47 protein-coding genes and 1 pseudogene (1 of these 48 running past the window's edge) are annotated in these 51219 nt (G+C 38.6%); 10 read left to right on the top strand and 38 right to left on the bottom strand.

Translation table 11 applies throughout. The annotated features are described in order from the left end of the window. The coding region (locus K3T81_RS03995; protein WP_238018394.1) for an IS110 family RNA-guided transposase at positions 1–511 on the top strand (511 nt) is incomplete at its 5' end. Between the two features lie 297 nt (positions 512–808). Here K3T81_RS03995 and K3T81_RS03990 read toward each other — a convergent pair. From K3T81_RS03990 to K3T81_RS03975, 4 genes are all read right to left on the bottom strand, one after another. Beyond that, the gene (locus K3T81_RS03990) at positions 809–3886 is read right to left on the bottom strand and encodes a beta-galactosidase (protein WP_238018392.1); all 3078 of its coding nucleotides are present in this window, start codon (positions 3884–3886) and stop codon (positions 809–811) included. Positions 3887–3917: 31 nt separating this feature from the next. Continuing rightward, the gene (locus tag K3T81_RS03985; protein ID WP_238018390.1) at positions 3918–4862 is read right to left on the bottom strand and encodes an ROK family protein; all 945 of its coding nucleotides are present in this window, start codon (positions 4860–4862) and stop codon (positions 3918–3920) included. Between the two features lie 339 nt (positions 4863–5201). After that, entirely contained in the window at positions 5202–5708 is a 507-nt protein-coding gene (locus tag K3T81_RS03980; RefSeq protein WP_238018388.1) for a DUF1648 domain-containing protein, read from the bottom strand. A 360-nt stretch (positions 5709–6068) separates the two neighbouring features. Beyond that, entirely contained in the window at positions 6069–6527 is a 459-nt protein-coding gene (locus K3T81_RS03975; protein WP_238018386.1) for a nuclear transport factor 2-like protein, read from the bottom strand. A 403-nt stretch (positions 6528–6930) separates the two neighbouring features. On the opposite strand from K3T81_RS03975, the gene K3T81_RS03970 reads away from it, so the two are divergent. Beyond that, a complete protein-coding gene (locus K3T81_RS03970; protein ID WP_238018384.1) occupies positions 6931–8235 on the top strand; it encodes a S8 family peptidase in 1305 nt (434 codons plus the stop codon). Between the two features lie 447 nt (positions 8236–8682). Here K3T81_RS03970 and K3T81_RS03965 read toward each other — a convergent pair whose 3' ends face one another. From K3T81_RS03965 to K3T81_RS03935, 7 genes are all read right to left on the bottom strand, one after another. Further along, positions 8683–8832, bottom strand: coding sequence for a hypothetical protein (locus K3T81_RS03965; protein ID WP_106897670.1), 150 nt, complete (start codon positions 8830–8832; stop codon positions 8683–8685). Between the two features lie 854 nt (positions 8833–9686). Beyond that, positions 9687–10766, bottom strand: a complete 1080-nt coding sequence (locus tag K3T81_RS19570) for a DUF4179 domain-containing protein (protein WP_238018382.1) — start codon at positions 10764–10766, stop codon at positions 9687–9689. Continuing rightward, positions 10766–11338 (bottom strand): sigma-70 family RNA polymerase sigma factor, encoded by a 573-nt coding sequence (locus K3T81_RS03955; RefSeq protein WP_106897672.1) that lies wholly within the window; start codon positions 11336–11338, stop codon positions 10766–10768. Before K3T81_RS03955 ends, K3T81_RS19570 begins: the two co-directional genes overlap by 1 nt. A gap of 364 nt (positions 11339–11702) precedes the next feature. Then, positions 11703–12104 (bottom strand): hypothetical protein, encoded by a 402-nt coding sequence (locus tag K3T81_RS03950; RefSeq protein WP_238018380.1) that lies wholly within the window; start codon positions 12102–12104, stop codon positions 11703–11705. A gap of 201 nt (positions 12105–12305) precedes the next feature. Continuing rightward, positions 12306–12968 (bottom strand): N-acetylmannosamine-6-phosphate 2-epimerase, encoded by a 663-nt coding sequence (locus K3T81_RS03945; protein ID WP_238018378.1) that lies wholly within the window; start codon positions 12966–12968, stop codon positions 12306–12308. Positions 12969–13005: 37 nt separating this feature from the next. Continuing rightward, complete coding sequence (locus K3T81_RS03940; RefSeq protein ID WP_238018377.1) at positions 13006–13668, bottom strand: HAD family hydrolase; 663 nt, start codon at positions 13666–13668, stop codon at positions 13006–13008. A gap of 346 nt (positions 13669–14014) precedes the next feature. Further along, on the bottom strand, positions 14015–14740 hold the full coding sequence (locus tag K3T81_RS03935; protein ID WP_238018376.1) for a 3-ketoacyl-ACP reductase: 726 nt from the start codon (positions 14738–14740) through the stop codon (positions 14015–14017). Positions 14741–15317: 577 nt separating this feature from the next. On the opposite strand from K3T81_RS03935, the gene K3T81_RS03930 reads away from it, so the two are divergent. Then, positions 15318–16238, top strand: coding sequence for a DnaD domain-containing protein (locus K3T81_RS03930; RefSeq protein WP_238018375.1), 921 nt, complete (start codon positions 15318–15320; stop codon positions 16236–16238). Positions 16239–16312: 74 nt separating this feature from the next. On the opposite strand, the gene K3T81_RS03925 is transcribed toward K3T81_RS03930, so the two are convergent. Next, on the bottom strand, positions 16313–16972 hold the full coding sequence (locus K3T81_RS03925) for a hypothetical protein (protein WP_238018374.1): 660 nt from the start codon (positions 16970–16972) through the stop codon (positions 16313–16315). Positions 16973–17015: 43 nt separating this feature from the next. Then, complete coding sequence (locus K3T81_RS03920) at positions 17016–17759, bottom strand: alpha/beta hydrolase (protein ID WP_238018373.1); 744 nt, start codon at positions 17757–17759, stop codon at positions 17016–17018. A gap of 370 nt (positions 17760–18129) precedes the next feature. Here K3T81_RS03920 and K3T81_RS03915 point away from each other — a divergent pair, with 370 nt between their 5' ends. Then, positions 18130–18312 (top strand): hypothetical protein, encoded by a 183-nt coding sequence (locus K3T81_RS03915; protein ID WP_106897680.1) that lies wholly within the window; start codon positions 18130–18132, stop codon positions 18310–18312. A 413-nt stretch (positions 18313–18725) separates the two neighbouring features. Here K3T81_RS03915 and celB read toward each other — a convergent pair whose 3' ends face one another. Genes celB through K3T81_RS03875 form a run of 8 tightly spaced genes read right to left on the bottom strand, consistent with a single transcriptional unit; the run spans position 18726 to position 28941 of the window. After that, on the bottom strand, positions 18726–20039 hold the full coding sequence (celB, locus tag K3T81_RS03910) for a PTS cellobiose transporter subunit IIC (protein WP_238018372.1): 1314 nt from the start codon (positions 20037–20039) through the stop codon (positions 18726–18728). A 30-nt stretch (positions 20040–20069) separates the two neighbouring features. Further along, positions 20070–20990: an ROK family protein gene (locus K3T81_RS03905; RefSeq protein ID WP_238018371.1), complete on the bottom strand. Its 921-nt coding sequence runs from the start codon at positions 20988–20990 to the stop codon at positions 20070–20072. A 34-nt stretch (positions 20991–21024) separates the two neighbouring features. Next, positions 21025–22464 carry a glycoside hydrolase family 1 protein gene (locus K3T81_RS03900; protein WP_238018370.1) on the bottom strand — a complete coding sequence of 480 codons (1440 nt, stop codon included), beginning with the start codon at positions 22462–22464 and terminating at the stop codon, positions 21025–21027. Between the two features lie 31 nt (positions 22465–22495). Then, positions 22496–24058, bottom strand: a complete 1563-nt coding sequence (locus K3T81_RS03895; protein ID WP_238018369.1) for a response regulator transcription factor — start codon at positions 24056–24058, stop codon at positions 22496–22498. 3 nt (positions 24059–24061) lie between these two features. Then, positions 24062–25798, bottom strand: coding sequence for a sensor histidine kinase (locus K3T81_RS03890; RefSeq protein WP_238018367.1), 1737 nt, complete (start codon positions 25796–25798; stop codon positions 24062–24064). Between the two features lie 35 nt (positions 25799–25833). Continuing rightward, positions 25834–26712, bottom strand: a complete 879-nt coding sequence (locus tag K3T81_RS03885; RefSeq protein WP_238018365.1) for a carbohydrate ABC transporter permease — start codon at positions 26710–26712, stop codon at positions 25834–25836. Between the two features lie 12 nt (positions 26713–26724). After that, positions 26725–27600 carry a carbohydrate ABC transporter permease gene (locus K3T81_RS03880; protein WP_238018363.1) on the bottom strand — a complete coding sequence of 292 codons (876 nt, stop codon included), beginning with the start codon at positions 27598–27600 and terminating at the stop codon, positions 26725–26727. 60 nt (positions 27601–27660) lie between these two features. Beyond that, entirely contained in the window at positions 27661–28941 is a 1281-nt protein-coding gene (locus K3T81_RS03875; protein WP_238018361.1) for an extracellular solute-binding protein, read from the bottom strand. Between the two features lie 225 nt (positions 28942–29166). On the opposite strand from K3T81_RS03875, the gene K3T81_RS19465 reads away from it, so the two are divergent. Next, positions 29167–29295: a hypothetical protein gene (locus K3T81_RS19465; RefSeq protein WP_275949816.1), complete on the top strand. Its 129-nt coding sequence runs from the start codon at positions 29167–29169 to the stop codon at positions 29293–29295. Positions 29296–29365: 70 nt separating this feature from the next. Here the strand turns inward: K3T81_RS19465 and K3T81_RS03870 are convergent, their stop codons facing one another. The 3 genes from K3T81_RS03870 to K3T81_RS03860 all read right to left on the bottom strand — a co-directional run bounded on the left by K3T81_RS03870 (position 29366) and on the right by K3T81_RS03860 (position 33349). Next, complete coding sequence (locus K3T81_RS03870; RefSeq protein ID WP_238018360.1) at positions 29366–30733, bottom strand: OmpA family protein; 1368 nt, start codon at positions 30731–30733, stop codon at positions 29366–29368. Positions 30734–31574: 841 nt separating this feature from the next. Beyond that, positions 31575–31784 (bottom strand): hypothetical protein, encoded by a 210-nt coding sequence (locus K3T81_RS03865; RefSeq protein ID WP_238018358.1) that lies wholly within the window; start codon positions 31782–31784, stop codon positions 31575–31577. A gap of 548 nt (positions 31785–32332) precedes the next feature. Continuing rightward, on the bottom strand, positions 32333–33349 hold the full coding sequence (locus K3T81_RS03860; RefSeq protein ID WP_238018356.1) for an NADPH:quinone oxidoreductase family protein: 1017 nt from the start codon (positions 33347–33349) through the stop codon (positions 32333–32335). A 166-nt stretch (positions 33350–33515) separates the two neighbouring features. On the opposite strand from K3T81_RS03860, the gene K3T81_RS03855 reads away from it, so the two are divergent. Further along, positions 33516–34109: a TetR/AcrR family transcriptional regulator gene (locus tag K3T81_RS03855; protein WP_238018354.1), complete on the top strand. Its 594-nt coding sequence runs from the start codon at positions 33516–33518 to the stop codon at positions 34107–34109. Positions 34110–34333: 224 nt separating this feature from the next. Here the strand turns inward: K3T81_RS03855 and K3T81_RS03850 are convergent, their stop codons facing one another. From K3T81_RS03850 to K3T81_RS03815, 8 genes and pseudogenes are all read right to left on the bottom strand, one after another. Continuing rightward, positions 34334–34756, bottom strand: a complete 423-nt coding sequence (locus K3T81_RS03850; RefSeq protein ID WP_238018353.1) for a VOC family protein — start codon at positions 34754–34756, stop codon at positions 34334–34336. Positions 34757–34846: 90 nt separating this feature from the next. Then, positions 34847–34996: pseudogene (locus K3T81_RS03845) on the bottom strand (GNAT family N-acetyltransferase); the annotation flags it as partial. 352 nt (positions 34997–35348) lie between these two features. Continuing rightward, on the bottom strand, positions 35349–36125 hold the full coding sequence (locus K3T81_RS03840; RefSeq protein WP_238018352.1) for an ROK family protein: 777 nt from the start codon (positions 36123–36125) through the stop codon (positions 35349–35351). Positions 36126–36218: 93 nt separating this feature from the next. After that, positions 36219–36941 carry a GntR family transcriptional regulator gene (locus K3T81_RS03835; protein WP_238018351.1) on the bottom strand — a complete coding sequence of 241 codons (723 nt, stop codon included), beginning with the start codon at positions 36939–36941 and terminating at the stop codon, positions 36219–36221. 15 nt (positions 36942–36956) lie between these two features. Beyond that, positions 36957–37970, bottom strand: coding sequence for a sugar kinase (locus K3T81_RS03830; RefSeq protein WP_238018350.1), 1014 nt, complete (start codon positions 37968–37970; stop codon positions 36957–36959). After that, positions 37963–38718, bottom strand: coding sequence for a 2-dehydro-3-deoxy-phosphogluconate aldolase (gene dagF / locus K3T81_RS03825; protein ID WP_238018408.1), 756 nt, complete (start codon positions 38716–38718; stop codon positions 37963–37965). The genes K3T81_RS03830 and dagF overlap by 8 nt, the downstream gene beginning before the upstream one ends. Continuing rightward, positions 38715–39821: a DgaE family pyridoxal phosphate-dependent ammonia lyase gene (locus K3T81_RS03820; protein ID WP_238018349.1), complete on the bottom strand. Its 1107-nt coding sequence runs from the start codon at positions 39819–39821 to the stop codon at positions 38715–38717. Before K3T81_RS03820 ends, dagF begins: the two co-directional genes overlap by 4 nt. Next, positions 39799–40902: an amidohydrolase/deacetylase family metallohydrolase gene (locus tag K3T81_RS03815; RefSeq protein ID WP_238018348.1), complete on the bottom strand. Its 1104-nt coding sequence runs from the start codon at positions 40900–40902 to the stop codon at positions 39799–39801. Before K3T81_RS03815 ends, K3T81_RS03820 begins: the two co-directional genes overlap by 23 nt. A 676-nt stretch (positions 40903–41578) precedes the next feature. On the opposite strand from K3T81_RS03815, the gene K3T81_RS03810 reads away from it, so the two are divergent. Then, the gene (locus tag K3T81_RS03810; RefSeq protein WP_238018347.1) at positions 41579–42784 is read left to right on the top strand and encodes an MFS transporter; all 1206 of its coding nucleotides are present in this window, start codon (positions 41579–41581) and stop codon (positions 42782–42784) included. A gap of 230 nt (positions 42785–43014) precedes the next feature. Here K3T81_RS03810 and K3T81_RS03805 read toward each other — a convergent pair whose 3' ends face one another. Beyond that, on the bottom strand, positions 43015–43689 hold the full coding sequence (locus K3T81_RS03805; RefSeq protein WP_238018345.1) for a lysozyme inhibitor LprI family protein: 675 nt from the start codon (positions 43687–43689) through the stop codon (positions 43015–43017). A 254-nt stretch (positions 43690–43943) separates the two neighbouring features. Between K3T81_RS03805 and K3T81_RS03800 the strand changes: the two genes are divergently transcribed. The 3 genes from K3T81_RS03800 (at position 43944) to solA (ending at position 46772) form a co-directional block, all read left to right on the top strand. After that, positions 43944–44693, top strand: coding sequence for a sulfite exporter TauE/SafE family protein (locus K3T81_RS03800; protein ID WP_238018344.1), 750 nt, complete (start codon positions 43944–43946; stop codon positions 44691–44693). A 29-nt stretch (positions 44694–44722) separates the two neighbouring features. Then, positions 44723–45457 (top strand): class I SAM-dependent methyltransferase, encoded by a 735-nt coding sequence (locus K3T81_RS03795; protein WP_238018343.1) that lies wholly within the window; start codon positions 44723–44725, stop codon positions 45455–45457. Between the two features lie 160 nt (positions 45458–45617). Then, a complete protein-coding gene (gene solA, locus K3T81_RS03790; RefSeq protein ID WP_238018342.1) occupies positions 45618–46772 on the top strand; it encodes an N-methyl-L-tryptophan oxidase in 1155 nt (384 codons plus the stop codon). A 166-nt stretch (positions 46773–46938) separates the two neighbouring features. On the opposite strand, the gene K3T81_RS03785 is transcribed toward solA, so the two are convergent. The 5 genes in view from K3T81_RS03785 to K3T81_RS03765 are tightly spaced (at most 15 nt apart) and all read right to left on the bottom strand, a layout consistent with a single transcriptional unit that may run on beyond the window. Then, entirely contained in the window at positions 46939–47772 is an 834-nt protein-coding gene (locus tag K3T81_RS03785; RefSeq protein WP_238018341.1) for an SDR family oxidoreductase, read from the bottom strand. Continuing rightward, entirely contained in the window at positions 47747–48847 is a 1101-nt protein-coding gene (uxuA, locus tag K3T81_RS03780; protein ID WP_238018340.1) for a mannonate dehydratase, read from the bottom strand. The genes K3T81_RS03785 and uxuA overlap by 26 nt, the downstream gene beginning before the upstream one ends. After that, positions 48844–49473 carry a bifunctional 2-keto-4-hydroxyglutarate aldolase/2-keto-3-deoxy-6-phosphogluconate aldolase gene (locus K3T81_RS03775; RefSeq protein ID WP_238018339.1) on the bottom strand — a complete coding sequence of 210 codons (630 nt, stop codon included), beginning with the start codon at positions 49471–49473 and terminating at the stop codon, positions 48844–48846. The genes uxuA and K3T81_RS03775 overlap by 4 nt, the downstream gene beginning before the upstream one ends. Positions 49474–49488: 15 nt before the next feature. After that, positions 49489–50508, bottom strand: a complete 1020-nt coding sequence (locus K3T81_RS03770; protein ID WP_420830773.1) for a zinc-binding alcohol dehydrogenase family protein — start codon at positions 50506–50508, stop codon at positions 49489–49491. A 12-nt stretch (positions 50509–50520) separates the two neighbouring features. Beyond that, on the bottom strand, positions 50521–51219 hold the 3' portion of the coding sequence (locus K3T81_RS03765; RefSeq protein WP_106897729.1) for a TRAP transporter large permease. It continues 576 nt past the right edge of the window; only the last 699 of its 1275 coding nucleotides appear in the window; its start codon lies off the right edge, out of view — the gene reads right to left on this strand; it ends in the stop codon at positions 50521–50523.

Here is a 51219-nt window from a genome sequence, read left to right as displayed (position 1 = left end):
CTTCGGTATCAACATGGCAACAGATGCCTTTAGGATGCAAATCCATCTGCTTCTAGAACAGATATCTTTATTGGACAAACAAATAGATGAGCTTGATAAAAAGCTGATGAAACTTGTAGATAACCAAAATACACATTTAACAACTATAAACGGTATTGGCTATCCAACCGCAGCCGTAATCTTAGGAGAAATAGGGTCCATAAAACGTTTCGAACGCCCTGAACAGTTAGTAGCGTTTGTTGGGTTAGACCCGGCTGTGAAACAATCTGGTAATTTTGAGGCTTCCTACGTGAAAATTTCCAAAAGAGGCTCCCCTTATTTACGACGAGCTATTTGGTATGCCGCCTTCTCTGCGAGCCAATGTGACCCGGCATTATCTCAGCATTATAAAAGGTTAAAAAGTAGGGGGAAAAGCCACCAAGTCGCTGTAGGAGCTGTAGCACGAAAGTTAACACACATCATTTTTGCCATTTTACGAGATCAAAAGCCATATGAGCCTCATGTGCAATAAAATGTTCACGAACTTAGGTTCCCCATAACACCTTGAAAGAGAGGTGTATTTCGGCATGAGATTTTTTAAATAAGCATTACTATAAAAAAATGTCTTTCTCTCCTTGACAACTCATAGCTGGTCTTTCCATGGGCGGCTGATGAGCCTCCGGATGCTCCGCATTCCGGGGTCTCACCTAGGCCTTCCTCCCATAGGAGTCTCCGTATATTTCTTACGCTTATTCTAGCAATCATCCGTCTTTTAACTAAAACGTTTGTTATGTCCCGACCTCTTCCTTATTTAGCATTGTAGTGCTATCTACTCTGTAATCTCTACTTCTTCTGGTCGATATGTGGCAGTAATTTTTCCGTCCTTATCTGTTGTGAACATTACGGTTCTTTCTGCTTCGAGTGTGAAGGAGTAATCCTTATCTGTAACGGCATCTTTGACTGAAACCTGTGTATCCTCCGCACATTCTGATACAAAGATAAACAAGTTCCCATTTTTGAATTGTAGCTTCCTACCATAGTTACCTGGTAGATCTCCTTCAAGCCATTCTAGCTCTACCTTCACACCAGCTTTTTGCATCACGTACTCGTATAATGCTGTAATCGGTTCATTGCGTTCATTCAATTCGAGAGGTAATGGACACCAGATCAAATTCCCTTTCCCGTAAGAATATTCTTTCACCTCTGTAGGATGACTGTCGCCAACAACCTTTTCTTTCATTACCTCGGCAATGCGTTCTCCACCAAACGAGACGGGATACTGTTGTCCATTTAAACCTAGTAACTCCTCACGCGTAATATTTCCAACTTTGGTTTTGCCGATGATACTTTCTAGGCGTCCTGTATGCTGCCAATATTCATCAAGATTAACTGGCCCTGTAAAGAGCAGGCTGATACCTTGTTCTTTCACAGCCTCCAGTATGGTATCTAAAGCTTTGCCGCTGAAATTATGAGCACTTGGGATAACGACCAACTTTGGAGGAGCTGGTTCAAGTGCCTCAAGATGGTATTCACTAAGCGCACGGAATGGAATATTCATATCGTAAGCCAACGTCCGCGTTAGCTTCATTGTGGCACCTTGCGCTAGCTTGCGATTAGAGAAATCATTGGAATAAGGGAAGATGACCGCAATGTCTTCAAGCTCCCGCTCATCAAATAAATCTCGTGTTTGCTCAACAAATGCTCCAAAGTCATAGGACACATTTGTTTCCGGCTTCTCTGTTCCATCAGCCCGAATAGCACCAATATTCGATTCATTAACATTGTTCATATAGTAATTCGTGTTCCAGAGCCATTGAACAGCTCCTGCCCCACCTGTAGAAAAAGAATAGGCATACTTTCTTTCGAGAATATTGCGTAACTCTTCTTCACTTCTCTTTGCCTGGTTATTCGGATTCTCTACATACATCAAGCCAGTCTCTTGAACCAGGTTTGGTTTTGTAGGTGATTTCGTAAAGATACCATCCCAAACCAATTGGTCCAACAACCACCACGTATGATTCGTCGTATAATCGACCGCATCACTATAGAATAATGGAGAAGGACGCTGTGAGCCAAGTGCTTCGTCCTGACCAACCGTAACAAGCTGTTTTGGCGAAAGATCCTTAATCGTTTTAGTTAGCTCCTCAGCCCAGCGGTTATGCATTGCCATTGTATATAGCGTATAATCCAGCCACTTTAAGCCTTTCTTACCAAATAACATATCTTTTATCCCAAAATTAATTTCACTAGCTTCAGGGGCTTCAATTGCATCAAAAGATGGTAATTCCTGAGCGGTCATATTCCACTTTTCCTGTAAGTCAACAATCGAGTGATGTCGATTCTTTAACCACTCCCTGTATGCATGACGATCGTACTTATCATGAGCCGAGCGCGGTCCTGCAAATGTACGTTCCGGATCAAACATGGATGGCTCATTAATCAAATCCCAGTTAATATTGGTTGTCTCGGTATGCCTTGAGACAACTGCCGTAATAAACCGCTTCTGTGCTTCCACGCTTCTTGGATCAAGATATGGATTTTCTCCATCCCAGGTTTCTGGTGTGAAAGAAAAGAAGCAAAACGTCACTTCTAGATCATGTTTTTTTGCACATAAAATAAAGGCATCAATTGAGCGCAGTACATTTTCATCCATATGCCCATCAGCGAACATCATATTTCGCCAGGCAGTCCAAATCCCTGTCCGAATATAATTAATCCCTGCCCGTTTCATTTGCGCCATGTCTCGGTCCCACACATGAGGGTTAGGTAGGAAGAGAAAATAACGCGCGACATCTGACGTCATATAGGTCATGCCCACAATTGGCATGGGGCGACCATCTTTATAAAAATAGTCACGGTCACAGCTTAGCGGTTCTCCACTAGTTAAGAGCTTCCTATCCATCCCCCAGAAACCTTGATGCAGGGTACGAACTTCCCCGTTACTAGATTTGGCCTCACAGGTAATTTGATAGAATCCAGGCTCCAAATCGATCGGAATGTGAAAGGAATTCGTACTGAAGTGTCGGGATGTCTCTACTTTCTCTGTTTTCGCGTAAATCGATTCCCCGCTTTTTGTAACAGTATAGGTTAACGTCCATGGAATAATGCTATCGTTAAAGTTTTGGATTTGAAAGGTAACGCTCGGACGCTCCCCTTCTTCATAGGTAGCATAGTTTGTTTTCAAGGACATTTCGGTGACGCCATTTGCGGTATACTCGGCAAATTCCATGAGCGCTTTGCCACCGTCCTTGGTCCAGAATCGCTCCGTAACTTTCTGGTTAATAAACAACCAACGTCCACCAGTAAACTTTCCTTTCATATTCTCAAGCAATACTGCGGGCGCCGCTACTTCTCGACCGCTTTTGGAAATTCCCTTTAGCAATGGATAAATGCGCGCATCCATTGGGCCAACTGAGCCCATTTCTGCTTCAATGGAACTTGTTTTTGTAACATGTAAAACAAAATTAAGCGTATCTTCAATCGTAAACAAATCTTCTTTTCCACTGAATAACGGAATATCATCATTATGCTCTAAAGTCGTGATTGGCTTAGCTTGGACAGGTAATGTTTCGTGAATATTTAGTGCCTGATGATATGCAGTCTGCTCCCGCTCTGTTCTCCATTCCCCATCTACTAGATTACACGGAATGCGGAAAGGACTACCTCCAATGTGTACGAAGCCCTTCCCTCTCTCCATATGCTGATAGATTGCTTGCCATGCGCTCTTTGGGAAATAGGATCCATGAAGGTTTATAAAGCAATCAACCTCCTCATCCAGTAAAGTTCTTTCTAACGACGTTGTATCTACTATTGTAAGATTAGAACGGAGCGTTTCAAAAAAGTCGTCGCTTGGTCTGCTGCCATCTAGTGGAAAATTTGCATCATAGAATAGTACCGTTTTATTCATATTTGTTACCTCCAATATTAGTTGGTGAATTTTATTTTTCTACTAAACTACTCGTCGCATCATCATTTGTAATGAAACATAATGCCGCTGCACCAACAACACCAGCACTTTGTTCTAATTTGGCTGGTACAATTTCCGTTTGGCGCCCCGTTGGATTAAGTGCAAACTGCCCCACATATGCTTGGACAGATTGAAACAATGCATCCCCTACTTTGGAGACGCCGCCACCGATAATGATTTTCTCCGTATCGAAGGTGTTGATCATGCTAACACAGGCAACGCCTAAGACACGGAAAACACGCTCAATCAAACCGGTAATTTCTTGATGCCCTTTTTCATAGAGAGCAAATACTTCTTCTGTAGTCAGATCCTCTCCCATAATTGCTGACCCTCTTCTTGCGATCGCCGTGCCAGAAGCAATTGATTCAAGACAACCAGATTGTCCACAGGAACATGGCCCGAATGATGGGTCGACTACGGTATGCCCAATATCTCCCGCGTTGCCTTTTTGGCCATTAAGCAATCTACCATCTGCCACAATCCCGGCACCGATCCCTGTACTGACTGTTATGTAGATAAAATTCTCATTTTCCTGACCAGCCCCAATCCATTTTTCCGCAAGCGCCGCAGCATTTGCATCATTCTCCAACCGAACCGGATAAGGAAAAGCTTGCTGGATCCACTTTTGAACCGGAACATCCACCCACGTTTTTAAATTTGGGGGACAGGTAATCATGCCGTTTTGATTATCAAGTGGCCCTGGTGCACCTATGCCAATTCCGATTATTTCTTCCTCTGTGAGCGAGGATTTTTCAATCAATGCATGTGTTTCCTGAATAATTTCTGCAATCATTGCTTTTGGAGCTATGGTGAGATCAGTAGGAATAATAGTTTGCTCCCTCACATTCCCATTTTCATCCACAATAGCAAGCGCTACTTTCGTTCCTCCAATATCAATCCCGATCGAATAGTTCATCTTTCTGCTCCTCTTTCTAGTTGAGAATAAGTAAGTTTTTTGCAAACGCTATCATAATTTCCTTATTATTATCTATTAGATCTTTACAAACTGTAAATATGTCATTTTTTATTACTATGTAGACCTTACAAAAGGAGTATGTGAAGTAGCGTTAAACAGCGGTTTCATAGGGAGTTTTTTGTCCAAAGACTGGAAAGGTTAGCAAACGCAGAGAGTCATAAAGGATGGGAAAACAGTATTGCTGGGGAAAGACCTTTGCGGAATCAGAAACAGATTAAAGGAGGTTGAGGGGCCAATCAATTTCTTTATTTAGAAATATAATCATCACGTTGTACCCCTCTATTTAATTTTACGTTGCTTCAACAGACCTAACACAATAGGGATAAATGAGCTACTTATGATTACGGGTAAAACCCATGCTCCAAATCCGTTACTCCATCCGAGTGCTACTGTTATGGATTGGACTAAAATGACAGCAAAGATGATGAAGCAAATATTCTTTAATAAATTTACCATTTTTCGGCTATTTAAATAAAATTCGGCTGCATTTTCTTCATTTATTCGTTGCGGATAATTATGCGTTTCTGGGAATTTTTCAAACACCTGCATTAAAAATGCAGTAAACATCCCGACAATAGGTAGAATGAGTAATTCTAATTTGGAACCCCACCTATCAACCTCTCCAGAAGCATTATAATGTGCCGGGACTTCTTCTGGAAGCATTCCCCAACTAAAGATTAAAAAGACAACCGAGCCTAAAAAGGAGAGGTAGCCAATAATGTCTGAACCCCACTCCATTTTCGTTTTAGGTATGTTTATTTTTGGTCTATTCCAAGATCCTGACATCTCTCATCCTCCTTTTTGTCTAAAAGGTTGCTATATAGATGGACATCGCGAAAATAACAAACGTCCCCAATAAGTGAAGCTTTTCTCTCTTTTTATTTACATCAGGATAAACCATTATTTTTAAAAACCTATACATCATAACGATAGTTGAAATAACCATTATGGATAAACCAACCGGATCGAATTTGCTTTGTATGTCCCAGAATATCGTGAACAGCAATACTTGTTAAAGAAGCGCTAAAGTTAATTTAAGACTAGAGTATCTATCACTGAAAATAGCATATGCAACACCTTTGCCTGACACGCAAGCACCTCCACACAAGGTTTAAATATTCTAAGACAAATTTATGTATAAGCTTTCTACTTTATTATATCGGTATTCGTAATCTCTGACTCAGCTATTCGCCACTCGCTCTCTTCTCTCACAAAGGTTTGTTCAGACCTTGCTATATGGTCACGATAGGAAAGCCCTTCTGCGACATATGTAGCAGTTGCTCGTTGTTCAGCTTCTACGACAATACGCTCATCTTCCTCTTCCAAAATCTCAAAGCCTAACAATTCGTACTCAATATCATAGTCTTCAAAGAAACCTGCGATCTCATTCTTTGTGCTTTCCCTGCCACTTTCCACAAGTGTAGCTAAATAGGCATCCATGTCCTCTTCCTGCGTAGCTTGAAGATTTTTTTCTAACACTTGCTTTACTTCGCTGGCATTCTCACTTAAATCCTCTGCCGGTGTATCTTTAACGGTAGGTCCGCTATTGGAACATCCTATCAGCAATACAGGAAGCGCTATCATAATTAGTAAGACTTTTTTCATCGTATGCCTTCTTTCTATGTATAGTTTCATATTATTTTCTACATTAAAATCGTACTATACCCGTTGCAAAATGGGAAGTACATATTCGCAATACTATATTTCTATGTTGTGGTCTATGTTTGGACATTCATAGCAGTAAAGTGAATAAAAAGGTTATTACAAAGGGGGAGATTTATATGAAAAAGTCATGCTTCCAACTGATAGAATTATGGAGTGTAATAATGAATTGGAACTAATTAGTTCCCTGTACCCGCTATAATAGGTCATATAAATAGTCTATATTTTCTAAAAATAGATATGTTGGCGGATTGTCCTATTTCGAATAGATTGTTAAATTTATAGTAGTTGGATGTTTTTTACATTCATTTAGATTTAAAAAGAATAAATAAGAGGAGGAGAAACGATGAGTAACCGTAAAAGAGTATGGTTTGAAGAAGCTGGAAAAAGGCTGGATCCTGGGTTAGTGGAGCAACTGCAATTAAATCGAAAAGATGATCCATTAGAAACAGGTAATAGAGAAATCCCGGTAATTGTATACCTTAACTCCGATTGCGAACATGTTTCAAAAGATGACCTCCTTAAAACCTGCAACAAAGAATCCCATAATAAATTAGAAAAAGAATTAACAACTGTAAATGGAATCAGGGGATATTTAACACCTGGGAAGATTAAGCAAATTAAGGATCATAATGCTGTGGACCGTATCTTTCATGATCGAATTGTAACAGCTTATCTCGATATAGCAAGTAATCATATTCGTGCGACTAATGTGTGGAAGGAACACAGCGTAAAGGGTAAAAATGTTTCCATCGCTGTTATTGATACAGGTGTGCATCCACATGAAGACTTGAAGGATCGAATTGTAGCTTTTAAAGATCTTGTTAATGACCGAGAGGACACCTATGACGATAATGGTCATGGAACACATTGTGCTGGAGATGCTGCTGGTAATGGTCAACTCTCCAATGGACAATATTCAGGTCCAGCTCCAGAAGCTACCATTGTAAGTGTGAAGGTTTTGGATGAACAAGGGAGCGGAAGGTTGTCCACTATCATTGAAGGGATTGAATGGTGTATAGACAAAAAAGATGAACTTAATATTAAAGTCATCTCCTTATCTCTTGGAGCGACAGCATATGAATCGTTTAGGGACGACCCATTAACGATTGCTGCGCAGCAAGCATGGCATCATGGTATTGTTGTTTGTGCAGCTGCTGGTAACAGCGGACCAGCCCCAACAACGATTGGTACCCCTGCAATTGACCCGTTTATCATTACAGTCGGATCTGCCTATGACCAGGATACACTTGAACGATCCGATGATGTAATCGCAGATTACTCTAGCAGAGGACCGACCATTGATTCCTTCGTGAAACCTGATATTTATGCTCCAGGTACAGACATCATATCTCTTCTCTCTCCTGACTCTGCACTAGAGTACCAGCTTCCAGAACAGATTGTCGACGAAAACTACATTCAGTTATCCGGAACATCTATGGCAACACCAATTTGTGCAGGTGTTGTGGCATTAATGCTTGAAGCCAATCCGAATCTTAGTCCAAATGACGTGAAAAGCATTTTAAAAGCAACCTCTCATCCAATGTTCGATGACCTATGGGGCTATATCGACGCAATAGACGCAGTGGAAATGGCAAAAAACTACTACAATGCACAACAAACGGCGCAGGCAGCAAATACAAAAGGATAAGTATCACGAACCATAGGTAGAAATGAAAAGGTGTGTAACGGGGTCCATTATGAGGTCCGCTAAGCTAGATATCATAGTAAATCGCGAAGGAAATCACAACTAAGCGCAAAAAGGTCTCAATATAATTCAAAAGAAGGAGCTTGAATTAACAAGCTCCTTTGTTATTGGATAACGATTTTCTTCTTAAACTAAAGCAACCGTTACTTCAAGGTTGCTTCAACAACCTCCCTTATTGATGTAAAGCACTTATCCCCTGACTTTCTTTGAGTGTGGGTTGTTGAGAAAGTATCTTGCTGAAAAGGTCGAGACTTATCTTTTTATTCAGCTACCTAAGCCAAGTCACCGAATCTGAAATTTATGGAATAATAATCTCTATCATCAATTGAAAAAAGAACTTCGAATAAAAAAACATAGGGAGATTTTATTCTTCCTATGTTTTCATTCATATTATTTATCTGTTTGTTTTTGCTTCTTTTTCAAATACTCCGCACGTATTTTTTCAAGTTGCTTCTTTTTATCAAATTTGGCAGGCGTCTGTTTTTCATGAAACTTTGTCACAGCTGCCTGACCTTTGTAATCCAATTGATATTTCCCCACTTTGTTCACCTACTTTTCTTGTCTTTAAAGAGAATCTATTCAACAAATATAATATACCTTATTTTACTAAAGTAAACCTTATTACTTAATTAATGCACTGCTAACTTTGCATATTTCAGTAAAAACTTAGTATAATTATTCATCGCCAAATGGTATTCATTTCATTGCTATAATCAAAATAACATGCCTTGACACTCTGCAGAAGTTTCAATAATTCTACTTCTTGTTTGTTCAGCTCTTTTCTAAAGGTCCAATTGTTCGTAAATAAGGTTTAAATATTAAACAATCTAAGTCTACTCCACCTTTTAAATAGTTTTTAATGTTAATAACCATTACGTTATCGATGATTTCGAATTTAGGTTTCTCAGGGGAAATATTGTTTTTTTGCAAAGTCTTTTTTACTACTTGTTAAAAAAAATCTACATCCAAAATACTTTTCTCCAAAAAATGATCCCTTGTTATTAACTTTTCTACTTATATCTATCTTAATCCAAATATTACCTTCTTCAACTAACCTGCTTCGTTAATGTAAGTATATCTGTTCACATACTAATTCTAACATAAAATTCCAATGATTTTTCAAATACAAAAATAGGATCTCCATAAATGACGCTTCTTTGTTAAACTCTTGCACCCAACAGTGTAAGTATGATTATTTACAATGTTGGTTTTTTATAAGACGTTCAATACATAATTTTTCTGGTTAATCCAAGTAGTGTTTCCGATGACCTTACAAACTAATATTAGATACATTTGACTTACCAATTATAGTTTTGGGATGATGACACAATCCTTTCAACTACCAAAATAATAGATTGGCGATACTTCACAGGGGGGAAGTATCGCCTTGTTTTTTAATTAATATCTTTACTATCTTTATCTCGAACGACAACTTTATAAGGAGTGTCATCCACGATATCTTTTAAATCATCTGATTGTAGGAATTCGTGAATGGCTATTTCAATTTTTTTTGCTATTTCAGATGCTTCGTTGTCTGACTTATCTATAGTTGTTGTTATAAAAATGTTCATAGTGCCTTTCTTATAGGAGTACCCCACACCTTTTGTTTTGTACTCTTTTTTACTTAACATTCCCTCCCAAATGATTGGCAGTACATCACTGGTCCATTTATTCTCAATTTCCCTTTCTTGAACATTAAATGGATGAAATTGTATCGTAACTTCTTTTTCAATATTTTGCTTTTTAATACCTTCATGAATTGCTCCTTCAATTTCATCCGTACGTTTCTCTGTATCCTCGATGTCCAAATCCACCGTAATATCTTTAGCGTCTGGACCAGTATAACCAACACTGTAATTAGGCTCAATTTTATAGCCTTTTTGCTGTAATTTCGGCACAACCTCGTTTAATACATCAAACACAAGCTCGCTCTCTCGATATTTAGGATCATTTGCTGGATCACTATCAGACTCCATTATTTTCTCTTTATCCACTTCTACCGTAAAATCATTATATCCTCTTGAAGAAATGATATCTTTTGTAATTTCTTTAACTTCTTCCCTTACTTGGTTGTAATATTCCTCTGATCCCCTAACCTCCACAAAATATGTTTTATCACGGACACTGTAACCGCCTGCACCAATATCATAGCCTTTATCCCTAAGTTCCTCTAGGAGATTTTCGTAAATAGGCTCTTGTTCGAAAATCTTATTTAAAAATGGTATTTTGGAGGCTACTTCCGCCATTACTGGTGATATAAAGGCAGATCCGACGAAGAGGCCAAATAATACGATGCAGGCAGCAGTAACATATAATAGTTTCTTTGCTATATTGAGTCGCTGCTTTTTCCCAGGTTGAATCTTATCCGCATTTTTAATATTCTGCTGAACACCATCTTTGATCCGATCAGCTATTTCTTCACTGTAATAATTTTCACGGTAATGTTCATGTATCTTTTTAAGCTTATCTTTCACTAAAATACCTCTCCTTCCTTGGCTTCCATTTTCCGTCTCAGTATGTTTCTCCCTCTTGAAAGCCTTGTTTTTACAGTATTCGTATTTAAATTCAATACCGAAGAAAGCTCATTAATTTTTAAATCATAAAAGTAATGGAGTACAATTACTGCACGATATTTTATTGGCAATGTTAAAATTGTTTGTAATAGCTGTTCATTGCGGTCAGCTTTAAGAAAAGAGGTTTCAGTACTTTCGGTTCTATTGAAATTTTCAAAGAAGCTACTCTCTAATATCAGTTGCTTCAAGCTATTTTTCTTTAAAAAATCTTTGGAAGTATTAACAGTGATGCGATATATCCAGGATTTTAAAGCAGCCTCTCCTCTAAAACTATCAAGATACTTATAAGCCTTTAGGAAAACCTCTTGTGAAATGTCCTCAGCTACACCTCTGTCCTTTACAAAGGAAAAAGCTAGCAGGAAAACCTTTTCGGCGTAAAGTTCCATTAGCTGCTCGATTACTATTTCTTTATCTTGATAATCGATATTAATTTCTTCATTTACGTTAATTGCATGCGAATCTTTCTCTCCCACTGTGTACCTCCTTTCTTTCACTCTTTAGACATCGTCATTTAATAATTGGTTTCATTTTTTAATTTTGAAATTTCAGAAAAACGGGACCGCATTTTTTACTCGCAATTATTCTACTAGTATATAAACAACATAAGGGGAATTATTTTGATTAGTCAAATTGGTAATACAAAGCAAAAGAGGTTTATCGGGAGTATAGGTAAAATAGATTACATTTTTAAACAAAATCCAAACAAAAAAGCCGTTCTCCTCCATGTTAAGGAGCCGATTTTCCGCTAAATTAAGTGCTACTAAATTGCACCGTTAATGAAAAAAGGTGCAAATCCTTACTCAAGAGAAGCACCTGTTACTCCAACAAGGAAACTTCTTAATGCCTTTCAATACTTATAACATCATTGGATGGAGTAAGGTGTCCCTTTTGCCTTATTGAAAAGTCAGAGCCTCGGCGTTCTATTTCAACATATTGAACTACTTTATCTCCGTCTAGGAAAACCAATAGGTATATATCATCTCTCATACTGATATTGCTTGGGTCTTTGAAGTCAGTACCTAATTCTTCTTCTATGGCTTCTTGTGTACTATAAGGTGTAAAAAGGAATGCTTTATCCCAATCGAAAGTCGTCAATGATTTCATACTTATCTCACTTTTATTTTTATCATCTACAATAGAATAAATAGAATCCTCTAAGTCTTTATTATGCTGAACATTACTTTGACTACATCCTACTAACAAAAACAAAAGAAGGATAAAAACTGTTATTTTCTTCAAATTAACACTCCTTTCCCTGATAAAAATATAATAAATTATTGCACTAACTTGCTGCATTAGTTTAACAAGTCACGCTTCAATGCTAACATAATATTCCATAAACAGGCCGTAAAATTTTAGATTAGAAAAGGCGATCATTTAAGATCGCCTTTGTTTCATTAGATCACGCTTTAAAACCATTAGCCCTAATAAAGTTTTTTCCTATTCTTTCATCCCATCAACAAAGCTTTTGGTTATAAGCTGCGGTCGTGTTATTGCCCCACCAACCACTACAAAAGCCGCACCAATTTCCAAAGCTTTTTTCGCTTGTTCAGGGCTACCGAAATTCCCTTCCGCCACTACTGGTGTGGAAACCTCTTTAATTAACTCCTCTAAAAGAGAAAAATCTGGCTGTGCCCTGTCTTTGGTATAAGACGTATAACCCGATAAGGTTGTGCTAATATAGTCACATCCCAATTCGTGAGCATTTTTCCCTTCACTTAGCGTTGAGATATCTGCCATCACCTTTTTACCTAGCACATGCTGTATGTATTCAACCAATTCTTCTAGCTTTTGCGGTCTCGTCTGCTCGGTTGCATCAACTGCTATAATATCTGCTCCAGCTTCAGCAACACTCTTTGCATCCTCGGTCGTTGGGGTGATAAATGCATCAAAGCCTTCATAATCCTTTTTCCATATTCCGATGATTGGTAAATCTACCTTTTCTTTGATTTGCCTTATATCAGAAGGACCGTTTGCCCTAATGCCTACTGCACCACCTTGTTTAGCAGCTAAAGCCATTGCTGCCATGTGGCCATTCCCATGAAGGGGTTCATGTTCTAGGGCTTGGCATGAAACCACCAAGCCTCCCTTTAGTTCTTCCATCTAATTATCCCCTCTTCCTCTCTGTAAGCAGCTTTATTTATTCTGCCTTATCTACAGACTTGATAATCTCCGTTAAGCTCATTTCTTTCATCGAACTAATCTTTAAATGGTGATCCTCAAAAGGTAGACTTTCTGTAACTGGATTCGGCACAATAATTGTTTTAATGTTCGCTTTCCGTGCAGCAAGCAAGCCATTTAAGGAATCTTCAAATATAATCGCTTCCTCAGGTTTTACATTTAATACCTCAATAGCCTTTAGAAACAGGTCTGGCGCTGGCTTTATTTTTTCCACATCATCTGAGGTTACAAAGTGATCAAAGTAATCAATCAATCCAAGATTTGTAAGGTGTGTTGTAACCCACTTACGATCAGAGCTAGATGCAATTGATATTTGGTATCCTGCATCTGATGCTTCTTTTAAATAATCCTCTACACCTTCTCTGGCTTCTGCTTCTTTTAAGCGTTCAGCGTGCATCACACTCACTTTTTCTAGAAAAACGTCTGGTTGAAACGTTCCTTTTACTTCCTTGTCTATGTAATCAAGTAACGTATCATCTCCTCCACCTACCCCTTTTACAAACTCAGAAAGTGGAAGGTCAAAATCATGCGTCTCCTGTAAAATTTGTTTATATGTATCATACCAAGCCGTTTCTGTATCCAAAATAAGTCCATCAAAATCAAAGATAACTGCTTTTATCATTTTTATTCTTCCTCCTTATATTCAAACTATTCTTAGGATAACACGAGAAGGAGGATTATTAGGAATCAAAAGCTTAATATGTTAATCCCCATGTTATGTATCTATATAAATCACTCTTGTGCTTACGTTAACTATAATAAATGCGTACTACACCTTTGAAAGTTAAAAGCTACTTTCTTTTCGATTGTTATTTCTAAATCTTCTAGTGAAGGATGGCTTTCCACTAGTGCTTGGCGAATTAATTCACATCCTGCATGCAATTCTACTTTAATTCACAATGCACCCCTCCAGACAGTTTCTTCATCTGTCTAAGGGGTGCATTTCAGTTAGGAATTATACTTACTTTCTATGGATTTGTTGACCATAATCCAGCAGATTTAATAAAGACTCGTGGATGTAACTTCAATTGGGCAATGACAAATTCAGCCAAATCTTCAGGCTGCATGACCTTCTCTGGATTTCCGTCCGTTAAATTTTCGTTATACGCTAGTTCAGTCGCCACAGTACTTGGTGTCAACGCAGAAACACGAACATTATGTTTACGTACCTCTAACTCTAATGCAAGGGATTCTGTTAGTCCAAGCACCCCAAATTTGGAAGCACTGTATGCACTTGTAACTGGCGCACCTTTTTGCCCAGCAGTGGAAGAAATATTAATGATATCTCCTCCATTCTTCTCAACCATTTGAGGAAGTACAGCGTGTGTGACGTAATAAACACCCATCAAATTTATATCTATGGTTTTTTTCCATTGTTCTGGAGTAAGCTCTAAAAACTTCCCGAATTTCCCTATACCAGCATTATTGATTAAGATATCCGTTGTGCCTAAACTCTCCTGTAAAGTTTCAACTGCCTGATTCACTTCTTCCATAGAGGAAACATCCGCAGTAGCATAGGCAACCTGCACGTCTAAATCTTCTATTTCTTTCTTAACTGCTTTTAGATCTTCTTCAGTACGCGCAATTAGACCAACACGAACACCTTCATGAGCTAATGCTAATGCGGTAGCGCGACCAATCCCTTTTCCTGCTCCAGTAACAATTGCAACTTTCCCTTTTAATGATTCTGCCATTATGTAAAACTCCCTTCAGTATCAATTATACAGATTTATTATCTTACAAAATAGAGAAAAACATGTCAAAGAATAGTATTTAAACTAAAATTCTATTTACAGGTCCTCTTTTCTCTTTGGTTGACTTTATTTTAAATTTCAGAAGTAGTAGTTTCATATGCAATTGGGTGCTTTTTCCCTTATGAAAAATACGAACTTGACAAAGACACCATGGCTACTACTTTCCATTTCTCAACAAGCAACATACTTCAAAGGCAATCTAGCGAAAACCCCAAACAACAAACTATCTGCAGAAACAAGTACCTTGATTATTTCTATTCACCCCTGAATCCTGTCTCCAGGATAACTTTTTTCCACAACTTTCACATGAAAAGAAGTACCAATTCACCAAAGAAGATGGAAGTAGCTTTATTATGTGTCCCACCTACAACGAATCGCCGCAAAATAATACAATCAGTGTAGCCATAAAAAAACAGGGGGAAGCAAACTAGAAATAATTACAAAAGCACCCCCTATGCCAACTTTTTTTCGATAATAGTTTTGGACACCTATATTATCGAAAAAGGAGTTTTTCAAAATGAATTATATTAAAGAAATCAACGGTTTTCACAAACGAAATATCTTTGAGCCGCTATCGAGTTCTGCTGTCTCTCTTTGGTTTTCCCTCATGCATTTCCAAAACCTTTGCGGGTGGAAAGAACAATTCTCCGTAGCAGCAAGCCAGCTCCAAGCCCAAAGTGGCCTTAAAAACACTAGTTTTAAATCTGCACGTAGAGAACTACAGGACAAAAATCGAATTATTGTCACCAATCGTGGCAGTAATCGATCCGCCATTTATCAAATGATTTCCCAGGTTGAAGATTACGAACAAACGCAAGGAGAAAATACGCCATCCAAAATTACACCGTCAAAACCACGACCTGCCAAAAAACCAAAAGAAGAATCAATCCTGACAAAAAGTGAAAGCCACTCTAATTCAGAAACAACCAACCAGAAAAACAACCACAAAACAGACTGCAGTTCCGACCACACTCCCGACCCATTCATTAAACAAAACGAAATAATAAACAAAAATAATAAACAAACCAATACAGCAGCAAGCCATTTCTACAGGACACACTTCAGTGAATTAACGCCATATATTTCCAAGGAAATAAAGGAGTGGGCCGCTGCTATGAACGAAGAACTTTTGGTTCATGCAATGAAAAAGGCATTGGAGAAAAATAAGATAACCTGGCGCTATGTACGAGGTATTTTAAAAGCCTGGGAAAAGAAAGGAATTCGGACTGTTGAGCAGGCGAGGAATGAAGAAATGCAATTTTCCCGGCAGCATACACGATATACAGGAAACGTCCAAACAGAAATAGTGCCGGAATGGTTTTATGAGCAGAAGAAGAAGCGAAAAACAGTGCAACCTGTAGCTGTGGTAGATCCAGTAAAAGAAGCAGCAGAATTAAAAACATTGTTGGGTCAGTTTGCAAAGGGGGGGAATAAGTGAGGTTTCTATTTGCGTTATGCCTAAAAGCAAAAAAATTAGGAGCACCCCAATAAGCTGCAGGTGCTCCCAAACTACTAAGAACTTATTTTTTCATAATGCCTTTTCGTCACTACTAATAAAAGCATTAAAAGTAGCTCAAATCCGTTCGTCACAGCTGAACTCGCAAAATCAAATGGAATCACGTTCAAGACAAGAATGATACATAGAGCACCAAACATCCATGGCCATTTCGTCAATTTCCACAGGATAATACTCGTCACGAGCAACACGGCCATAACCAATAAAATCATGATTGGTGGACCTGAAGAGGATTCTACTGTGTTATAGCGCAACACCCCGTATTCCCACACTGGCTCTAACGTTTTATTAAGAATCCCTGCTTGTATTTCATAAACGATTAAGCCAGCTGTAATGAGGAGGAAGCTACCTAAGGCAAGCCTGCTTCTTCTCCATTTTGCATTCGTTAAACGTAATAATCCCAATGCATAAAGTACAAGGGTCGGCGTAATAAAGGCATGGAACCAATAGCGCATTTCATTTAAGAATGCCAGAAATTCCCCTTCCCCGATGAACTTGCCACTTGCGATCACGGCATTATCAAAAATAAGTCCAATAATCACAAGGTGAACAAAAGATCGTAAGGACCAGCGGAACCTTGCTGGCGTTTCACGCAAACTCCAGGCAAGGAGTACTGCATATGCTATTGTGAAAAGTGTATAAAAGAACGTATCCATTTCCATCCTCCTATTCGGCTGAATATAAAGAATACCTGCTACATTAGTTTTCTGGTGCGCCTTGTTGATCTAACCATTCTGTGATCACCAGCATAATTTCATCCTGTTGCTTTTCCACTGAAATCAATGCTTCCTCGTCACCTTTTTGCTTCCCGTAAACGCCAAATTGTGCGTGATTCCCTCCCTTTATCTCATGTATGACTGCTTGTTCAGACAGAAGATGTTTAGTATCATTTATCTTATCTTGAGTTGATAAGCCATCGTACTCTGCCGAGATGGAAAGCATCGGCATGGCTACATCTGAGAAATCTGCACTGTCACTCGGGTAGGATCCTAGTAAGATAACACCATTCACTAAATCCTGGTTGTCCATAGCGAAGCTCGTTGCTCCGATCCCTCCTAATGAGTGTCCAGCTAGATACCAATGCTCCAGCTTAGGGTGCTCCTCCATTATTTGCTCGGCTTTGTTTAAATCAAGAATCGCGAGGTTTAAACGAAGGTTGGGAATGGCCACTAGGTAGCCTTGCAATGCTAATTGCTTTCCGTAATAGCTATAAGCTTCTGGCTCTACCTTGGCGCCCGGATACAGTATAACTCCGGTGTCGGCTTCTCCTTCAGGCTCGAATAATAGCCAATCTTCTTCAGATTGTATGTCCTCCGTGTTAACAAATTCGTATAACGTATCGGAAGCATCATAGGTTTGTTGTGCCCAATAATAAAAACCGCCTCCTCCAATTAGGAGTATTGCTAATAAAACTAAAAGTAAAACCTTCCATATTTTTTTCATTTTTCTTTCTCACTCTTTCTTCTTAGTAGGCATACAACATGGATAATTGAAATTAATGAATTCCCTTTTGAAGATAGACGTATGCTTTTCTTTCTTTATTTATATCAAAGCTCAAGCTACTTATCAATTGATAAGTAGCTTGAGAAAAAAATACCTTTTTACAAAAGAGTAAATACATTTGGGATTCAGAGCAAACGCTTAAATACCCACAAAACGTTCAAGCCCTAATCCAAAATACCCGCCTCCTCTCCTCGAATAGCCAACTAGACTCAATTTTGCTTTATGTAGGGATAATTACATTTACTTAACAGTGGGTTAATGAATCTGCTTTATACTATAAGTGAATTAAACTTTTGTTAGGAAGGTGATTATGTTGAAAATGAAGAAATTAGCTACTGCATCTTTAACAGCAATCCTATCCACCGGTTTATTAATTGGTTGCTCTGACGATGAGGACAACCAAGAGGACCCAGCAACAGAAGATTCTACGGAACAAGAAGATCAAGAAACAGGCGAAGATACGGACACAGAAGAAAACGAAGATGAAGAATAGAAAATAAGAAATACAGAAGAAGCCCTCACATTATAGTGAAGGCTTCTTAATTTATTCGCTATGCTTATGGTGAGTGGGGAATATGTTCCATTTATCCTTAAAGCAAATGAATTATGGAATGACTTAGAGAATCTGGAAAGCAGAGTCTGTTTGCTCAAGAAGAGATTCTCCAAATACCATTGCAGCTAAAAAGCTCCCCCTTAAAGTTTTTATCAAATACATTTGTAAATCCTTCATCTGTCATATCAAAAAAAGACTTTTCGGCGTTTCCGTCCAGATGATGTGTCTCTACAGAGGTAATGGTATCTTCATGATTGCCACTAGCACCATTAATTAAGGTATCGATTTTGTTCAGGATTACTTCCTTCGCTTGAATTAGCGTATTTATGCCTTACTTTTTATAAAGGTTACTATTATTCCTTTTTACCGGCAGCCACTTCATTGTTCGCACCTACTAGTTCCTCTCCAAAATATCGCTTATCCAATAGTTTCAGAAATGGAATCCAAATTAAGGTCACAATTACTAAGTTAACTAATTGCATTATCCCTCCTGCTATCGAATTCGTCGTTAGCATTCCACCAATAAAGATGGGTGTTGTCCATGGAACATGAACACCGGTTGACACAGGGACTAGGCCAACCGACATGGAAAAATAAGTAACGATTGTAACGACCACTGGAGCTAATAGCCATGGAATTACAACGAGTGGATTAAGAATAATCGGCAACCCGAAGATAATTGGTTCATTTACATTAAAAACTGCTGGAGGAGCACCAAGCTTTCCAAGCTGCTTTAATTGCTTACTTTTGGCGACTAAAAATAGCCCTAATATAACGGCCATTGTCATTCCAGAGCCGCCCATACCTACAATAAATGTATCGATAAACTGGTTATTTACAATATGCATTCTCTCTTCTCCAGCTTGGAACGCCTGATAATTTTCAAGAGATAAGGTCATCCAAATCGGATCCATCACCGAATTTACAATTATCTGTCCATGCAAACCGAAGAACCAAAATACTTGGATTAAGAGCACCGCAATCACTGCTGCAGGTAATCCACTTCCCAAAGCTGTTATTGGTTGTTGGATAACGGTATAAATAAAATTTTGCACCGTTTCAAATGAAGTAATGTTAAATAATATTCGTATCAACAAAAAGATGGATAGGGTCATGGTAATCGGTATTAAGGAACTAAAGGATCTGGATACGGCCTCTGGTACACCAGGCGGCATTTTGATCATCCAATTTTTCTGCAAAAAGAAACGATAAAACTCTGCAGACATGAAAGCTGTTATAATTCCGAGAAATAGCCCTTCTGCTCCAAGACTTGATGTCGGAATTACGCCACTAACACCCTCAAGCATTTGTGGTGTTAGGATGAGAAATGAGGCAAGCGCTGTAACCCCTCCATAAATGGCATCTCCTTCATAATATTCTGTTAGTTTGTATGCAATACCGACTATGACAAACATTCCCATGATGGTTAAAGTTGCTGCTGAGGCTGGGCCGAGTGCATCCTTATATGCCGTGTATGCATCCTCGCTTAGTAGCCTATCCAAGAAAGGGAGATTTGCAATAACTACAAACATAGAGCCAAAGATGATTATTGGCAATGCTACCATAAACCCGTCACGCAAAGCACCTAAATACCGATTGTTATTTAGCTTATCTGCTATCGGTAAAAAAAAGCGCTCCAGAAACTGCATAAACTTGCTGTTATCCATTTTATTCTCCTTTTAATAAAATTTTAATATTCAGTTATTTAATTTCGTATTTATTCTTCTAATACAACCATCCCTTTCCTTTAGCCAGCCATACACTGCTCCAAGCAGATTGGCATCTTGTCGAAAGTGACATGATGCAATGGTAGGTTTAATTTTTGCGAGATCCACAGCTTCCATGATTCCGTCTAGCTTTTCATTAATGTTATCAATCAGATCTTCTCTTGCACTAATACCTCCACCAATTAAAATTATCTCTGGATCATAAATGTATTGGAGATTGTAAATCCCAACTGCCAATATATGATAAAACCTATCCAAAGCTTCCAAGCAAACTTTATCTCCAGCCTCTGCCATGCTAAAAACCTGCTCCCCAGAAAGGGATGCCATATCGATATTTTTTTGTCTGGCAACCTCTTTGACTAATGCCTTGGTTGACGCTCTCCTACTCCACACGTCATTACTATTCTGAACAGCAGTATTCAGAAGCATATAGCCAAATTCACCCCCATGCAAATTTGCCCCTTTATGCAGTACTCCATTTTTAAAAACAGCGCCACCAATTCCTGTTCCAAGTACCATAACAAGTACGTCTTTTTTCCCTTTCGCATTTCCTTTCCAGAACTCGGCATAGCCTGCACAATGTGCATCATTCTCCATGAAAATGGGTACGTTTAGCTGTTCTTCCATCAATTGTTTTATATTGGGACCGTGTAAATAACGCAAAGCACATGAGCCTTTTATAAAGCCATCTTCAGAAACGGCACCGGGACTACTTACTGCCACTCCTTTCGCATCCTTATACAAATGGGAGATTTCCTTCATCGCAGTTAATAATCCCTCCAAGGAGTCTGGGGTCTTCACTTTATTTGTTTCCAAAACCCCCATTTCTTCTGAGATCACACCATATTTTAAAAAGGTCCCACCAATATCAAATGCTAAATATTTGTTCATTTAGTCACCTCACTTTTCAAACTTTCCATAGATTTCACTTATAAACCGCTTCATTCTCTGCTTCAAATTCTTTTGATTCTATCAATTCTTTATACCAATAAGCAGACTTTTTCAGGTGACGGTTGCGATTATCCTCTAAATCTATTTCCACTAATCCATATCTATTTTTAAATGCATTCATTGGTGATACATTATCAGTGAATGCCCAAAGCATATATCCTATACAATTAACCCCTTCATCTACTGCCTTTAACAACCATTTTAAATGTTCACTAATAAACTCGATACGGTAATCATCTTGAATGATATTCGAATCATCCCTAAATCTTTTTTCATTTTCGACTCCCATCCCGTTTTCAGCAATGAACCATTCCATATTGCCATATTCCTCTTTCATTCGAACGCCCATATCATACATAATTTTTGGGTAGATTTCCCAACCACGGTAAGGATTCATTTTCTTCCCAGGTAGTTCAAACATGTCATAGTAATACGAGGGATGAAAAGGAGTTTCTTCATTCCAAGCAGAAGTACGGGCCTTAACGCGATGGGGAAAATAAAGATTTAGACCAACATAATCCACTGTATTTTCCTTAATCAAGGTTAGTTCTTCATCCGTATAATCAAAGGTGATAGCGTGTTTTTCCATTACATCAAATAATTCCTTTGGATATTCCCCTTTTATGGAGGGGTCAAGAAAGACGCGATTGAAAAACAAGTCATACATTTTCGCTGCCTGTTGGTCATGTTCAGCAGTTGAACGAGCATACGTCACTTCTGGATTAAGAATGACACCAATTTTCGCCCCATATTTTCCCTTGAGTTCCATTTCTTTAAATAACTTGACTGCCTTTGCTGTTGCCAAGCCTTTATTGTAATTCCACTGCATCCACTTTTTTGTATTTTGTTCAAACGGCCAGCGAATGGCATCCAAATAGACACGTGTCTGAACAACAATTGGTTCATTAAAGGTAAACCAATGTTTGACACGGTCCCCATAACGTTCAAAAACTTTCTCTGCATACGCAATGAATAATTCAACTACATGTTTAGATCCCCAGCCGCCATATTCCTCAAATAATTCAGCTGGTACCTCATAATGTTCTAGACAAATCATTGGTTCAATACCATTTTGAATGAGCTTATTAATGACATCATCCACATAGGAGGCATACTCCTCATCTACCACTGCATTCTTATAATCTACTAGAAACCGCGACCAGTTAATCGATGTCCGAAAATGTGTTAATCCAATTTCTTTCATGTTTTGAATATCTTCCTCATATCGTTCATAGAAGTTTGTTGCGATAGCTGGACCGAACCCATTATGCCAAACATGTTTATTATGTTTATACCAGAGATCTAAGTAAGAATCCTGAGATTCCTTCTTCCCTACCCATCCTTCAGTCTGCCAGGCTGAAACTGCGGCACCCAGCATAAAATCATTCGGGATCTTTACTTTTACATTTGTCATTCCTATTACCTCCTTGTTTTTATACATGAAGTTACTCACTTACTGTCAACTTTCGGTAATTAGTTGGTGTCACCCCAGAGAATTTCTTGAACACATGCACAAAATATTTATACTCTCTAAAGCCAACCTGTTTCGATATTTCACTTACTTTAAACGGGGTATTTACAAGTAATGATTTTGCTTCTTCCACTCTTAAACGATTGACATATTCATTAAAGTTATCTCCCGTTTTCTGTTTAAACAACGTACTGAAATAGTTAGCGGATACATTAATGACATCTGCCACTTCTTGAACTTTTATTGCAGAACGGAAATAGGACTGAATATATTCTTGTGCTTGCTGGACAAGCCAATCTGCTTTCTCTACCGTTTTTAAATCCAGCTTTTCTCTTATTCGCTCAATATCTTGTTCAAACAATTGCTGTAACAAGGCGTATGAATTGAATAAAAGAAGGTCAATTGATTGCTGGTAATGAAAATCGGCATGTACGGCTTTTATACCTGGCAATCCTTCATATTCCTTCAACAAATTATTAAGGATTTGTGTGCAAACGTCCTTTACCTCGTCAAGGAAAAATGTGTTTGTTTTAAAATAGAGAAATAGCTTTTCGACATGGGATTGTATCTGGTCACTTTCCTTCCATTCCACATGATAAAGTACTTCCATTAATTCTTTCTCGATGTCATGAGGATAACTCTGCGCGATTGGCCGTGTCAGTTTATAATTGGAAAAAAGTATTTCATTCTCCCCAACTAGCGGGAAATACTTACAAACCTTTAAGAGATCGCTATATTTATCCTTTATATCAGCTATTGCTATAACCGAATCACTCCATACAAATGATAGGGAATAATAAGTGGCTTGTTTCATCACGTCTTCTATAAGCTTTTCTAAATCGAACTCTCTATCACGTCTTTGTATGAGACAGGTGAACAGTAATCCTTTACTCATATACATCGATATCGTTTCAAATCCAAGCTCCTCCGCTACGCGCTCAATCGATTGCTTTATATTGTGGAGAAATATTTCCATATCTTGCTTCGAGTAGTGCTGCGCTTGCTGGACATAATCCTTTACCAGACAAACAAATGGGTAAACCCTTACATTTAGCCCTAACTGAAGAGGTGAATTGTTATCGGTAGTATGGTAAATCTGTTGGAAAATAGCATTTTTGATTTCGCTTTTCTGTAATTCGTCTTTTATTTGCTGGTCTTCTTCTATTTCACTAATAAGTTTCTCTACTTTTAACTCTAGTTCACCGATATCAACTGGTTTCAGCAAGTAATCCTTTACTCCTGACTGCATTGCTTTTTTGGCATACGCAAATTCATCATAACCACTGATAAGCATTGTTTTCGTCTTAGGATAGTGCTGCTGTAAATATGAAGCCAGTTGCAGACCATCCATGTTCGGCATTCGGACATCTGACAAGACAAGATCGACACCACCCATATCGTTTATTTTATGGATGGCGTCTAACCCATCCATTGCCGTTTCAACAAATTCAATCTGGTGTTTTCCCCAATAAATTGTCTGCCTTAAGCCACGTCTGGTAATTGGTTCGTCATCGACAATCAGTAACTTGAATGGCATCAACTAATCACCTAATTCTTTGGATTTTTCCTCATTTAAAAGTGGCAGAAGCAATCGAACGGCTGCCCCTTCGTCTGTATCCAATAGGATAAGACCGTACGGTTTGCCAAATACGATCGATATGCGATCATGTAGATTTTTTAAAGCAAATCCAGCGCGCTCTTCACCATCCTTCTTTGCTTCACTAAATCCCCAACCATTATCCATTACATCGATCACGGCTTGATTGTTCCTTTGGTAACAGTGAACTCGGATGATTCCTTGTCTCGGTAAATTTTTTATACCATGTTGAATACTGTTTTCAATTAAAGGTTGGATCACCTGCTTCATCACATAATAATCTTTCAGATCATGATCGATCTCAATATGATAATCCAGTTGTTCACCTAACCGCTTTTTTTGCAGTTCAAGGTAGGCTTGACTGTATTCGATCTCTTCTTTAAATCTTACCCATGTTTTCCCGTTATTCAGGTTCATCCGAAATATTTTGGACAGGCGTTCAATTAAATGTCCGGTCTCCGGTGCATTTTCGAACCTTGCATTCCAGCGAATCATATCTAGCGTGTTGTACAAGAAATGTGGATTAATTTGATTCTGTAATGCTTTTAACTCTGATTCTCTCTGCTTTATTTTCAACTTATACTCTGTTTCGATATGTCGTTGAATTGTTTTCACCATCTTATTAAAACGAAGTCCGAGTTTTCCAATCTCGTCGTTGGAGTCTACATACACACTGGCAGTAAAATCCCCATTCGCCACTTGCTTTGTCTGATTGGTCAATTCAATAACCCGTTTAATAGTAGAATGGTAAAATAAAAGAAAGAACAACATTCCTGCTAAGAGAAGAATACCAATTAAATAGCCAATCAATACCCGTACGTTCGTTAGATCTGCTACAAGTTTACCTTCATCTATTGCCGTTACAGAGAACCAGTCTGTATTAGCAAGTTGATTTTTAACAACGAGATAGTGGCTATCACCATCTTGATAACTGAAGAAATCTTCCTTTCCCTCTGTGACCCAGTCTGTGAGACCAGCATCCGGAAATTGCTTGCCAATTAAATCAGCATCTTGATGGAGGATGACTTCTCCTTGATCAGAAAAAATAAAATATTCACCGCGTTGAGAAGGAACTTCCATTTGGTTATACAAGGCTGTTGGATCAAGCCGTATACGAACTAAACCAATTTGTTCACTTATATTATTCATATCATTAATCAGTCTGGATAGACTGATTACATATTTATCATCATTCCAACTGCTCGTTACTTGATAGGGATCACTCCAGACCGCGCTGCCGTTTGCGTCCTTTGCAGCCTGATCAAGTTTTGACTCGTTTCCTTTTACTGGTTCACCATGTTCAACTAGATGACCGTCCTTACTAATTAATGAAATAGAATTAATGTAAGGGTTGGAGATAAGCTGAAATGTAAAATATCCTTTTATCACCTCCATTGCTTCCCTATATTCAGGTTGGTAGATTTCTTCCTCTGTAGCAGTAAACATCTCCCGAAAATTACGGTCGTAAATCATGTAGGAAGACATCGTTTCTACCGTTGAAAAGACATCTAACAGATTCTGCTCATTTCTATTTAACCTCTCCGTTGCCTCCTCTACTGCCTGTTTTTTCAATACAATTCCAGTTTGATAATAGATTAAGATACTAATAACCAGAATTGGTACAGTTAATGCTAAGAAAAATGTAATAAACTTCCTCTTCAAGCCCCATCTCTTTAACATGATTTAACCTATCCTTTAGCTTTTTATTGCTGCAATTAGCCCTTTACTGCTCCGGAGGTCATACCATTTACAATCTCTTTTTCTAAAAACAGATAGAAAATCACAATTGGAACAAGTGACATCGTTAATCCTGCCATTTGTGCCCCGTAGTTAGTTGTAAATTGCCCTGCAAAATTAGCCAGTCCCAGTGGTAATGTTTGCAATTCCGGATCATTAATCAGCACTAAAGCAAAAGAGAACTCATTCCAATTATATATGAAATTAAGAATGATAACCGTAGCAACTGCTGGTCGTGACATTGGTAGAATGATGGACCAAAAGATTCGGAATATCCCAGCACCATCCATAATGGCAGATTCCTCAATATCCTTTGGAAATGCCCTCATAAAGCTGGTTAAAATAAAAATGGTTATCGGCAAATGAAAAGCAATATAAGGAAATAACAATGTAATTTCCGTGTTGAGCAGCCCAAGGTTTTTCATTAGGATAAACATCGGTACAAGTGTGGCATGAATCGGTATCAACAACCCAAAGATAAAAAACGTATATATAACCTTATTCAATTTAAAATGAAACCTGGCCAGGAAATAAGAGGCCAAAGCTCCTATAATCACGGTAACAACGGTTGCCGTGACACAGATAAAAATGCTGTTTTTAAATAACACACCGAGATTCGCTATTTCCCAAGCATTGGCATAGTTTTCAAAGTTGAATTTTGAAGGAAAACCAAACTGATTAACCGTAAACTCTTGTTCAGACTTAAACGAGTTTATCGCCATCCAAACGATGGGATAGACATTTATAAGTGCAAACAGGCTCAGTAATGTATAAATGATAATTCTTGTGACCCTTTTCTTGATTCTTGATTCATTTTGTTTGTTCTTATTTTTCTCAATAGGTAATGTAGAATTCATTCACACCCCTCCTTAAATTAGTTTCCTACCAAATAACTTCGTAACAATAAAAATTAATATAAGACTAAAGAAGAAGATGAATACAGAAACCGCACTACCATATCCATATTGCAGTTTATTGAATGTTTCATTAAACATATAGAGTGCCATTACATCAGAAGAATGAGCTGGCCCACCATTTGTCATGACATAAATAAGATCAAACGTCTTTAGACTCCCGGAGATGCATAGAATTACCGCAACAATAATCGTATGCCAGATCATTGGGATTGTAATTTTAAAGGTTGTCGTCCATTCAGAAGCTCCGTCCATTTTTGCTGCTTCTAAAACTTCTGTTGGTACATTCTGTAATGCAGCAAGAAAAATAATTAAGTAAAGCCCGATAAATTGCCAAATGACGGTAACCAAGACGGCGGCCATTACCCACTTCGTATCACCAAGCCAGTTTTGTGCCATCACACCAAGTCCAATGTTTCTCAGAATTTCGTTTAACATTCCATTCTGAGAATTATAAATCAAGCTCCAAGTTAATGAGATAACGACCGTTGAAAGTACCACCGGGAGAAAGCCAACCGTTCTAAAGAATTTAAGTCCTTTTATCTTACGATTGAGTAAAAGTGCAAAGAACAACGCAAGTGGTATCTGACCTAAAACAGAGGCAAGCACAACGTAGATATTATTTTTAACCGAATTCCAAAACAAAGGATCTTCAAATAGATTCCGAAAGTTATCTAGACCAACAAAGGTCATATCAGTAAATCCATCCCATTCCATCAAGGAGTAATAAAAGGATTGCAAAATGGGATAAATGGCAAAGACAGCATAAATCAGAAAGGCGGGAAGTAAACCGATCATGATTGCTGCTTTACTTTTATGTGTTAGCTGCATCTTTTCGTCCTCCAATTTTCACAGGCTGCCGTAAAAACCGGCAACCTGTGTATAAATTGATTATTCATTCGCTTTTTCCAATTCCGCTTGCATTTCTGCTGCAAGCTCTTCTGGTGTTGTATCCCCAATTGTAATGGATTGAAGCCCATTATTAATAATGTCCGTCAACTCCGGTGATAAGGTCGCATCATAAACAGGTGAGAGCCCATTTTGAGCTAAGCTGTTTGCCTCCTTAAACACTTCTGGTATACTATCGTCCATTTCTACATCAGCTGGAACGATAATATTTGCCTTGACTAATTCTTGGAACAGTTCTTCACTATAGTAAAATTTAAGAAACTCAAATGCTGCCTCCTGCTCTTCTTCGCTAAGTTGGCTATTAACGGCAATTCCACCACCGGCGACTCCAGAAATTTTAGATGCGTCTCCCTCTCCACCTTCAAAGGAAGGAAAAGGTGCAACACCAATATTCTCCAGATCATCTACACTATCCATGATTGGCCCAATAGCCCAGGAGCCTGCAAAATGCATCGCAGTTGACCCTTTAATAAATTCATTTCTAGATTGAGCTTCGTCAATCGTATTCATATCTTCATTAAATGCTCCAGATTTGGTCAAATCATCAATGACAGTTAGGGCATTAATAAATTGTTCATTTTCAAACGTTCCATCCTCATTCAATACATTGTGGAGGAAGTCACTCCCTGTATAACGATCCGCAATTCCAGAAATAAAGACAGATTGTAATGGCCAAATTGCTTTATTCCCAACAGAGATCGGCGTAACATTATCGCTATTCAAGCTATCTACTAATTCCTTAAGTTCCTTATAGGTTGCCGGAAATTCTTCAAATCCTGCTTCACTTACAAGCTGTTTGTTATAGAAAATCAGACTTGTTTCACTAACATTAGATGGAATTGCATAGTAATTTTCTCCTAATGCATAATCCTGTAAGATCTCCTCGGGAATTGTCCCTTCCCAATGATCAATAATGGGGTTTAACGGTAACAGGGCATCCCCCTCGACGAATGGCTCGATTCTCGTTCCAGGCCATACGCGCATCAAATCGGGCAATTGATTCCCAGCAGCCTGTGTCCGCAATTTAATCTCATAGTCGTCATGAGGAGTGCTTTCACTTATAATCTCAATATCATCGTGTTCCGCATTGAATTTTTCAATAATATCTTTGTAAACCGTATTTTCTGGACGGTCCTCTGTCCAGTCATTCCACAGTGTTAATTCAATTACCCCTTCCTTAGACTGGGTTTCTTCACTATCGGCACATGCAGCTAAAACGAACGCTACCACTACTCCTAAAAATAAAAATTTTAATGCTCTCATTTTGTTCCCCCCTTAATCATTAAGCGCTTACATAAAGTGTAACAATTTCACTTTATTCTTAATATCCTACAAATCTATAAAAATGTCCGAAAATTACGGATACTTAAAGCAATAAACTCTAGATATCCATGTATGCATGGTAAAGACACTATTCCAAGCATTCCAGGAACTTGGCAAATAATTTCTCCTACTCCACAGATAATAAACGAGAAAGGAGGGTCTGCTTTGAAAAACAAAGGTGCTGGAGAAATGATTGAAGAAACCGCAGAGAACTTAATGAAAAAAGGGGTCCCTGCAAGAACAGCAGCATATGCCTCTTCCATGGGATATCTCAGGCAGCTGAAGAAGAAATAACTGCAAAATAAAAGGAGCAAACTGTTTTGCTCCTTTTAAAATTGACCTCTTTGTTCATGTATTACGATCTCTACTTGGGATTAATCACAATTTCTACTCGGCGATTTCGCTCTTGGCCATCTTCTTCTTTATTAGAAGCAATAGGTTTGGTGTCGCCAAATCCTTCAATTTGCACATCCAGTCCAGTCACATCACCACTTTTTTCTAGATAGGCCCAAACTGCTTCCGCCCTTTCCTTTGATAAGTTCAAATTATAATCCGAATCGCCGACATTATCGGTATGTCCATTGATTTGAATTTCCGTATTCTCATCTAATTTCTGTAAATCTTTCATCACATCATTAAGTGTTTCCTTAGCATCTGCTTTTAAGGTACTTTCGTCAAAATCAAACAGTAAGTCATCAGGCATTTGTATTTTTACTTCCTCATCCTCTACTGTCAAGCCTACGTCTTTAGGAGGGTCAAAGTCCGGTGCATCGATTTCTACGATCAACTCCACATATTGATCTTCTCCATCCTCTTCAACAAGTTCGCCCTTCAGCTTCTCCCCATGCTCGCCATATGTATTCAATACATCTTCCCAGCTGTTGTTCTTCGGCTCAAAGCGTATCGGCATGTACATACCTTTTTGCAGCTTATGATACGGTACCCGTAATTCAAATGTGCCATCCGGATTTACCCGCGTAAATCCAAATGAAAATGCATCAATAATGCCAGAAGCCTTTAGCAGATTTCCACCAACTTTTGTGCCTTCCACCAGATTACTTTTTCCTTTAAAATAGAGGTAGCGGTGATCGCTGTCCACATCTGCTTCCATCCAAACTTCCGGCTCTCCATAATCATCCGGCTTTTCTTTCCATTGTGGAATTTCGATTGGAATCGTATATGGCATGGGCTGATCTACATCAATATAGAATTCCGCCTTCACTTCGAACGCGCCATGTGTATCTGTTACATACACTTGTGGCCCTGTTGCCTTCTCCAAGTTTTCCCCGTAATGCTCCTCTGTCTGGTTATTGGTATATAAATTCAACTTAACGGTAGTACTTGTGCTTATCCCGGAAAATTCAAAGGAAAAGCTTCCATCCTCTTGAACTTCTGCCGTATCAATAAACGTAGAAGAGGCAAAGCCACCATCCGTCACACCACTTGAATAGATACTTGAACCAGGTAGCAGATTGCTTTCCCCTTCTATTCTTATTTGGTCCTCCTCAATTATTGCTTCACCACTTAGCTTCACTTCTAAATCGCCAAGCTCCGACGTAGCCTTCTCAGCATCACCCTCTTCTTCATCTTGCGCCGTATCGGTCGCTTCCGTTTCATTCTCCTGCTCTAAAGTCTGATCCGGTTCTCCTTTAGTCTCACTAGTTGCGTCCTTCTCTTTTACGCAGCCACTGATCAACAATACAATAACGATTACCATAAATAATTTCCTCAACTCAAACACTCCCCTGTTTCAATCGAGACAAGTCTCCTGTCCCCTATGTTCTCTGCGTTTAGTATACCTAGAGGGACTAAAGAAAGGTAGTAATCACTGTGCGTTTTTGAAAAATAATACTTTCGTCATGTTTTTGTGACAGAAAAAAAAGAAGCCCTCATGAGATGTGCAAAGGACTCCGTTTTTAAGATGAATATGGTGCGGATTCTATATTTTTTTGAGCACTACTGAGTTTCTTATATTGTGTTTTATCAATTTCAATCATTAAATCACCGCCTGCGACTATGTCAAAAACTGTTCCTAAAGCGGCATAACCACTGCTTATTTATTTAATGAAAATTGCTATAGAATGATAGCAATATGTTATAATTGAGTTTAATAGACTGGCTTCACATGAGGGGTGGCGCACTGGAAACCTTCTCCGGAATTTCCGAGAAGGGAGGTGGCGCCTATGGATATAATAAGCGTTCTAATGCTAATGGTTTCATTTGGCATGCTGATTGCGTTTATCATGTCCGATAAAAATAAAAAATAATCCCTCATGTGGTTTGAACGGCCTTTGAGGGATTATCTCTTCCTTTAATGCGCCTAGCCCCTCTTGACGGGGTTCGGTCTATTATGACCGTTCCATGTTACAGCATGGGCGGTCTTTATTATGATATGCACTTTTTATTCTTCTATGTTTACTTTACCATAAATTCCATGTTTGTACACTTTTTTCTCTGTATTTGTGTTGTTGTAATATACACCGACAATGGATTGGCCACATTGAGGTTTAATCATGTTCTTTATAATATAAAGTAGTCTTAATTAAAACTAATTTTTTCCTATCCTATCCAATTTATTTTGTTTCATCTTGAAGCCATTCTCCATCTTTCCGATAATACCATTCCAAATATTCAGTTGGGTCACCTTTAATGGTATAGCTGACAACAAAGTATTTTTCTTCGTAGTAGTCCACTTCATCTATAAATTCTATAGTAAACGTTTCATCTTGAACTTTTTCTTCAATCACATTATAAACTTCATTTTCTAATTTGTTTTCTTGCAACTTTACAAAACCCCATATCATCAAAATAATTAAACATATTACGATTACTACCCAATCCCTAGCCATTGTTTTGATGTTCTTTTTCTTGTTGTACCACGTTATTTGAAATACAGCCAACACCAATGTAAAGATTAAAAGAGGTACGAAAACATCAATTATAGGAACTTCAAAAACATACGATAGATATAAGGCAACTAAAAGTAACAAAATGGTAAGAAAGGCTCTCGAGAGTTTATACTTTTCTCCGTTAAATAAGTATTCAATAACTTTTGTCTTAATAAAAGACCCACCCCTTTAATCAATTAAGTTAAGTAACATACTTCTCAACTCTAAATCCACATTAGCTAATATACAACTACACATACATAACACTTTTCAAGAAAAATTAACAACAGCAAAATCACCAAGACTTTGAGCTACTTATAAACCACATACATTTAAATAACAAAAATTCATGATTGTTTGAATATATTATACTATGATATAAAAATTAATAAAGAGCTGATGTCAGACTTGGACTTCAGCTCTAGCTACTACTCAAACTTATATTAAAGAGAGTTATTATATTCTTTATCTTTTATATTCACAATTGTTCGTCCTCTAACTTTTCCTTCTAAAATATCAGATAACGTCTTAGGCAGGTCTTGGAATAGCACTTCATTCGCTATATCCCCTAGTCCTTCTGGCTTTAAGTCATCAGCCATTCGTTTCCATAAAGTTTCTCTTAATTTCTTCGGGCAATATACTGAATCTATCCCTAATAAACTGACCCCTCTAAGGATAAATGGAAACACAGTTGTTGGTACATCTACACCACCAGTTAACCCACTTACAGCAACTGATCCTCCGTATTTAATATTGCTTAAAACTGAAGCCAATGTTTTACCACCTACAGGGTCAATAGCACCTGCCCACCGTTGCTGTCCAAGAGGTCGAATTTTTTCTGGTGCAACTTCTTCACGAGAGATAATCTCTTTTGCTCCGAGTTCTTTTAAGTAATTAAATTCGGATTCTTTTCCTGTACTTGCCGTAACATTATAATTGCGTTTCGCGAGCATGGAAACTGCCATACTACCTACCCCACCAGTTGCTCCAGTAACTAATATATTTCCATCTTCTGGTGTTAATCCGTTTGCCTCCAATTGGTGGATGGAAAGAGCAGCAGTAAACCCAGCAGTTCCAAATATCATTGCCTCTCTTAGTGAAAGATTTTGGGGTAAAGGTACGACCCATTCGCCGGGAACCCTTGCATATTCACTGTAACCTCCATAATGGGAAACTCCTAACTCATAGCTTGTTACAATAACTTTATCACCTTCTTTATATCGAGCATCCTTTGATGAAGTCACTATTCCTGCAAGGTCAACTCCAGGAATAAAAGGGTATGATTGAACAATATTTCCATTTGGGATACTTGATAATCCATCTTTGTAGTTTACACTTGAATAATGAACACGAATCGTTACCTCTCCATCTGGGAGGTCTTCAAAAGATAATGGTTCAATATTTACTGAAAAAACCTCCTCCGTTTTATCCACAACAAGCGCACTAAAATACTTTGACATCTAACCACATTCCTTTCTGGGTAATTAAATATTCGTTTCATAAACTTATCATAATACATTTTATTCTGACCGGTCAATTTATTTATCCAGTCAGAATAAATTACTCGTACAAATTGATAAAGTTTTGTATACTATTGGTAAGTAGTAAACGGGGGTTAGATTGATTATGGCAAAAAAAGCTGAACAGAGACGAAATCAAATATTAAAAGCAGCCTTCCAAGCTGCAGTAGAAAAAGGTTATGAATCTGTGACATTACAGGATATTGCAGATTATGCAGATGTAAGTAAAGGGGTAACAAACTATTATTTTAAAAACAAAGCAGATGTATTTGCTCACCTGTTTGAATGGATTACAAATAGAATATATGAAAAAGAATCTGCATCAATTGATAAAATGGAAACAGCCATTGAAAAACTTGAAGCATATATTAATCAGGTATTTATCAGTCCTGAAGAGAACAAGGCTTTCTATCGTGTATACTTAGACTTTTTAGCACAGATAAACAATAATGATCAGTATAAAGAGATAAACCAACAATTCTATGAAAACTGTTGGTCCATAGGAAGAGATATTATTAAACAGGGAATTGAAGAAAAGGTATTTAAAGTGGATCATATCGAACAAGCAACAATAAGTATTCGTTTTATAATCGATGGTAGTTTGATTCAATGGTTAATGAGAGATGATGATAGCTTGCATGGTTATTATCGAACGCTGTGTCATAACTCAATACTTCAAATTCTAAATTTTAAAATGTAATGGATATTGGAATTGAAACAGAATAATTAGAAGAAGGTTAAAGAAAACTAAACAATTGGTACTTAGAGGACCACACATAATAAACATACAAATGTATGATAATATGTGGTTTCATTTTTTACCTCTTTAACCTATGCCCTTCTCTATTAGAAGAGGAATAATTTTAAAGCGCAATTCCCTGATTTACAGTATTGCGCTCGATTAAGAAAGGTAATTTAATTGAGTTATTCGTTGATTTCTAAATGTGGATTCCATACTACTTCCCACAAGTGGCCATCTGGATCTTGAAAGTAACCAGCATAACCACCCCAAAACGTGTCATGTGGTTCAACCGTTATAATTGCACCAGCCTCCCTTGCCTGCTCCATTACTTTATCAACTTCTTCTTTACTTTCCACATTATGACCAATGGTAAATTCAGTTGGACTAGGAATGGACTGATCAATTTGAGCATCATGAGCAATGTTTTTGCGCTCAAAGATGGCAAGCTTTATGCCAGATAGAAAGTCGAAAAAGGCCACAGCACCATGATCAAATTCTTTACCAACTATCCCTTCTGTTGGAAGCCCTAACCCGTCTTGATAGAACTTTAAAGATCTTTCCAAATCATCTACACCTAATGTAATTACTGTAATCCTTGGTTTCATAAACCATTTCAACTCCTAATTTTTTTAATAAAAAGGGATGACATAATAGACGATCTCCATATTGGGTTAAAGCGCCTGTTCCGTTAATAACTATGCTTCCAATTTTTTATGTAAAAAATATTGATTAAACCCTTTTGGGTGATCTTCAAGCATACCAAAAACCTCATACCCATTCTTTTTATAAAATTCAGGGGCTTGGAAACTAAATGTATCAAGATAAATAAACCTGCACCCTTTTTCTACTGGTCACTTTCACTTTGATTCCATTGCTGAATTATTTCCAACCTAACCCCTCCCTTTATTTAGTAATGAGTGGAAATTGCGTCATTAAAAATGGTACTTATAAATCTCTTCGTTTGTTAAATTACATTATTTCTCAATTTCATTTTATCATAAATTTAAAATTTTAAAAAAACTCATTGAAATTCTTATCCTTAAGTCGCCAGAAATTTATTCTTAGATAAAATCAAGTTTACTTTTTCTATAATAAAATAAGCATAAAAAAGAACACTCCCGATTGGGAACGCTCTTTTAGAATCACTTCATTTCATATTGGAAAACCTGCCAAAAAATCTCAGCTCTACAGCCTTTCCTAAAGCTTTTCACCATTTGATTCAATTACCTTTTTAAACCAATGAAAGCTACTTTTTCTATATCGCTTTAAATCTCTCAAATCCTTTTCTTCACGATTCACAAAAATATTCCCATAACGTTTGGATATTTGGCCTTTTGAGCTTAAGATATCCGTTGATCCCCATGTGAGGTAGCCAATTACGTCTACCCCTTCTTGCATGGCGATTTTCATTTGTTTGAGGTGCTGATTAAGATAATCAATTCGATAGTGATCATCAACATGATTATTTTCATCAAGTTCCTCGTTTACCCCGATCCCATTTTCTGTGATAAAAATTGGCAATCTATAACCATGAAGATTTGCACCTTTATGGACTTCACCATTTTTAATGATGGCGCCACCGACTCCCGTTCCAATCGCCATAACTAAAACATCCTTTTTACCCTTTGCTGCCCCTGCCCAGACTTCAGCATAGCCTGCACAATTTGCATCATTTTCAATATAAACGGGTAACGATGTCCCACTTGCAATCAATTGTTTAATGTTAGGACCATGAATAAAAGGGATGGCACTGGAACCATACACAATTCCCTCATTTGACACAGCACCTGGTAGACTTACTGCAATTCCTTGTACATCCTTATGCAGCGCAGCAAATGTATGGATGACTTTTAATAAACCATCCAGCGTCTTCGGTGTTTTTACTTTAGTATGTTCCAAAATAGTACTGTCAGCGCCAACCACCGCATATTTCAAAAAAGTACCACCTATGTCAAAAGCTATGTATTTATTCATGTGATCGCCTCATTTTTTGACTTGTTCATCTTGTATTGACCATCTATGCGCGCTCCTTTGATACATTAGGAAATAAAGCAATTTGAAAGCATATTATTGATTTGAATCATTATAGGAAACCACATAGTTTTGCTTTGCGGTGTTATAGTACCCCTCACTATATTCCACGATATTTCCCTCTTCATCGCTAGAACGCCTTATCCTTTTTAAAACAGCAGCGCTTTCTTCTAATTTTAACGCTTCTTTAATAGAAGGAGGCGCAACCGAAACTTGGAACTCATCTCGAAATGATTCAGGGCGAATATGATGTTCTTCCAAAAAGCGATATAAAGAAGTGAGTTGAACATCTTTTATCTCTTCTTCACTTAGGTTCAGGGAAAGATAGTGGATAAAGTAAATATACGGTTCATTATTCAATGAATAAACCCGTTCAATTTTAATGCACTGATCTCCAAATATTGACCGTAGTTCCGTGCAGTCTACTAATTCGACCTGCTTAATACTTAATACATTCTTCGTAATACGGTGGCCTTCCTCAACTAAAATCTCGGTGAAGTGCTTCCCTTTTGCAAGTTTCGCAACGGAAACATTGGCAATTACCTTCGTTCCTCTCCCGCTTTTCTTTTCGAGATAACCTTCCTGGACGAGTTCTTTAATTGCATTTCGCACTGTTATTTTACTGACAGTAAATTCATTTTCTAATTGAGGTTCGGAGGGAATGTATGTATTTAAAGCATACTCGCCATTTAAAATGCGATCTTTCAATATTTCTTTAATTTGTATATAAAGTGGACCTTTCGTTTTCTTCACCATCATTTCCAATCTCCTACCTTACCGTTTAATATCTTCCATCGTTCCAGCCATCGCCGACAGAATCTCCGTTTCAGTAGCGACCGGGGTATCTCCAACAATCGTACAAGCAAGCATACCTGCAGTTGCTGCAAACTCTACTGTTTTCGTTTCAGGAAAAGCCGCAAGTTCTCCATGTAAAACCCCACTCGTAAAAGCATCCCCAGCGCCAATTCTATCCAATACAGAAAAGCGTAATGGCTTCGAGAATACAAATGTATTCTGTTTATAAATATATCCTCGGAGTGAATGTGTATTATCACCATTAATGGATCGATGCGTACCAGCAATTGTTTGGATATCGAACATCTTTGCTACCTTAGGAATAAGATCTTTCAACTGGGCCTCTCTTGATGTTTTGTCAGTTTCCATTTCTAAAATAAACTTGGCATCTTGTTCATTCATCATCACGATATCTGCTAAGGAGAGGAGATCTTCATAATGTCGTTTTGCTTGAACATATCCTCCGCTCCATAAGGAAGGGCGATAGTTACAATCAAAGCAAACAAGGCCACCTTTTTCTTTCACCTTTTGAGCAAGTATCTTCATGTTTTCGCGGACCTGGTCTGTCATTGCAAGTGTAATCCCACAAAAGTGAATAATGTCAGCAGTCTCAGCAATCAGGTCCAGATCATAGTCTGAAAAGTCCGCAGTATTAAAACTACTTTCCAAACGGTTCGTATAGGTCACTCGACTTGAGCGCTGACCAAAGCCATTTTCTAAAAAGTACATTCCGATATAGTTACCACCCTTGGAAATAAAGGTCCTCTCAATCCCTAAACGTTGTAGGGAAGCAACAGCAGCATCGCCTAGAGGATTACTCGGTAATTTTGTGACAAGGTATCCATCATAGCCAAACTTCGTCATTGCAGAAACTACATTCACCCCTGTGCCTGAAAATGAGTATTGTAGGGTATTCGCTTGTGTAAGAAGCTCATAGCCTGGTGCCATCAAACGCATCATGACTTCCCCAAATGCAACTACTTTTTTAGGCATATTTTGCAACCAACTCTTTTGTGATGGCAAGCAATTTTCGTACGTCTTCCTCATTTGTCTCTCCAGTTTCTTTGTTAATAATCGACGAATAGACATGTGGAATAATCTTCGGCACTTTTGCTTCTAATGCAATTTCCAAGATTGTCGCAAAGTTATCCAAATCAATCCCGCCTGTTGGTTCTAAAGCAAATCCTTCTTCTCCACAAACTTTTGCGACCGTACGATACTCGTCCTCATGCTTTAGACCTTTCATCGGAAAGTATTTCAAGGCATTTCCTCCCATATCACGTACAAGCGCAATAGCTGCTTTGATTGGAACAATAGCTGCTTCCCCTACCTCGGCACTATTTGGACCTGTCGAAATATTAACGTACCCAATTTTGCCTGATGGAGATACAAGGGCGTTGATCCAGCTGTCTTTTTCTCCTAAATTTGCCCGTGTAGCCCCAACTGAGGGGAATACTTGATTGATGTGGCTACCAGGATAATATGTAGCAATGTCCGCTACAACCGCAGCCTGTCTATTGTCACCGGCGCCTAAACCGATGGAAACACTATGATCGATTGCTGCCCCATATTCCTTCATCGCCTTAACAGCTGTGTCAACTGTAGGATAATCCTTTGAAAGCACGCCCACCAATACATGGCCTTCTGCCGCTTCAAAAACTTGTTTAGCGTTTTCGACACTATTGGCTAATACATTTAAAGCAACACGGTTTTGATAAAAACGTTTTTCGATGTTCATTATGCTTGTCCTCCCAAGATTGCTTTTAATCTCTCTTCAATTATATGAATTTCCTCGCCTTGTAATGGACGTGGATCAATATCGAAAAAGCCTTGACGTACCCCGTAATCCCTTGTATAAATTGCAATTTCTCCGTTCTTTAGCTTGTCATTTACTTCCTTTGCTGTGGTGTTGCATGCAGCTGGGTCAATATGTATCCGTGCTCGATAGATTTCTCGACCCGCTTCATCTTGTACAATCTCTACTTTTACTCCCTCCAATGAGTGAAGTGATGTTAGCACTTCAAGACTGGCTTTTTCCTTTTTACTGTTATCCTTTTTGACAAAAAATTCATCCAATGCTTGCAACAGGCCAAAGGTTGTTTCCTTCCCAACCTTCATACTACGGCCAATACAATGCAATTGTACTTTTAACCATTCTATGTACTTTTTCTTTCCAGCAACGATTCCAGATGTAGGCCCCTTGATGGATTTTGAACCGCTATAGATGGCTAAATCTGAAACTTGTACATATTTTTTAACATCTTCTTCTGCCGCAGCATCCACGATTAGTGGCACATTGTGGCTTTTAGCAACTTCCCAAGCTTCTTCTACGGAAATCATATTTTTTTGCACAGCATGATGTGACTTAACGTATAGAATAGCGGCTGTATTTTCATTTATTGCCTCGGCAATATGCTCTGCTTTCCCTTCATTGGCATAACCTGCCTCTACAAGCTTGCCACCGCCAAGATACACCATTGTTTCAATTGGTGCACCATATTGTACGTTATGGCCTTTTAGTAAAACGATTTCATTTTTTGAGATCACATCTTGGTGAAGCCGTTCACTCTTGCGAAGATTCCCTTCCGTGACAAGGGCTGCGATGGATAAGGCAATTCCGCTTGATGCAGAGTTTACGACGATTGCTGCTTCCGATTCAAGCAAACCGGCAATATGTCCCCCTGTTTTATCAACCAAATCAGCAATTTCCACATAACTTTGTCCGCCGACTTTCATCGCTTCCATTACATTATTCGATGGCGCAGACACACCTAAAATACTCATTCGTCCACTTGCATTGATTACTCTTTTCAATCCATACTTAGCATTCAATGTATTCACCATTCATCACCACTCCTTTTACTACAATCTTTTTATCGTGTTTTCTTTCTTCCCCTTCAGAGTCTCTTAAGACCACCGACTGATCTTCAACTGAAAACAATGTGAGATTAGCAATATCCCCTGTAGCAATCCTTCCTAATTCAGGTTTTTTCAACCATCTTGCTGCATTAACTGTAACCGCATCGATTATCTCTTGCAGGGAATAACCTAAATATAAAAACTTTGTTAAAAGGTCAGCCATGCTGAAAACTGGACCATGTAGCCTGTTCTTTCGATAGATGTCAGTGCTGATGGTGTCAAACTTGATTCCATGTTCTTTTGCCTGCTCTGCTGTACGAAAAGAAAAACTTGCATTTCCGTGGCCAACATCTAAATGAACGCCTCGTTTTATCGCTTGAAGAAATGTAGAAAGAGGCTCACCTAAATCCCCAAATAGATTATTGCTTTTCCCATTTAAATAATGCGTAAGAATATCCTCTTCTTCCAATAATTCCAGAACTTCCTTAATATCTGGTGGACCTGAGCCAATATGAACCATAAGCGGCAAATTAGTATTCTTTGAAAAATTACGTGCTATTTTTAAAGGTTCCACACCATTTCGACCAACGACACTTTTGCTGATTCTAACTTTAAGTCCAACGATAAAATCCTTATGATTCCCTACTGCTTTTAACAGTTCTTCTTCATTCAACCAGGTAAGATTGGATAACTCATCAATTTGTTTTAAACCTATCTGTGAAATATTAAGCATGGCAAACACATTGGTTTTTGCCCTTTTCGAATAATTAACCAAGCTATGTATTTGATCAGCACCTGTGCTCCCAGCATCTACAATGGTGGTGACACCTAGTTTATAACCAATCTCGTCAATCTCATCTCCGTATGGATCAAAATCCGGGAAGGCGTGAACATGCATATCAATCCATCCACTGGAAACGTAAACATTATTTTTAAAGTCAATAACTTTTTCCCCGTTACCTGTATTTGGTGGAACAATGTCTACAATTCTACTATTTGCCAGGACAATATCTGAAGAACTTCCATCTATCCTTTTTACATTCCGTAAAACCAATGTAGCTGCCATATCTATCCTTCCTTTTGTTAAAGTGAGCTTTCAATCAGAGGGGGTTTTAGTTCTTCCTCACTGATTGTTAGTTGAACGAATCGGGGGGTTAGCGTCCGTTTTCTCTCACTTGATGTTTTGAGGTGGGAGTCTTACAGACGCTTACTCCGGGATAAATCCAATTATTGTAAGCGGTTACTAATTTGTATTGACTTTTCTAACTTTTACAAAAGTAGAATAACACTAATGCCCTTTTAGGTCAATATAACATTATAATGTCTACCGTGATTAGACCTAAATTTAACTCGGTAACTCAACATCTGGACGTGATGAACTGAAAATTCTCATCCTCCCACTCCTCTAGAATAAGTTGTGTGGTGGGATATGAAATTCACAAAGCCGCATTTTTCCGTCTTGGAAAAGCCAACTTTTCTATTTCATTGTTATAAAAAATTGAATATGGTATATTTTCAACATCATTTATAAAAGCGTTTTAATAATGCATTGGATGTAGGCCACTTAGAAGAGAATTGTCCTGCGTAAAATTAGCAAAACACTTTTAGAATTTAGTTTCAGACCATTAAATGATTGAAATTATTAGTAGATTAATAGCTACTGAGAGCGAAGTGGAGGAAACTTATTTAATCAGTCATTAGAAAACGCAACGAAAATTAACGTTAGGAGAAAGAGAGTAAACATGACTTTATTACTTTTGCTTGTTATTTATTTGGCTTTTATTAGCTTAGGTTTACCTGATCCGTTACTAGGGGCTGCATGGCCCGTGATACAAGAGGACATAGGGGCGCCACTTGACGCAGCAGGATATCTGTTTATGATCATTTCTGTTGGTACTATTATTTCCAGTTTATTAAGTGGAAAGGTCATCAAACGATTCGGAACTGCGAAGGTTACCTTTGTCAGCGTCTTGTTGACAGCTGGTGCTTTACTAGGGTTTTATTTTGCGCCGTCGATTATATGGTTAGCTATATGTGCTATTCCACTTGGATTAGGAGCGGGCGCTGTAGATACAGCACTAAACAACTATGTGGCACTACACTATAAGGCACATCATATGAGTTGGTTACATAGTTTTTGGGGTGTGGGAGCTACCTTGGGACCCATCATCATGGCCCAATTTATTACAGGACAACAGGCTTGGAGAAATGGTTACCTCACCATTGCAGGAATCCAGTTCGCTTTAGCAACTATCCTTTTACTCTCCTTCCCTTTGTGGAAAAAAGTAGCGCAAAACAGGAATGTAGCACAAAGTGAGGCAACAGAAGCGATTGAAGAGGAAGTGCAAGAACAAGAGAAGCATGAAAAGCCCTTGCAAATAAAAGGTGTAAAGCTCGCATTGTTGTCCTTTCTATTTTATTGCGGGGTGGAAACAACAGTGGGGCTTTGGGGAAGTAGTTTTCTTGTGGATGTCAAGGATCTGTCAGCGGCTACTGCTGCCAAATGGGTTTCCCTTTATTGGGGTGGATTAACAGTTGCTAGATTTCTAACTGGCTTTGTCACCTTTAAATTAAGTAGCCGTATGCTGATTCGAGTTGGACAACTCATCGCATTGGTTGGTGCTGCACTTCTTGTGCTTCCCTTTCCAACCACATTCTCACTCGTAGGGTTTATCATGATTGGGTTTGGTTTAGCACCAATTTTTCCATCTATGTTACATGAAACACCTACACGCTTTGGGAAGAAACATTCTCAAACTATTATGGGCTATCAAATGGCCCTAGCGTACACAGGTAACACCTTTCTGCCACCTTTACTTGGCTTGATTGCATCCCATTCAACAATTGCAATCTTCCCGTTCTTTATATGCGTATATATTGTAGGTATGCTTTTATGCTCAGAGCAATTAAATACACTACTACGTAAAAAGAATCTTAGGGCTGCTTGATTGGTCGTTGGGTGGGGGGCGGCTAGAACGCGCGTGGTAGCTACTGGAAGTCGAGCAGAGCATCGGCCGTGTGCTTGGAACATCTCCCTTCAGCCTGGGAACATCAGCTGTGAGCGGGAGATCATCGGCCAAGAATGAGTGAACATCCTCCGAGAATAAGAAATTATCGCCCGTGAACGAGCTAACATCAGCCACAATAAGAGCACGCTCAACCGAGTGTGCTCTATTCATTACTTCATATACTCCTCAACCAGTTCCGTGCATCGTTCTATCGTAAGGTCGTTAAGGACTGTTCTATAAACTAGGTGTTCTGCAGTGCCCCCTTCATATTCCAGGGATGCCTCCTTTGCCTTGTTATCGCGGTGCTTAATCCATTCACGTTGTTCTACTCTCAGTTGCTCCATTTCTTCTGTAGAAAGTTGATCCTCCAGGACTCCATAAATTTCGTTTAACAATCCGTCCCACAGGTCGAATAAATTCCCTTCCACACCTTTTAACTCGATCGTTATGCCATCAGCTGACTCTTCCCGCTCCTCACGTGTTTCTTTTTTTGCATCATTTAATTTCTGAAGGTACTCTTCTTTCTTGCTTACTGTACTCTTAGTCGAGGAATCTTCTTCTGCGGTATCATCATTAGCTGTTTCTACTTTTTCGGTAGTTTCCGCTTCTTCCGTTGTACTTTCCTCCGTGTTGCCTTGAGTCGGGTCGTCTGCATTTGAACCAGCATCTTTCTCTGCTTCCTCCTCTACAGCCTCTCCATTTTCATTTACCGTTTGGGTTTCATTCCTATTCTCTGACTCGTTGTCTGTTGTAGCGCTAGACTCAGCAGAAGAATTCTCACATGCAGCTAAAAGGAGCAATCCGACTGTTAGCATTCCAATTAAAAAGTGACGATTAAAATTCATTAAAATCTACCTTTCTATGTAATCTAGTTCTTATTAGATTTTAAATCATTTTATACAATTATTCCAGTTCATGGAATTTATCTAGAAGGTAGGAAGGCTTTAGCCAAATGCTAGGCTTTTTAAAAATAGATTCTTTAAAATCCCCACTCAATTAGCCCCAACTAAGCCATATTGTTTCACCACTATGATAAAATAAAGGTAAATAATGAATGTTATATTTTAAGCTGTAACTTGAGCTACTGGAGTTGTTTTATATGTCTACCACACTCATTCTATTAGTCATTGCCGTTGTTTTCATCGGCTCTTTGATGAGAGCTACGTTTGGTTTTGGAGAAGCTGTAGTAGGAATGCCTCTACTTGCACTGCTACCACTAGATTTACATACTTCCATATCGCTGATAGGATTGGCCGGGCTAACAGTGGCTTTGATCGCTGTGTCAACAGGCTGGCGTCACATTGATCGGCCGGCACTTATTCGGTTAGCCATTACTACCTTGCTCGGCATTCCAGCTGGACTTGTTTTAGTCCTTTATGCTCCAGCCTTGGTGATCACGGTTGCACTTGGCATATTTCTTGTTGCATATGGAGTCTATTCACTGGCTAAACCAATGATTACGAAGACGGCACAACGTCCTTTGTTGGATAGTCCAGCTTGGGCGTTACCGTTTGGTTTTGCTGCCGGAACACTTGGGAGTGCTTATAACTTCAATGGTGTACCAGTTGTTATTTACGGCACGATGCGTCGCTGGAGTCCAGATCGCTTTCGAGAAACACTGCAAGCTCACTTTCTTATTTCTGGGATAATGGTGGTTCTAGGCCAAGCACTTGGAGGGCTATGGACAAAGGATGTATTTACGCTCTTCGGACTATCCTTGCCTTTTATCATTGCCGCAACATTTTTAGGTACGTATTTACATCGGCGTATCCCTAGTCATAAATTCGAGCGTTACGTTTTTATTCTTATCGTTCTGCTTGGGGCTGTGCTGCTGATTAATCCTGCTTGAACATATTAAAAATAGGAGATGGATTCACGATGAAACAAAATAAATATGATGAACCGAATTTCTTTTCTGCATACGAACAAATGCCCCGCTCCGTTCATGGGCTTGAAGGTGCTGGAGAGTGGCATATTTTAAAAGAACTATTACCGGACCTTAAAGATAAAACAGTTCTTGATTTAGGCTGTGGTTTCGGCTGGCATTGTCGATATGCACGGGAGCAGCAGGCACGTTCTGTCACAGGTGTAGATATTTCTGAAAAAATGATTCAACGAGCTCGTGAAATGACAAAAGATCCATCCATTTCATATATCAAAAAGCCTATCGAAGACATCGATTTTTCACACTCTCCATTTGACGTGGTGATCAGTTCCCTTGCGTTTCACTATATTAAGTCATTTAAAACAATTTGTGAAAAGGTTTATGATTCGCTAAAGCCTGGGGGAAGCTTTGTTTTTTCTGTGGAACATCCCATTTTCACCTCTCGAAAAGAACAAGACTGGTATTATGATGACCAAGGGAATCGCCTACACTGGCCGGTTGATTCCTATCAAATGGAAGGCGTGCGTGACACGTCCTTTTTAAATGAACATGTGACAAAATATCATCGCACCATTTCCACCTATATTAACGACCTAATTGATTCTGGTTTTCTTGTAAAGGAAGTGAAGGAATCATATCCTACTGAGGAAATGGCAAAAAAGGATCCTCTGATGGCAGATGAAAATCGGAGACCAATGTTTTTAATCATTTCAGCGAATAAGAAATAGAGGAACATCCATAATAAAACCACATAAAACCCGCTATGGATTTATGTGGTTCTTTTGTTTAGAGATATGAATTTTTTAGTAGCCAATAGCTAAATGGCTCTAGATAAAAATTAATTGTGTTCATTATACGTTAGATATTTATTATTGGAGGTTAGATGGAATGAACTATGACGTAATCGTAATTGGTGCAGGTTCAATGGGCATGGCAGCGGGTTATTATTTATCCAAGAGTGGGAAAAAAACGTTATTATTAGATTCTTTTAACCCACCACATAATAAAGGGAGTCATCACGGGGACACAAGAATTATTCGCTATGCTTATGGTGAGGGAAAAGAATATGTTCCCTTTATCCTTAAAGCACGCGAGTTATGGTATGACTTAGAAAAGGCTTCTGGAAAGCAGTTATTCACTCAAACTGGTGTACTTAATGTTGGAAATGCAGACTCCAATTTCATCCAAAATATTATCTCTAGTGCTAAAAAGTACGATTTGCCCCTTGATGTAATGGATGCTAATAAAGTGCAGAATCGTTGGGCTAACATTTCGTTACCGAACGACTTTATTGGTTGCTTTGAACCGACATCTGGCGTGCTAAAGAGTGAGGAAATTATTAAAGCATACCAAGCACTTGCTGAGCAAAATGGTGCTACAATCCTCACAAATAGTAGAGTAAGAGACATTTATATTCAAGAGGATAAAGTAACAATTAAGACAGACGAACAGACCCTTCACTCGGATGCGCTCGTGGTTTCGGCAGGAGCATGGTCAGGTGAACTCATTTCTATGTTGGGTTTGGAGCTTCCACTTACACCTGTAAGGAAAACATTTGCTTGGTTTGACGCTAATGAGGCTACCTATAATCATAGCCGTTTTCCAGCCTTTGCATTTGATACACCCAAAGGAATTTATTATGGATTCCCGAGTATAGATGGGTCCGGTTTAAAAGTAGGGCGTCATGATGGCGGAAATCCCATCCACCCTGATGAGTCTCCGATAGGGTTTGGTGAACTAGCAGAAGATGAAGGAAATTTGGCACAATTTATGAATCAATACATTCCTGATATTTGGCAATTGAAGTATGGTAAAACCTGTATGTATACACACACACCCGATGATAAATTCATTATTGACCTCCACCCTAAGCACGCAAATGTTGCGATTGCAGCAGGATTTTCAGGACATGGGTTTAAATTTAGCAGTGCAGTTGGACAGGCATTAAGTAATTTGATCATCTCCGGTAAGAATGATGTCGATATTTCGCAGTTTTCGATTGGGAGGTTTAAGAAATCCCTTTTCTCTAAACCAACCAAATAACATTTCCAATTCCAAACTAAAATAAACTGGTTTGAGTTCAGTAACACACCGATCTCAAACCAGCCATTCAACTTCAAAATAAACCTTTAAATCTATGGATCTCCTGACCTGCCCAGTCAGCGACCTTTATTATTATTTGATCCCCTATTGTTGAACCATGATCCTATTATACTCCGGAATAGGCCATAAATCCGCCGTCTACAGGAATCGTTACACCTGTTACAAAGCCAGAGTATTCAGGATCTACTAACCATAAAAGTGTACCAATCAGGTCATTAGGATCACCGAATTTTTCCATTGGTGTGCCGGTAATGATTTTCTCAGCTCTTGCTGTATGGTTGCCCTCTTTATCCAGTAAAAGATCTCGGTTTTGCGTAGTAAGGAAGAACCCTGGAGCTATTGCATTTACTCTTAACCCTGTGTTGGCAAAATGAACGGATAGCCACATCGTAAAGTTATTAATGGCGGCTTTTGCTGCAGAGTATGCAGGCACTTTTGTCATCGGTGCATATGCGCTCATGGAAGAGATATTAATTATGCTAGAGCCTTGTTGCTCAAGCAATGCTTCCCCAAATACTTTCGCAGCTAAAAAGCTTCCTTTAAAATTACGGTCAAATACGCTAGTAAACCCTTCATCTTTTAAGTCAAAGAAAGATTTTTTTGCATCTTGGCTATGCTTCTCTTCTGAGGTAATCGCGTCCTCATGGTTGCCCCCAGCTCCGTTGATTAAGATATCAATCTTGCAGAATTTACTCAGAACTTCTTGCTTCGCCTCTAATAATGCATCCTCTTCCAATACGTTAGCACCAATTGCGATTGCTTCTCCATTAGCTTTGTTGATTTCGTCTGCTACCTTTTGGCCATTTTCTAACGTTCTGTTTAAAATGGCTACTTTAACCTTTTGTCTACCTAATTCCTTTGCCATTGCAGAACAGAGGACACCACTTCCACCTGTAATGACTGCTACCTTACCTTCAAGATTCTCGTGTACTGGAAACATAGTTGGCCTCCTCCTTCTTGACTGATTGGAATGCATCCCATAGCCCATTCAAATACATGATTCCTAATGCTCTATCATATAGCCCGTACCCTGGTCTGGAAACTTCATTCCAAATATGTCTACCATGGTCTGGCCGAATATAGCCATCATAGTTGATGTCACTTAGCTGCTTCATAATATTTTTAATATCAATATTGCCATCTGCGCTTAAGTGAGATGTCTCAATAAAGTTTCCATTTTCAAAAATTTTCACGTTACGCACATGTAGAAATGGCGCTTTCTCTGCAACATTCTTTATAATTTCTACCGTATCATTTTCCCGATTTGCTCCTAGAGCACCTGAACAAAATGTTAGCGTGTTCGATGGTGAATCAGATAGAGAATATAAACGTTTTATATCCGCATCATTTTTCATGATTCGTGGTAGGTTAAACACAGACCATGGTGGATCATCCGGGTGAATCGCCAGTTTTACTCCATGGCTTTCCGCTACTGGTAATACTTCATCTAAAAAGTATGCGAGATTATCCCATAGATCATCCTCTGTGACAGACTCATACTCTTCCAAAAGTTCCTCTATTTTAGCTAGCCTTTCTGGTTCCCATCCTGGTAAGGTTAAATCACTTGAATTAATCACATCATTAGCCATTGTTTGTAGGTTTATATTTTCCACTATCTTTTTTTCAAAAAATAAAGCGGTTGATCCATCAGGTAATGGCTCTTTCATATTTGTTCTAACCCAATCAAATACAGGCATGAAATTATAGCAAATAACCTTTACTCCATGCTTGGCTAAATTTTTAATTGTTTCTTTATAGTTAGCTATATAGCGATCTCTGTCTGCATTCCCTATTTTTATCGATTCGTGGATGTTCACACTTTCTACTACTTCTGCATGAAAGCCATGGGATTGAATATATTTCACTTCTTCTTCAATTGCTTCCTCGGTCCATACGTCTCCAGCTGGCACTTTATGGAGTGCCCACACAATTCCCTTTACACCTGGGATTTGTCTAATATCCTCTAAAGAGACCGTATCATTGTCCCTTCCAAACCAGCGAAAGGTAATATTCATTCTTTCACCCTCCTTAGTGTGTTTGTATAGTTTTGAGCTAATGCAGTAACGCCTTCTGCCCCGTTATTTCGATAAGCTTTTGTAAGATCACTGCCAATCCCGACAGCAACAGCCCCTGCTTGTATCCAATCCTTCATATTTTCTAAATTGATTCCACCTGTTGGCATAACGTCCACCTGTGGAATAGGCCCTTTAATCGATTTAATAAAGCTTGGGTCAAACCCATTAGCAGGAAATAGCTTCACAATGGTGCAGCCATATTCTAGTGCTGAAACAATTTCTTTTACCGTCATACAACCAGGCATATAAAGAACATTGTACCGATTACACAACTTTGCTATTTCTGAATCAAAATGAGGACTTACTACGAATTGCGCTCCATGCAAAATGGCGTCACGGGCTGTTTGCACATCTAATACCGTACCAGCTCCAATGGTAGCATCTGTAGAATGAAGGGCTTCAAAAGCTTTGCCGACAAAAGGGGTTGTGTACGTTAATTCAATATGAGTAATGCCACCTTTTATAGCTGCTTCAGCAATAGACTGTGCTTCTTCAGCACTATTTCCCCTGATTACGGCCACTAATTTTGATGCTTGTAGTTTTGCGATCATTTCTGTCAGTGCCATGCTCATCCTCCTTGCTTAGTCAAAAGCTATGACTGCTTTTCTTACTAATTGTGGATTTTCTTCTATGAATTTGAACGCTTCTTCTACTTCGTGAAGTTGAAATTTATGCGTAATCAAGCCATTATGCGTTAACTTTCTATCATTCATTAAATCTATTACATAAGGAAACTGGCCTGTCTGCAATCTTGATCCCACAATTGTGAGCTCTTTTTTTGTAATAGGCATTGCCGGAATAGAGGATGGCCTTGTATCAAATCCAAGTGTTACAACATAGCCAGAAGGGGATGCAACTTCGACACTTAATTCAAATGTTTGTGGTGTACCAACTGCATCAATTACAACGTTTGCTCCTTCACCTGCCGTAATTTCCTCGATTTTTGTGGCTACATTAATTTCAATAGGGTTGATCGTATAATCTGCGCCATTTTCCTTTGCAAAATCTAATCTTTCCTGTGTGATATCAGAAATAATAACCGTAGCGCCACGTAGCTTGGCCATTTTTAACACCGTAATTCCAATTGGCCCTGCTCCTTGAATAAAAACTGTGTGGCCCTCTTGGACATTCCCTCTCCAGGTGGCCTGTGCACCAATCGTATAAGGCTCTGCCATTACGGCCTCGTCCCAATCGATTGTTGGGTCAATTTTATGAACTTGATTCTCAGGAAGTACGGCGAATTCTCTCATACCACCGTCTTCATGCACCCCAAAGGCAGACAGCTCTTTACATACATTGGGTCGTCCATTCCTGCATGCGAAGCATTTCCCGCAATAACGGATCGGTTCTACAACAACACGATCACCAACTGCTACAGAGGATACTTGGGAGCCTACTTCCACGATTTCTCCAGTTACTTCATGACCTACTATTCTAGGATACGTGGCCATTGGATTTGTGCCATGGTAGATATGCATGTCTGATCCGCATATCCCTACCCTTTTAATCTTTAATAGAACTTGACTTTCCTTTTCAATTTGTGGTTTATCTACATTTGTTATCTCGATTTTACGTGCTTCGGGCATTAATACTGCTTTCAAGTCAATCCACCTCTATTCAAAAAGATTTGGTAAAAATAACGTTATTTGTGGGACAAATGCGACAAGTAATAGCACGAGAAGGGCAATACCAAAGAATGGAACGAGCTCTCGTACCACTTTCCCCATGGTGACTCTACCTATTTGGGATGCAACAAAGAGACATACACCAACAGGCGGTGTCATTAAGCCGATTACTAATGTTAGAACCATCACTACACCAAATTGAATTGGGTCCATTCCAATTTGCGTTGCAACCGGTAATAATACTGGAAATAAGATTACAAGTGCTGCAATAGTTTCCATAAATGTACCCACGAATAATAGTAGTAAGATAATCAGTAATATCACGACGACAGAGTTAGTTGAAAATCCTAAAATGGAATCTGCTATTAGTTGGGGGATTTGCTCTCTTGTCATAATCCAACCAAATAGGTTAGCAAAACCTACTAATAACATGATAGAAGCCGCGCTTACCATTGACTTTAAGATGATTGATGGTAAATCTTTCACTTTCAACTCCTTATACACTAACAATCCGACCACAACAGCATAAAGAACTGCAATAATAGATGCTTCTGTTGGTGTGAAATAACCACCTAGAATTCCATACAAAATAATGATTGTCATAAACAGGGCCCAAAAAGCTCCACTAAAACTCGTCCAAATTTCTTTTAAAGTACTTCTTTTTCCTTTTGGATAACCTCTTTTTAC

The organism is Oceanobacillus jordanicus (genome assembly GCF_022095695.1).
GTDB classification, from domain to species: domain Bacteria; phylum Bacillota; class Bacilli; order Bacillales; family Amphibacillaceae; genus Oceanobacillus_B; species Oceanobacillus_B jordanicus.
Note: the sequence above shows the minus strand (reverse complement) of the source record. Positions and strands in the feature narration are given on the sequence as shown.

Excerpts from the sequence above, each read along its gene's own strand:
- K3T81_RS03800 (WP_238018344.1), top strand. The coding sequence starts at position 43,944 with ATGTCTACCACACTCATTCTATTAGTCATTGCCGTTGTTTTCATCGGC.
- K3T81_RS03930 (WP_238018375.1), top strand. The coding sequence starts at position 15,318 with ATGAATTATATTAAAGAAATCAACGGTTTTCACAAACGAAATATCTTT.
- K3T81_RS03860 (WP_238018356.1), bottom strand. The coding sequence starts at position 33,349 with ATGTCAAAGTATTTTAGTGCGCTTGTTGTGGATAAAACGGAGGAGGTT.
- K3T81_RS03830 (WP_238018350.1), bottom strand. The coding sequence starts at position 37,970 with ATGCCTAAAAAAGTAGTTGCATTTGGGGAAGTCATGATGCGTTTGATG.
- K3T81_RS03985 (WP_238018390.1), bottom strand. The coding sequence starts at position 4,862 with ATGAACTATTCGATCGGGATTGATATTGGAGGAACGAAAGTAGCGCTT.
- K3T81_RS03815 (WP_238018348.1), bottom strand. The coding sequence starts at position 40,902 with ATGGCAGCTACATTGGTTTTACGGAATGTAAAAAGGATAGATGGAAGT.
- K3T81_RS03805 (WP_238018345.1), bottom strand. The coding sequence starts at position 43,689 with ATGAATTTTAATCGTCACTTTTTAATTGGAATGCTAACAGTCGGATTG.
- K3T81_RS03900 (WP_238018370.1), bottom strand. The coding sequence starts at position 22,464 with ATGACAAATGTAAAAGTAAAGATCCCGAATGATTTTATGCTGGGTGCC.
- K3T81_RS03975 (WP_238018386.1), bottom strand. The coding sequence starts at position 6,527 with ATGAAAAAAGTCTTACTAATTATGATAGCGCTTCCTGTATTGCTGATA.
- uxuA (WP_238018340.1), bottom strand. The coding sequence starts at position 48,847 with ATGAATATTACCTTTCGCTGGTTTGGAAGGGACAATGATACGGTCTCT.
- K3T81_RS03840 (WP_238018352.1), bottom strand. The coding sequence starts at position 36,125 with ATGAATAAATACATAGCTTTTGACATAGGTGGTACTTTTTTGAAATAT.
- K3T81_RS03850 (WP_238018353.1), bottom strand. The coding sequence starts at position 34,756 with ATGAAACCAAGGATTACAGTAATTACATTAGGTGTAGATGATTTGGAA.
- K3T81_RS03990 (WP_238018392.1), bottom strand. The coding sequence starts at position 3,886 with ATGAATAAAACGGTACTATTCTATGATGCAAATTTTCCACTAGATGGC.
- K3T81_RS03880 (WP_238018363.1), bottom strand. The coding sequence starts at position 27,600 with ATGCAGCTAACACATAAAAGTAAAGCAGCAATCATGATCGGTTTACTT.
- K3T81_RS03820 (WP_238018349.1), bottom strand. The coding sequence starts at position 39,821 with ATGGTGAATACATTGAATGCTAAGTATGGATTGAAAAGAGTAATCAAT.
- K3T81_RS03905 (WP_238018371.1), bottom strand. The coding sequence starts at position 20,990 with ATGAACAAATATTTAGCATTTGATATTGGTGGGACCTTTTTAAAATAT.
- K3T81_RS03970 (WP_238018384.1), top strand. The coding sequence starts at position 6,931 with ATGAGTAACCGTAAAAGAGTATGGTTTGAAGAAGCTGGAAAAAGGCTG.
- K3T81_RS03980 (WP_238018388.1), bottom strand. The coding sequence starts at position 5,708 with ATGTCAGGATCTTGGAATAGACCAAAAATAAACATACCTAAAACGAAA.
- K3T81_RS03885 (WP_238018365.1), bottom strand. The coding sequence starts at position 26,712 with ATGAATTCTACATTACCTATTGAGAAAAATAAGAACAAACAAAATGAA.
- K3T81_RS03875 (WP_238018361.1), bottom strand. The coding sequence starts at position 28,941 with ATGAGAGCATTAAAATTTTTATTTTTAGGAGTAGTGGTAGCGTTCGTT.
- K3T81_RS03795 (WP_238018343.1), top strand. The coding sequence starts at position 44,723 with ATGAAACAAAATAAATATGATGAACCGAATTTCTTTTCTGCATACGAA.
- K3T81_RS03810 (WP_238018347.1), top strand. The coding sequence starts at position 41,579 with ATGACTTTATTACTTTTGCTTGTTATTTATTTGGCTTTTATTAGCTTA.
- K3T81_RS03835 (WP_238018351.1), bottom strand. The coding sequence starts at position 36,941 with ATGATGGTGAAGAAAACGAAAGGTCCACTTTATATACAAATTAAAGAA.
- K3T81_RS03890 (WP_238018367.1), bottom strand. The coding sequence starts at position 25,798 with ATGTTAAAGAGATGGGGCTTGAAGAGGAAGTTTATTACATTTTTCTTA.
- K3T81_RS03920 (WP_238018373.1), bottom strand. The coding sequence starts at position 17,759 with ATGAAAAAAATATGGAAGGTTTTACTTTTAGTTTTATTAGCAATACTC.
- K3T81_RS03855 (WP_238018354.1), top strand. The coding sequence starts at position 33,516 with ATGGCAAAAAAAGCTGAACAGAGACGAAATCAAATATTAAAAGCAGCC.
- K3T81_RS03935 (WP_238018376.1), bottom strand. The coding sequence starts at position 14,740 with ATGGCAGAATCATTAAAAGGGAAAGTTGCAATTGTTACTGGAGCAGGA.
- K3T81_RS03915 (WP_106897680.1), top strand. The coding sequence starts at position 18,130 with ATGTTGAAAATGAAGAAATTAGCTACTGCATCTTTAACAGCAATCCTA.
- solA (WP_238018342.1), top strand. The coding sequence starts at position 45,618 with ATGAACTATGACGTAATCGTAATTGGTGCAGGTTCAATGGGCATGGCA.
- celB (WP_238018372.1), bottom strand. The coding sequence starts at position 20,039 with ATGGATAACAGCAAGTTTATGCAGTTTCTGGAGCGCTTTTTTTTACCG.
- K3T81_RS03940 (WP_238018377.1), bottom strand. The coding sequence starts at position 13,668 with ATGATAAAAGCAGTTATCTTTGATTTTGATGGACTTATTTTGGATACA.
- K3T81_RS03945 (WP_238018378.1), bottom strand. The coding sequence starts at position 12,968 with ATGGAAGAACTAAAGGGAGGCTTGGTGGTTTCATGCCAAGCCCTAGAA.
- K3T81_RS03925 (WP_238018374.1), bottom strand. The coding sequence starts at position 16,972 with ATGGATACGTTCTTTTATACACTTTTCACAATAGCATATGCAGTACTC.
- K3T81_RS03775 (WP_238018339.1), bottom strand. The coding sequence starts at position 49,473 with ATGGCACTGACAGAAATGATCGCAAAACTACAAGCATCAAAATTAGTG.
- K3T81_RS03785 (WP_238018341.1), bottom strand. The coding sequence starts at position 47,772 with ATGTTTCCAGTACACGAGAATCTTGAAGGTAAGGTAGCAGTCATTACA.
- K3T81_RS03895 (WP_238018369.1), bottom strand. The coding sequence starts at position 24,058 with ATGCCATTCAAGTTACTGATTGTCGATGACGAACCAATTACCAGACGT.